This window comes from Larkinella insperata (genome assembly GCF_026248825.1).
GTDB lineage: Bacteria > Bacteroidota > Bacteroidia > Cytophagales > Spirosomataceae > Larkinella > Larkinella insperata.
Window position 1 is genome coordinate 3,735,471 of sequence record NZ_CP110973.1, and the last position, 57,671, is coordinate 3,793,141.

Annotated in this window: 44 protein-coding genes (2 of these 44 cut by a window edge); 26 read left to right on the forward strand and 18 right to left on the reverse strand. The window is 54.4% G+C overall.

All coding sequences use genetic code 11. The annotated features are described in order from the left end of the window. The 3 genes from OQ371_RS14985 to OQ371_RS14995 form a co-directional block, all read right to left on the reverse strand. Positions 1 to 188, reverse strand: the 5' end (the start) of a protein-coding gene (locus OQ371_RS14985) for a hypothetical protein (protein WP_265988876.1). Its footprint begins 1,021 nt before the window's first position; only the first 188 of its 1,209 coding nucleotides appear in the window; it begins with the start codon at positions 186 to 188; its stop codon lies beyond the left edge, outside the window. Then, the gene (locus OQ371_RS14990; RefSeq protein ID WP_265988878.1) at positions 169 to 684 is read right to left on the reverse strand and encodes an RNA polymerase sigma factor; all 516 of its coding nucleotides are present in this window, start codon (positions 682 to 684) and stop codon (positions 169 to 171) included. The genes OQ371_RS14985 and OQ371_RS14990 overlap by 20 nt, the downstream gene beginning before the upstream one ends. Positions 685 to 748: 64 nt before the next feature. Beyond that, complete coding sequence (locus OQ371_RS14995; RefSeq protein ID WP_265988880.1) at positions 749 to 1,810, reverse strand: hypothetical protein; 1,062 nt, start codon at positions 1,808 to 1,810, stop codon at positions 749 to 751. 229 nt (positions 1,811 to 2,039) lie between these two features. On the opposite strand from OQ371_RS14995, the gene argS reads away from it, so the two are divergent. From argS to OQ371_RS15020, 5 genes are all read left to right on the forward strand, one after another. Next, positions 2,040 to 3,818, forward strand: coding sequence for an arginine--tRNA ligase (argS, locus tag OQ371_RS15000; protein ID WP_265988882.1), 1,779 nt, complete (start codon positions 2,040 to 2,042; stop codon positions 3,816 to 3,818). Between the two features lie 16 nt (positions 3,819 to 3,834). Further along, the gene (locus OQ371_RS15005) at positions 3,835 to 4,452 is read left to right on the forward strand and encodes a glutathione peroxidase (protein ID WP_265988884.1); all 618 of its coding nucleotides are present in this window, start codon (positions 3,835 to 3,837) and stop codon (positions 4,450 to 4,452) included. A gap of 78 nt (positions 4,453 to 4,530) precedes the next feature. Beyond that, positions 4,531 to 5,424, forward strand: coding sequence for a 1,4-dihydroxy-2-naphthoate polyprenyltransferase (locus OQ371_RS15010; protein ID WP_265988885.1), 894 nt, complete (start codon positions 4,531 to 4,533; stop codon positions 5,422 to 5,424). A 19-nt stretch (positions 5,425 to 5,443) separates the two neighbouring features. Then, complete coding sequence (locus tag OQ371_RS15015) at positions 5,444 to 6,154, forward strand: aspartate/glutamate racemase family protein (protein ID WP_265988886.1); 711 nt, start codon at positions 5,444 to 5,446, stop codon at positions 6,152 to 6,154. Positions 6,155 to 6,425: 271 nt separating this feature from the next. Next, positions 6,426 to 9,476 (forward strand): glycoside hydrolase family 9 protein, encoded by a 3,051-nt coding sequence (locus OQ371_RS15020; RefSeq protein WP_265988887.1) that lies wholly within the window; start codon positions 6,426 to 6,428, stop codon positions 9,474 to 9,476. An 86-nt stretch (positions 9,477 to 9,562) separates the two neighbouring features. Here the strand turns inward: OQ371_RS15020 and ileS are convergent, their stop codons facing one another. Then, on the reverse strand, positions 9,563 to 12,991 hold the full coding sequence (gene ileS, locus OQ371_RS15025) for an isoleucine--tRNA ligase (protein WP_265988889.1): 3,429 nt from the start codon (positions 12,989 to 12,991) through the stop codon (positions 9,563 to 9,565). A 442-nt stretch (positions 12,992 to 13,433) separates the two neighbouring features. Here ileS and OQ371_RS15030 point away from each other — a divergent pair, with 442 nt between their 5' ends. Beyond that, entirely contained in the window at positions 13,434 to 13,751 is a 318-nt protein-coding gene (locus tag OQ371_RS15030; protein WP_265988891.1) for a hypothetical protein, read from the forward strand. Between the two features lie 45 nt (positions 13,752 to 13,796). After that, the gene (locus OQ371_RS15035; protein ID WP_265988892.1) at positions 13,797 to 14,252 is read left to right on the forward strand and encodes a hypothetical protein; all 456 of its coding nucleotides are present in this window, start codon (positions 13,797 to 13,799) and stop codon (positions 14,250 to 14,252) included. Positions 14,253 to 14,279: 27 nt separating this feature from the next. Here OQ371_RS15035 and OQ371_RS15040 read toward each other — a convergent pair whose 3' ends face one another. The 3 genes from OQ371_RS15040 to OQ371_RS15050 form a co-directional block, all read right to left on the reverse strand. Beyond that, positions 14,280 to 15,332 (reverse strand): sialidase family protein, encoded by a 1,053-nt coding sequence (locus tag OQ371_RS15040; RefSeq protein ID WP_265988893.1) that lies wholly within the window; start codon positions 15,330 to 15,332, stop codon positions 14,280 to 14,282. A gap of 217 nt (positions 15,333 to 15,549) precedes the next feature. Further along, positions 15,550 to 17,460 carry a CocE/NonD family hydrolase gene (locus OQ371_RS15045; RefSeq protein WP_265988894.1) on the reverse strand — a complete coding sequence of 637 codons (1,911 nt, stop codon included), beginning with the start codon at positions 17,458 to 17,460 and terminating at the stop codon, positions 15,550 to 15,552. Between the two features lie 376 nt (positions 17,461 to 17,836). Then, positions 17,837 to 18,442, reverse strand: coding sequence for a DUF6134 family protein (locus OQ371_RS15050; RefSeq protein ID WP_265988896.1), 606 nt, complete (start codon positions 18,440 to 18,442; stop codon positions 17,837 to 17,839). 60 nt (positions 18,443 to 18,502) lie between these two features. On the opposite strand from OQ371_RS15050, the gene OQ371_RS15055 reads away from it, so the two are divergent. The 4 genes from OQ371_RS15055 (at position 18,503) to OQ371_RS15070 (ending at position 24,920) form a co-directional block, all read left to right on the forward strand. Further along, the gene (locus tag OQ371_RS15055) at positions 18,503 to 20,857 is read left to right on the forward strand and encodes a beta-N-acetylhexosaminidase (protein WP_265988897.1); all 2,355 of its coding nucleotides are present in this window, start codon (positions 18,503 to 18,505) and stop codon (positions 20,855 to 20,857) included. Between the two features lie 244 nt (positions 20,858 to 21,101). After that, the gene (locus OQ371_RS15060; RefSeq protein WP_265988898.1) at positions 21,102 to 22,562 is read left to right on the forward strand and encodes an APC family permease; all 1,461 of its coding nucleotides are present in this window, start codon (positions 21,102 to 21,104) and stop codon (positions 22,560 to 22,562) included. A gap of 139 nt (positions 22,563 to 22,701) precedes the next feature. Beyond that, positions 22,702 to 23,484, forward strand: coding sequence for a LytR/AlgR family response regulator transcription factor (locus tag OQ371_RS15065; RefSeq protein WP_265988899.1), 783 nt, complete (start codon positions 22,702 to 22,704; stop codon positions 23,482 to 23,484). Between the two features lie 98 nt (positions 23,485 to 23,582). Continuing rightward, complete coding sequence (locus OQ371_RS15070; RefSeq protein WP_265988901.1) at positions 23,583 to 24,920, forward strand: M23 family metallopeptidase; 1,338 nt, start codon at positions 23,583 to 23,585, stop codon at positions 24,918 to 24,920. A gap of 75 nt (positions 24,921 to 24,995) precedes the next feature. Here the strand turns inward: OQ371_RS15070 and OQ371_RS15075 are convergent, their stop codons facing one another. From OQ371_RS15075 to atpA, 4 genes are all read right to left on the reverse strand, one after another. Then, the gene (locus tag OQ371_RS15075; RefSeq protein ID WP_265988903.1) at positions 24,996 to 25,571 is read right to left on the reverse strand and encodes a DUF4136 domain-containing protein; all 576 of its coding nucleotides are present in this window, start codon (positions 25,569 to 25,571) and stop codon (positions 24,996 to 24,998) included. A gap of 300 nt (positions 25,572 to 25,871) precedes the next feature. Continuing rightward, positions 25,872 to 26,414 carry a YceI family protein gene (locus tag OQ371_RS15080; RefSeq protein ID WP_265988905.1) on the reverse strand — a complete coding sequence of 181 codons (543 nt, stop codon included), beginning with the start codon at positions 26,412 to 26,414 and terminating at the stop codon, positions 25,872 to 25,874. A 237-nt stretch (positions 26,415 to 26,651) separates the two neighbouring features. Next, on the reverse strand, positions 26,652 to 27,539 hold the full coding sequence (gene atpG / locus OQ371_RS15085; protein WP_265988906.1) for an ATP synthase F1 subunit gamma: 888 nt from the start codon (positions 27,537 to 27,539) through the stop codon (positions 26,652 to 26,654). A 113-nt stretch (positions 27,540 to 27,652) separates the two neighbouring features. After that, positions 27,653 to 29,230: a F0F1 ATP synthase subunit alpha gene (gene atpA / locus OQ371_RS15090; protein ID WP_265988908.1), complete on the reverse strand. Its 1,578-nt coding sequence runs from the start codon at positions 29,228 to 29,230 to the stop codon at positions 27,653 to 27,655. 441 nt (positions 29,231 to 29,671) lie between these two features. Between atpA and bamJ the strand changes: the two genes are divergently transcribed. Further along, positions 29,672 to 30,424, forward strand: a complete 753-nt coding sequence (bamJ, locus tag OQ371_RS15095) for a BamJ family beta-barrel-assembly machinery protein (protein WP_265988910.1) — start codon at positions 29,672 to 29,674, stop codon at positions 30,422 to 30,424. Positions 30,425 to 30,615: 191 nt separating this feature from the next. Then, on the forward strand, positions 30,616 to 32,694 hold the full coding sequence (locus OQ371_RS15100; RefSeq protein ID WP_265988911.1) for a carboxy terminal-processing peptidase: 2,079 nt from the start codon (positions 30,616 to 30,618) through the stop codon (positions 32,692 to 32,694). 118 nt (positions 32,695 to 32,812) lie between these two features. Here the strand turns inward: OQ371_RS15100 and OQ371_RS15105 are convergent, their stop codons facing one another. Both OQ371_RS15105 and OQ371_RS15110 read right to left on the reverse strand, forming a co-directional pair. Next, positions 32,813 to 33,889, reverse strand: a complete 1,077-nt coding sequence (locus OQ371_RS15105; protein WP_265988912.1) for a TlpA disulfide reductase family protein — start codon at positions 33,887 to 33,889, stop codon at positions 32,813 to 32,815. A gap of 258 nt (positions 33,890 to 34,147) precedes the next feature. Beyond that, positions 34,148 to 34,495: a hypothetical protein gene (locus OQ371_RS15110; protein ID WP_265988913.1), complete on the reverse strand. Its 348-nt coding sequence runs from the start codon at positions 34,493 to 34,495 to the stop codon at positions 34,148 to 34,150. 305 nt (positions 34,496 to 34,800) lie between these two features. Here OQ371_RS15110 and OQ371_RS15115 point away from each other — a divergent pair, with 305 nt between their 5' ends. The 4 genes from OQ371_RS15115 to OQ371_RS15130 all read left to right on the forward strand — a co-directional run bounded on the left by OQ371_RS15115 (position 34,801) and on the right by OQ371_RS15130 (position 38,879). Then, a complete protein-coding gene (locus OQ371_RS15115) occupies positions 34,801 to 36,114 on the forward strand; it encodes an aminotransferase class V-fold PLP-dependent enzyme (protein WP_265988914.1) in 1,314 nt (437 codons plus the stop codon). Between the two features lie 51 nt (positions 36,115 to 36,165). After that, a complete protein-coding gene (locus OQ371_RS15120; protein WP_265988916.1) occupies positions 36,166 to 36,540 on the forward strand; it encodes a hypothetical protein in 375 nt (124 codons plus the stop codon). A 92-nt stretch (positions 36,541 to 36,632) separates the two neighbouring features. After that, positions 36,633 to 38,174 carry a sensor histidine kinase gene (locus OQ371_RS15125; protein ID WP_265988917.1) on the forward strand — a complete coding sequence of 514 codons (1,542 nt, stop codon included), beginning with the start codon at positions 36,633 to 36,635 and terminating at the stop codon, positions 38,172 to 38,174. A gap of 12 nt (positions 38,175 to 38,186) precedes the next feature. Then, on the forward strand, positions 38,187 to 38,879 hold the full coding sequence (locus OQ371_RS15130; RefSeq protein ID WP_265988918.1) for a LytR/AlgR family response regulator transcription factor: 693 nt from the start codon (positions 38,187 to 38,189) through the stop codon (positions 38,877 to 38,879). A 9-nt stretch (positions 38,880 to 38,888) separates the two neighbouring features. Here the strand turns inward: OQ371_RS15130 and OQ371_RS15135 are convergent, their stop codons facing one another. After that, positions 38,889 to 39,323, reverse strand: a complete 435-nt coding sequence (locus OQ371_RS15135; RefSeq protein ID WP_265988920.1) for an OsmC family protein — start codon at positions 39,321 to 39,323, stop codon at positions 38,889 to 38,891. A gap of 188 nt (positions 39,324 to 39,511) precedes the next feature. On the opposite strand from OQ371_RS15135, the gene OQ371_RS15140 reads away from it, so the two are divergent. From OQ371_RS15140 to OQ371_RS15175, 8 genes are all read left to right on the forward strand, one after another. Next, positions 39,512 to 40,255, forward strand: a complete 744-nt coding sequence (locus OQ371_RS15140) for a hypothetical protein (protein ID WP_310586579.1) — start codon at positions 39,512 to 39,514, stop codon at positions 40,253 to 40,255. A gap of 138 nt (positions 40,256 to 40,393) precedes the next feature. Further along, positions 40,394 to 41,272 (forward strand): lipoyl synthase, encoded by an 879-nt coding sequence (lipA, locus tag OQ371_RS15145; protein ID WP_265988921.1) that lies wholly within the window; start codon positions 40,394 to 40,396, stop codon positions 41,270 to 41,272. A gap of 108 nt (positions 41,273 to 41,380) precedes the next feature. Next, positions 41,381 to 42,595, forward strand: a complete 1,215-nt coding sequence (locus tag OQ371_RS15150) for a lycopene cyclase family protein (RefSeq protein ID WP_265988923.1) — start codon at positions 41,381 to 41,383, stop codon at positions 42,593 to 42,595. A 243-nt stretch (positions 42,596 to 42,838) separates the two neighbouring features. Beyond that, positions 42,839 to 45,376: a DUF7133 domain-containing protein gene (locus OQ371_RS15155; RefSeq protein WP_265988924.1), complete on the forward strand. Its 2,538-nt coding sequence runs from the start codon at positions 42,839 to 42,841 to the stop codon at positions 45,374 to 45,376. Between the two features lie 44 nt (positions 45,377 to 45,420). Continuing rightward, complete coding sequence (locus tag OQ371_RS15160; RefSeq protein ID WP_265988926.1) at positions 45,421 to 46,479, forward strand: sugar phosphate isomerase/epimerase family protein; 1,059 nt, start codon at positions 45,421 to 45,423, stop codon at positions 46,477 to 46,479. A gap of 8 nt (positions 46,480 to 46,487) precedes the next feature. After that, on the forward strand, positions 46,488 to 47,273 hold the full coding sequence (locus OQ371_RS15165) for an SDR family NAD(P)-dependent oxidoreductase (RefSeq protein ID WP_265988927.1): 786 nt from the start codon (positions 46,488 to 46,490) through the stop codon (positions 47,271 to 47,273). Between the two features lie 71 nt (positions 47,274 to 47,344). Then, complete coding sequence (locus tag OQ371_RS15170) at positions 47,345 to 48,637, forward strand: MFS transporter (RefSeq protein ID WP_265988929.1); 1,293 nt, start codon at positions 47,345 to 47,347, stop codon at positions 48,635 to 48,637. Positions 48,638 to 48,754: 117 nt separating this feature from the next. Next, complete coding sequence (locus OQ371_RS15175) at positions 48,755 to 49,516, forward strand: SDR family NAD(P)-dependent oxidoreductase (RefSeq protein WP_265988930.1); 762 nt, start codon at positions 48,755 to 48,757, stop codon at positions 49,514 to 49,516. 17 nt (positions 49,517 to 49,533) lie between these two features. Here OQ371_RS15175 and OQ371_RS15180 read toward each other — a convergent pair whose 3' ends face one another. Further along, positions 49,534 to 50,448, reverse strand: a complete 915-nt coding sequence (locus OQ371_RS15180) for an EamA family transporter (protein WP_265988932.1) — start codon at positions 50,446 to 50,448, stop codon at positions 49,534 to 49,536. 147 nt (positions 50,449 to 50,595) lie between these two features. On the opposite strand from OQ371_RS15180, the gene OQ371_RS15185 reads away from it, so the two are divergent. Next, positions 50,596 to 51,429, forward strand: coding sequence for an ion transporter (locus tag OQ371_RS15185; protein WP_265988933.1), 834 nt, complete (start codon positions 50,596 to 50,598; stop codon positions 51,427 to 51,429). 4 nt (positions 51,430 to 51,433) lie between these two features. On the opposite strand, the gene OQ371_RS15190 is transcribed toward OQ371_RS15185, so the two are convergent. The 3 genes from OQ371_RS15190 to OQ371_RS15200 all read right to left on the reverse strand — a co-directional run. Continuing rightward, on the reverse strand, positions 51,434 to 54,412 hold the full coding sequence (locus OQ371_RS15190; protein ID WP_265988934.1) for a PVC-type heme-binding CxxCH protein: 2,979 nt from the start codon (positions 54,410 to 54,412) through the stop codon (positions 51,434 to 51,436). 50 nt (positions 54,413 to 54,462) lie between these two features. Continuing rightward, positions 54,463 to 56,034: a 3-keto-alpha-glucoside-1,2-lyase-like domain-containing protein gene (locus tag OQ371_RS15195; protein ID WP_265988935.1), complete on the reverse strand. Its 1,572-nt coding sequence runs from the start codon at positions 56,032 to 56,034 to the stop codon at positions 54,463 to 54,465. Between the two features lie 429 nt (positions 56,035 to 56,463). Continuing rightward, on the reverse strand, positions 56,464 to 57,671 hold the 3' portion of the coding sequence (locus OQ371_RS15200) for a bile acid:sodium symporter family protein (protein ID WP_265988936.1). The gene runs 127 nt beyond the window's last position; only the last 1,208 of its 1,335 coding nucleotides appear in the window; the start codon falls outside the window, past its right edge; the stop codon is at positions 56,464 to 56,466.

Here is a 57,671-nt window from a genome sequence, read left to right on the forward strand (position 1 = left end):
TGCCCAAACCAAATTCCCAAACCGCCGATTAGCAACACGAGCAGCGCCAGCAGCAGCCAGGGCCGGAACCGCCGTCGGCGTAGCCTGGGCCGCAGGTGTTCCCAACCCGCCGGGTCGTAGTTGGGTTGGTGAGCGTCCAGCGTCTGGCGGACCCACTCGTGCAGCAATTTATCGTTTGGTTCGCGCATGGCGGTCGGTGGTTTGAGCGTTCAGCGCCAGCCGGAGCAGGCGGTTGGCTTCGGTCAGGTGCGCCCGCGACGTGCTTTCGGCCAGGTGCAGGCGTTCGGCAATTTCGCGGTGGGAGTAGCCTTCCAGCACGTACAGGCTGAAAACAAGCCGGTAAGGAAGCGGCAGCCGGTGCAAAGCCGTCAGGATGTGCTCGGCCGAAAGCTGGGCCAGAATGGCTTCGTCGTTCAGATACGGTTCGGCCAACTGGTTACCAACGGTTTCGGCCGGAATTTCCACGGCTTTTTTCGGTTGTTTGCGGTAATAATCAATGGCCGTATTGACCAGAATCCGGCGCAGCCACGGCAGAACGGCTTCCGGATTTTTCAGGTCCTTCAGGCTGCGGAAGGCTTTCAGAAAACCGTCGTTCAGCATTTCACAGGCATCTTCGCGGTTGTCGGCGTAAGCCAGGCATACCGACAAGGCATAGCCATAAAACCGCTCGTAGAACGCTTTCATGGCCGTCTCGTTTTCCCGTCGACAGCCTTCAATCAGCTCTGGTAAGGGGCGCGGTGTCAGGCGGTTACTGGCAGTTTGAGTAGGTGTATGTTTCCGTCAGAGCCGTTCGTTGCGGACGTGCAGCGGTAGGCAGCAGCCGGATTTCGCCGGTGGTGCTTTCCACCAACCCCTGCGCATTGGCAACCGGCGCACCGGTTTTTTCCGAAACGTGCTGTGCGGCATTGGTTTGTGAATTGATGGCATACGAGTTGTACGTGTTCATGACGCCGGCCACCCCAAATTCCGGCCGCACCACCGGATGGCCCTTGAAAGCCGGGAGGGTGCTTGTGGCCGGTTTGGCATTACTCCATTCGTGTGTATAATAACCAGTTAACTGGTTATTTACAAATTCCTCGTTTTTAGTAACCCGCTGCTGGTTGTCATACGTGTTTTGCTGGGTATAACCACCGGGCAGTACCATTTTCGTCACCAAGCCGTCCTGCAACGTCCAGGGGTGGCTTTCGGTGGTTCCGTTTTTTTCGAAGTAGTCAATCACCTGCCCGCTTTTGTAAGTCCAGGTGCTTTGAACCGGACCAGACGGCTTTTCGGGAGCGTCAGCGGGAACGATCTCGGGGGTTCGGGTGTCGATTTTGGTTACTAATTCACCTTTTTCGTCGTACTTCAACACCACCGTGGAGCGGGTTACAACTCCGTACGGGTTCTGATCCCGGGTTTCGTATCCCGTTAACCGGCCATCCGTGTACAAATACGTGGTGGCTGACGAGCGTTGCTGCGAAAGGACGGAGTTGTTGGGACGGGTCGTTTGTTCGGAGGTTTGGGAGGCAGCAGCCGTCAGAAAACCGTTGGCATCGTACGTATAAGTATCCGTAACGGTGTAGAGCTGGTTGCCAATACCGTTCTGGTAGGATAAGTTGCGCTTGAACGCTTTCTGGGTCAGGTTGCCGTCGGCGTTGTAGGTAAAACTTGTTTCCTCCTGCTGGCTGGAAACATCCGATTGCGCGGTTGCAACAATTTTCTGGATGCGGCAGGCTGACTGGCGGGCGGTTTCTTCGGTGCGGCCGGGGTCGCAACCGGCCAGGAGTCCGGAGCTGAAAATAAGCAGCAGAACGGGGTTGGTAGCTTTCATGGGATAAGGTAGTAAGGATTGGTAGAGATTGCTAGACAGGGTCGATGCCCTCTAGACGAAGAACCGGACAGAAACGCTGGCGAAAGGCGGAAGTTTTTTTGCCGCCCGGAAAAGAAGCCGCTAAAACCGGCCCGAAACACGATTCGAAAAGTAATTTTTGCCGTAGCTTTGTGCGCGAATCAGCCGTATCTTTCACGATTGATTCGACCAACCCACTTGCTTTTATTGAATGGATATTCAGGCACAACTCAAACAGGCTATTTCGGAAGCGATTCAATCGTTGTATGAGACGCCCGTTGACACCGTTTTACTACAACCGACCAAGAAAGAATTTGAAGGACTGTATACCTTCGTGACCTTCCCGCTCACCAAAACGACCCGAAAACCGCCGGTCGAAATTGGACAGGCCATTGGCAATTATTTACAGGAAAATACAAAGCTGATCAGCAAGTTCAACGTAGTTCAGGGCTTTCTGAACCTGAGCATTGCCGATGCGGTCTGGGTGGAGGAACTGAACGCCCTGCTAGCCAATCCAAACCTGGGGCAGTTGCCGGCCAAAAATGAATCGGTGATGGTCGAGTTTTCGTCGCCGAATACCAACAAACCGCTGCACCTGGGCCACCTGCGCAACAACTTCCTGGGCGATTCGGTCAGCCGGATTCTGGTGGCCAATGGCTACGATGTGGTTAAAGCCTGCCTGGTCAACGACCGCGGGATCCACATCTGTAAATCGATGCTGGCCTATCAGGAGTTTGGCAACGGCGAGACGCCCGAGTCGACCGGCATGAAGGGCGACCACCTGATCGGAAAATATTACGTCTGGTTTGATAAAGCCTACAAGCAGCAAATCGAGGAGCTGATTGAGGAAGGGCTGCCCAAAGAAGAGGCTGAAAAAAAAGCGCCGTTGCTGCTGAAAGTGCAGGAAATGCTTCGGAAGTGGGAGCAGGGCGACCCCGAAACCGTCGAACTCTGGAAAAAGATGAATGCCTGGGTCTATGAAGGGTTTGCCGAAACGTATTTTCAGATTGGCGTCCGGTTCGACAAAACGTATTACGAGTCGGAAACGTATGTATTGGGCAAAGACGTGATCGAAGACGGTTTGCAGCAGAACGTTTTCTACCGCAAAGCCGACGGCTCCGTCTGGATTGACCTGACCGACGAGGGACTCGATCATAAGCTGGTGCTGCGGTCGGATGGAACGTCGGTGTATATCACCCAGGATCTGGGCACCACCGATCTGAAGTTTCAGGACTTTCCGATTCGGCGTGGCATCTGGGTAGTGGGCAACGAGCAGGACTACCATTTTGCGGTTTTGTTTGCCATTCTGCGCCGGTTGGGCCGTCCGTACGCGGACGGGCTGTTTCACCTGTCATACGGCATGGTCGATTTGCCGACGGGCAAGATGAAGTCGCGGGAGGGAACCGTGGTGGATGCCGACGACCTGATTGAGGAGATGGTTGATACCGCCCGCAACCGGACCCGGGAGTTGGGCAAGATTGACGATTTTGAGAGTGAGGAAGCGGCACGCCTGTACCACATGCTGGCGATGGGCGCGCTCAAGTATTATTTGCTGAAGGTTGATCCGAAGAAACGGATGACGTTCAATCCGGAGGAATCCATCGATTTTCAGGGGCATACGGGCCCGTTTGTGCAGTACACTCACGCCCGAATCTGCTCCATATTGCGGAAGGCCGCCCAGATGGAGATTCAGCCCGCAGCGGAATTAGTTACGGTCGAATTGGCTGATAGTGAGCAACAACTTGTATATTTACTAACGCAGTTTGTGCAGCGGATTACGGAAGCGGGCACCGATTATGCACCCTCGTACCTGGGCCAGTATGCCTTTGAGTTAGCCAAGGCGTATAATCAGTTTTACGGGGAGCTGTCGATCCTGTCGGAGCCGGACGCCGATAAGCTGAAATTCCGGGTGGCGCTGTCGAAAGCCGTGGCGGAAACTATCCGGAAATCAATGGAGTTATTAGGAATCGAAGTGCCAACCAAAATGTAACCTTGTCCCGTTTCATATGAAAAAGCTGCTGCTTGTAGTAACCGTTGGTGTTGTAGCTGTAACCTTATCCAGCTTTATGTCCGTAAAAACCGTTATCAATTTTTTGCTGAGCGATAAAAGCGAAGTGGCCGTTCGCCCGGCGTCGGCGGCTGCCCCGACCAAGTCGCTGTATGACTTTACCGTCAATTCCATCGAAGGCAAAACCGTACCCCTCAAACAGTATCGGGGTAAGAAAGTGGTCATTCTGAACACGGCTTCCAAATGCGGCTTTACCAAGCAGTTTGCCGATTGGGAAACGTTCTACAAAGAACACGGTGACAAAGTCGTTGTACTGGGCTTCCCGTCCAACAACTTCAAAAGCCAGGACCCCGGCTCGAATGCCGAAATTGCGGAGTTCTGCAAAAAGAACTACGGCGTATCGTTCCCGATGTTTGAGAAAGTGGACGTGATCGGCGAAGGCCAGGCTCCGCTGTACAAATGGCTGTCCGACAAGTCGGCAAACGGCTGGAATGACAAGGTTCCGACCTGGAACTTCTGCAAATACGTCATCAACGAAAAAGGCGAACTGACGCACTTCTTCGCTTCTAAAGTATTACCGACCGACGAAGAGTTCAAGAAAGCCGTCGGCATTTAAGGGTTAAGAAGTATGAGTTAAGAGTTAAGAGTTGGCTAACGCGCTAAACTCTTAACTCTTAACTTTTAACTCATCACTATGAAAAGTTGGCTTGCGGCCGCCCGGCCGCGTACGTTACCCTTGTCGTTGGCCAGCATCATTCTGGGGAGCTTTCTGGCTTCCTCGGCGGGCCATTTTAGCTGGAAGATCTTCATTCTGGCGTCACTCACCACCATTTTCCTGCAAATCCTTTCCAACTTCGCCAATGACTACGGTGATGCGGTTTCGGGAAAGGATACCGCCGAACGCGTTGGTCCCCGCCGGGCTGTGGCTACGGGGCTGATTACCAAAGAAGCCATGCTGCGCGGAATTATCATCACAACGATTTTGTCCTTGGTTTCGGGCATCTGGCTGCTGTTCGAATCGTTGAAGAACGCGTCGGCGCAGGTGTTCTGGATTTTCCTGGGACTCGGCTTTCTCTGCATCGGGGCGGCTATTGCCTATACGAACGGCAAACGGCCCTACGGTTACAGCGGTTTTGGCGACATTGCCGTCCTGCTGTTCTTCGGGTGGGTCGGGGTGCTGGGTACCTATTTTCTGCACACCTTATCGTTCGACATGAGCCTGCTGCTACCGGCGACGAGTGTGGGGCTGCTGGCAACTGGGGTGCTGAACATCAACAACATCCGGGACATTGAAACCGACGCCAAAACCGGCAAAAACTCCGTTCCGGTACGGTTAGGGCGGGAGCGGGCCATCCGCTACCACTGGCTGCTGCTGCTGGGCGGCATGTTCTGCGCGGTTTTGTATACGCTCTCAACGGGTTACCACTGGTTGAACTGGCTGTACCTGCTGGCTTTTCCGCTGTTTGTGCTGAACGGTCGGGCGGTGGCCAATCACCGGCAACCGGGCGAACTCAATCCGCGGCTGGGGCAACTGGCTATGTCGACCCTGCTGTTTGTGGTGTTGTGGGGCGTAGCGCTGGTTAGTTAACCACCGAATTATCTGGAACATGAAAACAATTGGGATCATTGGCGGCATGACCTGGGAAAGCTCGGCGGCTTATTACCGGCTTATCAATCAGGAGGTTGGTAGACAACTCGGCGGTAATTTCTCGGCGAAGCTCATTCTGGTCAGCGCGAATTTTGAAGAATTCGATCAGTGGCAACGCGCTGGCGACTGGCCGGCAATCGAAACCGCCGTTGATGACATGGCTCAGAGCCTGGTCCGCGCCGGAGCCGACTGCGTGGTGATTGCCTGCAACACCCAGCACGAGGTGGCCGATACCGTTGCCGAACGGTTGCCGGTTCCGCTGATCCACATTGCCGACGTAACGGCGGAAGCCATCCAACGGGCGGGTTTTCGGAAAGTCGGTTTGCTCGGAACCCGTTACACGATGGAGCGTCAGTTTATCCGCGGGCGGCTTAAAGAGCGTTTTGGCATCGATGTGATGCTACCGGACGAAGAAGACCAGCGATACATCCACCAGAAAATTTACACCGAGTTTAGTCAGGGGATTTTCAGCGGGAGTACGCGTACGCGGTTTGTCTCCATCATTGAAAAACTGGCTCAAAACGGCGCAGAAGGTGTCATTCTGGGCTGTACCGAAATTCCGTTGCTGGTCCAGGCGCAACATACCGCCGTGCCCTTGTTCGATACCACCACGCTCCACGCCCTGGCAGCCGTTGATTTTAGCCTGTCAAAAAAAACAATTGCCGGATAAACATATTTTAAACAATTCACGTCGCTTCGTGTTAAAACAAGTAAGATGGTGGACGCAGAGAAGATGGGATTGTGCGGAAGGTGTTCACCATCTTTTTTATTTTAACCCCTTCACAAATAAGGAGTTGTCAGGCAATTGTTTTATTATTGTATAGAGTTAATCTGTTAACTGTTAATACAATAGCGTTATGACATCTCTATTTACAAGTTTCAGAGAGCCACACAGGTCGTTCCGACAATCATCAGGCATCGCTTTCTTTCTCTGTTTAGTTGTGAGCTTTTTCTCGGCTAACGCTCAAACCATCTCGAAACAAATTATTGTAGATCAGTTTGGTTGGCGAACAAATAGTAAGAAAATTATTATTTTTTCAGATCCAATTAACGGACAAAACGGAGCCACTAGCTATACCCCCGGAACGCAGTTTCAGGTACGCAGAAAGTCGGATAACGGCGTCGTTTTTACGGGCAACGTAACGGCCTGGAATGGCGGCAACACCCACGGCGATTCAGGAGACAAGGCGTGGCACGGTGACTTTTCGGGCCTGACAACCCCCGGAACCTATTACATCGTTGATCCGACCAGAAACCTTCGTTCGTACGATTTCGAAATCAAAAGTGACATTTACACGCCGGTTTTAAAAACGTCGGTGAAAACGTTCTACTACCAGCGCAGCGGCACAGCCATTCCAGCGACGCACGGCGGCAACTGGAACCACCCGACGGCCCACGCGCAGGATGCCAATGCCTTGCTCTACACCACGTCGGCTCAATCCGGAACCGCCCGGAACGTGTCGGGTGGCTGGTATGACGCGGGCGATTACAACAAATACATTCCGTTTCTGGCGGGTACCGTCTGGGATTTGCTGACGGCCTATGAACTTCGCCCGGCCGTGTTTCCCGATAATACCAACATTCCTGAGTCGGGGAACGGCGTACCGGACCTTCTGGACGAGCTAAAGTGGGAGTTTGACTGGATGCTGAAAATGCAGCAAAGCAACGGGGGCGTCAGCAACCGTGTGGCCGTTACGAGCTACGAAAACGGGACCGACAACCCGGCCACGGACACGCAGGCCCGCTATTACACCAACGTAACGACTTGGGCAACGGCTACCTTCGCGGCTCTGACGGCCCATGCCGCCCGCACGTACCAACCCGTTAATCCCGCGTATGCCGCCACCCTCCGAACGGCTTCGGAAAAAGCCTGGACGTACCTGGAAGCCAACGGTTCGATGAGTCCGGCTTCGGGAACGGACGGAGCTAGCCTGGCTGCTGCCGACGCCGGGGCCAATGCCAACGCCGACCGGCGATTGCGGGTTTACGCGGCTGCCGAACTGTTCCGCACGACCGGCACCGCCAAGTATAAAACCTATTTTGAAACCTATTACAAAAACATCAGCGCCACCAGTGAGAACGGTTTTCACCCCTTTTCGAATGGTAACCTGGACGCGTCGCTCTGCTGGGATTTGAACCGGGCCTATTTCGTGTACTGCCAGACGCCCACTGCGACGCCCGCCGTGGTAACGGAATTGAAAAGCCGCTTTCAGAATGCGATGGACTGGAACATCGAACCGGCGCACAACGCCAAAACTGACCCGTATCTGGGCTTTATGTGGAGCGGCCATTACAGCTGGGGTTCCAATCAAGCCAAAATGAAGTGGGCACAACTGGCAATTTTGTCCGCCGAACTGGGCATTAATCCGGCAAAAACGGTGCTTTACAAAGAAATCGCTGAGGAATATCTGCACTACATGCACGGCCGGAACCCGCTTTCGTGGGTGTACCTGAGTAATATGGGCGCGAAAGGAACCAACCTCGGGGGCGATAACAGCGTCATGGAAATTTACCACAGCTGGTACCGCGACGGTTCGGCCCAGTACGACGGAGCCAACTCGCAGTTTGGTCCGGCACCCGGTTTTGTGGTCGGTGGGCCGAATCAATTTTATTCCGGCCCGGCGACGCCCCCGAAAAGCGAACCGCCGATGAAGGCCTACCGAGACTGGAACACCGTCTACCCGGATGCGTCGTGGGAAGTAACCGAACCCGCCATTTATTACCAGGCCGCTTACACCTTCGTGGTGGCGTATTTCTCCGAAACCGGCGGAACCACCCCGCCCCCGGTCTTGACGGCTTCGAGCAACAGCCCTCTTTGCGCGGGCCAAACCCTAAGCTTAACGGTATCCAACGCTCCGGCGGGAGCTACCTACAGCTGGCGTGGCCCGAACGGCTTTGCATCGACCGCGGCCACTCCGACCATCCCGAACGCTACCACGCTGGCCACGGGTACGTATTCATTGACGGTTACGCCTTCCGGCGGAGCGGCCCAGAACCTGACTACGGCCGTGACGGTCAGATCATTGCCAACGGCGGTAGCGGGCAGTAATAGCCCGGTTACGGCGGGTCAGACGCTGAACCTGACGGCGGCCAACGCCGGGACGGGCGCCACTTATTCCTGGCGCGGTCCCAACAACTTTACGTCTACTAGCCAGAATCCGTCCATTGCCAACGTAACCACCGCAGCCGCCGGTTCGTATTCGCTGACGGTGGGGGTAAACTCCTGCACAAAAACCGCCACAACCACCGTAACGGTAACGGGCTCAGCCGCTACGACTTACCTGATTTACGACGACGCGCTCAACAGCAACTGGGCGGATTGGTCGTGGAGCACGACACGTAATTTTGGCAACACGTCGCCGGTGCAGAACGGTGCAAAATCGTTGTCCGTAAAATACGATGCGGGTTGGGCGGGGTTGTACCTGCACGCCAATTCGCCGGTGAGCCTGGCGGGTCTGACACACCTGAAGTTCTGGATTCACGGCGGCACCAATACCGGGCAGCAGATCCGGGTGATTTTGAATGGGGGCGGGCCTTACTACACCGTTACCCCGGCCGCCAATCAATGGCAGCAGGTGACGATTCCGCTTTCGACTTTTAACAGTCCGGCAACCCTGTCGGATCTTTATTTTCAGGATGCCACGGGAACCGCCCGGCCGGCTTTTTACCTCGACCGGATATATCTGGCTAGCTCGGCCAGTGCGCGCGAGGGGGTAACGGCGGAAATACCGTTGGCGGCCGATGTAGAAATATTCCCGAATCCGGTTGACAACAACGATACGAGTGTGAAACTTCGATTTACGGGTTTTGGACACAAGGAGACCGTTCAGGTCGTAGCCAGCGATGTACAGGGGCGGCCGGTGCTGAATCAGACGTTTGAATTAAACGGTTCGGAAAAACGGCTTGCGTTGCCGGAGCTGCCAACGGGTTCGTATTTCATTCAGATTCAGGGAGAAGGCAAACGTTTTGTTAAGAAACTACTGGTAAAATAGAAATTCACGAAAAGCAAACGTCCGTGTTTCGGAAAACTGAGATATGAGCTTTCCGAAACACGGACGTTCCTTTACAGAGTGGGCGGTTACGCGACAGCTACTTTTAAACGAAGCCGGAACTCGTCCATTTCAATTTCGGTCGCGTTGCCGTTCAGGTCCGAAACCAGGTCCAGCGACAGCGCCTGCACTTCCTGACAGATGTAATCTTTGTGCGTCTGGATGGCGGTGGTCAGCACGTCGTTCGGGCCTTCGCCGGAACTTTCCTCCAACTCGATCCGGATTTTGTCGGTCACGTCGAAATTCTGGTCTTTGCGCAGGTTCTGGATGCGGTTGATGAAATCACGGGCGATGCCTTCCTGCCGCAGCTCGGGCGTGATCGTAACGTCCAGCGCCACCGTCAAACCGTTCTGGCTGGCAACAATCCAGCCCGGTACATCTTCCGTCCTGATCTCCACGTCGGCCAGCGTAATCTCGCCAATCCCCAGTTGCATGGTTCCGGCGGCTTCCAGCTTCCGGATGTCGTCTTCGGTCATGGTGTTGATCGTCGTGGCGACGTCCTTCATCATCGGACCAAACTTAGGCCCGAGCGTCTTGAAATTCGGCTTGATTTTCTTCTTCAAAATGCCGGACGCATCGTCGATGAACTCCACGGTTTTCACGTTTACCTCCGACTGGATAATCGGTGAAACGTGCTCGATTTGCCGGCGCGTGGTTTCGTTCAGAACCGGAATCAGCACCTTCGTCAGTGGCTGGCGCACCTTGATTTTGTGGCCTTTCCGCAGCGAGTGAACCAGCGAACAAATATCCTGACCCAATTGCATGGACGTTTCCAGATCGCTGTCGATCAGGACCGTTTCGGCTTTCGGAAACGACGACAAATGAACCGACAGATCGCTTTCCTTGGTCAGGTTACGGTATAGCCAGTCGGCGAAGAAAGGCGCGATGGGCGACATTAGCTTGGAAACCGTTGTCAGGCACTCGTGCAGCGTTTCGTAGGCCGCCCGTTTATCTTCCGCCGAACTGCCCTGTGCCGAACCCGTCCAGAACCGCCGACGCGACAGCCGCACGTACCAGTTCGACAACTGATCGTTGACAAAATCCTGGATGGCCCGGCCCGCTTTCGTGGGGTTATAATTTTCAAACTGCTGCTCAACTTCCAGCACCAGCGACTGCAATTTTGACAGAATCCAGCGGTCCAGTTCCGGGCGTTGCTCCACGGGGACGGTCCGTACGCCGTCAAAATCAAACTGATCGAGGTTGGCGTACAGCGCGAAGAACGAGTACGTGTTGTAAAGCGTACCGAAAAACCGGCGCTGCACCTCGGCAATACCGTCTAGGTTAAACTTCAGGTTATCCCAGGGCTCGGCGTTGGTAATCATGTACCAGCGGGTCGCGTCGGCGCCGTAGGTTTCCAGCGTCGTGAACGGATCGATGGCGTTGCCCAGCCGCTTCGACATTTTGTTGCCGTTTTTGTCGAGCACCAGACCCGTCGAAACCACGTTTTTGAAGGCGACCGACGACTCGGCTTTCCCGTCCAGCGTGCCCAGCATCCCCGAGATGGCGTGGAGCGTGAAGAACCAGCCCCGCGTTTGGTCAACGCCCTCCGAAATAAAATCCGCCGGATACGCTTTCTCAAAAATATCCTTGTTCTCGAACGGATAATGCCACTGCGCGTACGGCATGGCCCCCGAATCAAACCAAACGTCGATCAGGTCCGGTTCGCGTTGCAGCACCTTGCCCGAGTCGGACAGCAGGTACAGCTCATCCACGTAAGGCCGGTGCAGGTCGTAATCGCCCGACGCCAGTTTTTGCAGATAGGCTTCATTTTTAGCCGTTTGGTCTTCCGACAACCCGCCCGACGCCACGGCTTTTTCGACTTCCGCTTTCAGTTCGGCAACCGAGCCAATGCAAACTTCTTCACCGACGTCGTTGCGCCAGATGGGCAGTGGGGTTCCCCAGAACCGGCTACGGCTCAGGTTCCAGTCAACCAGGTTTTCGAGCCAGTTGCCAAACCGTCCGGTACCGGTGCTTTCGGGATTCCAGTTGATGGTTTTGTTCAGTTCCACCAGTTGGTCCTTAACGGCCGTCGTGCGGATAAACCAGCTATCGAGCGGGTAGTACAGCACCGGCTTGTCGGTCCGCCAGCAGTGCGGGTAGGGGTGTTCGTACTTCTCGACGTGAAACGCCTTGCCTTCTCCCTTGAGCTTGATGGCAATCAATACATCGGTGGGCCGGAACTCCGGTTCGTCCTGCTCCTCGTCCGAGTAATACTGTTCTTTCACGTACCGGCCGCCAAACTCACCCATTTCCTTCACAAACCGGCCCTGTTTATCGACAATCGGTACTTCCTTGCCGTTTTCATCCTTCACCATGATGGACGGAATGCCGTTTTGCTGAGCAACCCGGAAGTCGTCGGCCCCGAAGGTGGGGGAGGTGTGCACCACGCCCGTACCGTCTTCGGTCGTTACGAAATCGCCGAGGATCACGCGGAAAGCCGGTCGGTCGGGCTGGACGTAGGGAAGAAGCTGCTCGTACTCAATACCGGCCAGATCCGCGCCCTTAAACTCGCCCACGATCGTCCAGGGTACCAGTTTTTTGTCCGAAGCCGCGTAGCCCTCGAAATCGCCGTCTTTGCCCTTTTCGTTGAACCAGCGGCCCGTCAGCGCCTTGGCCAGCACTACGTGTACGGGTTCGTGGGTGTACGGGTTGAATGTCTTCACCAGCACGTAATCAATATCTTTTCCCACGGTTAGCGCCGAGTTGGCGGGCAGCGTCCAGGGCGTTGTCGTCCAGGCCAAGATGTAGGGCGTTGCCTCCTCCAGGTCGCCAAAGACCCGCGCGGTTTGCTCCGACGATTTGGTTTTAAACATCGCCACAATCGTCGTGTCCTTCACGTCTTTGTAGGTGCCGGGCATGTTCAGCTCGTGCGACGACAGACCCGTTCCGGCTTTGGGCGAATATGGCTGAATGGTGTAGCCTTTGTAAAGCAGACCCTTCTTGTAAAGCTCCTTGAGCAGGTACCAGATGGATTCGATGTATTCGGTATGGTAGGTAACGTACGGCTTGTCGAGGTCAACCCAGTAGCCCATTTTCTCGGTCAGGTCGTTCCACATGTCCGTGAATTTCATTACGGCTTCGCGGCACTTCTGGTTGTACTCCTCGATGCTGATTCCGCCTTCCGATGCGGGTTTGCCGATGTGATCTTTGTTAATACCCAGTTCTTTTTCAACCTGCAACTCAATGGGCAGCCCGTGCGTATCCCAGCCGCCCTTGCGCTTCACCTGAAAACCCTGGAGCGTTTTATACCGGCAGAAAATATCCTTAATCGACCGCGCCATCACGTGGTGAATACCCGGCTTGCCGTTGGCCGACGGTGGTCCTTCGTAAAACGTAAACGTGGGTTGGCCTTCGCGCGTTTCGATCGATTGTTCGAAGACGCGGTTGGCTTTCCAGAACGCTAAGATATCGTTGGTAACCTGCGCGTAGTTCAGGTTTTTGTATTCTTTGTAACTCACGGTATTTCTGGATTTGAAATCAGGTGCAAAGATACGGAAAATTGAGCGGAACGCATGGGCCGACTTGGAAGACTACTGAACCGGATGCATTTTTACGGACGCGGTTTTTGGGCCACGGAAAAATGCCCCGGGCCATTCAGAGAGTTTTTGATTTTTTTGTAACTTTATTAGTACCTTGGTATTAAAATTGTTCAATTCAGTGCGGAAACGGGAGCCGGACCGATCTGTATTTTCCCGAAGGAAGGGGTCAATGTGGGAGAGCCGTCTCAGCAGCTAATGAAGATTTGTTGGACTAATATTGTATGGCATGAATGAATTGGAGCGATCAGCAGGAAATGCTTCCCAATGGCACCTCCGCACCCCTACTGATCAACGGGCTTTATACGATCGATTCGGCGCAATGGCTTACGGAGTTATTTTGCAAATACTCCCCCAAACCCACTTGGCGCAGGAAGCACTGATCGACGTTTTTACGTCGGGGCAGCTGCCTTCTTTTATGAATTCGTCGGGTAGTCCTGCGATTGCAATTATTAAGCTGGCCCGCTTGAAAGCGCTCGAGCTGAAAGCGAAAACCAGGGAACGGAACACCGCTATTGCCGAACCAATAACGTCGGCGAGCAGTTATTCTCCCGAGTTTATTTTTGATTTGTCCTTCCGTCAGGGTTATTCGTTTGAAGCCATTTCTGATCAGTTTGGACTATCAAAACCGGAGATATTAAAAGCCGTTCGGGATTTCATTCATCTGTATCGTCGGTCGTAATTACGCACAAAGTTGGATATTCAGAATTACATACATAGTGGGGTTTTGGAGGCCTATTTGTTGGGGCTAGCCTCGGAAGAGGAAGAGCAGGAAGTTCAGCAAATGAAGGTACTTTACCCGGAAGTGTCTTCGGCTTTAAACGAGCTTGAAATTCAAATCGAACAGTATTGTCTGGATAACGCCGTACCTCCACCGCCGGGCACCTGGGAGCTGATTCAGGCCCGGACAACCGGGAAGGATATTAAGAAGCGCGATCAGAATGGGCAGGACCGGCAGAGAAAGGCCGCGCCCAAACCCGATAAGCCGGATTACCTGGAAGTTGAGGTAAGTGACTCATTTATCCGGGTGCACAAGCTTTGGCGGCTCGCTTTTTTAATCGTTTTTATTCTGTCAAAAATATTCCTGGTCGCGGGTTTGTATTACTATTTCAAAGCCGATAGCCAGCAGGAGGAAATCGAACGGCTTAAAACCGTCATTCAGCAGCAGCAAACCGTTCGCTAACTCTCCAAGATCTTCTGGCTGAACCATCTACAAGTTTGGCCAGTTTCCTTCTTTCATATCCGCAAGCTTCAACTTACGCGGGTCAATGACCACGTATTTAATCTTTTTCCGGTGATGGGTGTACGTAATATGCACCAGCCCGTCGCGGGACTGGATAACCGCCGGGTACGAAAATTCACTGCCCGGTTCGTTTTCGAGCACCACAGCCGCCTGCCATTTCTCTCCATCGGGCGACAGCGCCACATTCAGCGGTGACCGACCTTTTGGCGTATGGTTGTAGACCAGCAACTGCCGCCCGTCGCGCAGCGTCACGGCATCGGTCCCGGAATTGGGGTTGGGCAGTTGCGTCGCTTTTAACGCCGACCAGGTTTTGCCGCCGTCTTCCGACCAGGCTTCCAACACCTGCTTGTTTTTGCTCCGGCAAAGCAATTGCAACCGGCCACCCGGATGAAACAGCACGCTGGGTTGAATGGCGCTGAATTCCTTGCCGTCGTTGAGGGCCGGGGTTTTCTGCCAGGTTTTACCGCCGTCTGTGCTGCTTTCCATGTGCAGCCGCCAGCCGTTGTCTTCGCTGCTCGATGGACTCAGCAACGTTCCGGACGCCAGCAGGACGGGCTTGTTTTTGATCGGACCCACCATGTCGTCGGGTAACCGTTCGGGTTTCGACCAGGTTTTACCGCCGTCGGACGAAGTTATTTTCATGCCCCACCAGGTCGACGGACTGGGACCGACCTTGTAAAACAACAGCAAAGGGCCTTTGGGCATCTGAAACAGCACCGGGTTCCAGGTGGGGTGCCGTGTGCCGTCCGGCTGCACGCCGTTGGCTACTTCCACCGGTGCCGTCCAGCCTTTCTTTCCCCGGTGGCTGATCCAGATGCCGACGTCGGGATGCTTTTCGTGGGTGCCGCCAAACCAGGCGGCTACAATACCGTCCGGGGTTTCGGCCAGCGTGGAAGCATGGCACGAGGGGAACGGGGCTTTTTCGTAAATAAACTCGGAAGTTACAATGCCGCTGGTCGGTTGGGCGGCCAGAAAGCCGGGCAGAATGCCCAGCAACAGGACCATGAGGGCGTTTTTCATAGAACGCTGGCGTTTTTCAGGTTTAGGGTTTAAAACCAAAAATATAGTTTTTGGCTACGGAAAAAAAGCAGACAACAGGAATCGTCTTTGCAGCCTGAACGGACAACGGCTCAGGACCACAAATCCTGTTAAAATGGTTGGTGGTTTGTGGGCAGCAAAAATGCCGTTCGCCGGGGATGGTTGCCCCCGGCGAACGGCATTTTTATGAAATAGTTCACTAAATCCCTTTGTTCAACACCCGCACTTTCACGTGCGACGGGTTTTTGTTGGAAAAATAAACACGGTGCGTGGCTTTCTGAAAGTCGGCTTCTGTGGCGTCGTAGATATTCATGAATTTCTGCGGATTGCGGTCCACCAGCGGAAACCACGAGCTTTGCACCTGCACCATCATTTTGTGGCCTTTCCGGAAGGTATGAGCCGCGTCCTGCATGTCAAACTTCACCTCCGTAACCTCACCGGGCTTCAGCGGCTCCGGCTTCGAGAAGCTGTTGCGGAATTTAGCCCGCATGACCTCGCCCCGAACCATCAACTGAAAACCGGGCATCTTCGTCATCGGTATCGGGCTGGTGGCTTTGGTGGTGTCGGGATACACATCGATCAGTTTGACCACAAAATCAGCATCCGTGCCGGTTGTCGAGACAAAGAGGTTCGCCATGATGTTGCCGGTAATGGTCACATCCTCGGTCAACGGTTCGGATTCGTACACCAGTACATCAGGGCGGGCAGCCGCAAACCGCTGGTCTTCGTACATGAAATCGCTGCCCCGGACAATCCGGACTTCGTTGGTGTACGGAACCGGCTTTTTCGGATCGCTGAGGTATTCATCAAACACCGCTTCGGTTTCTTTTGGCGCTTCAAACGACAGTTTGCCGTTGGTGTGCAGGTAGATAGTGCGCTCCTCCGACTCCTTGGGCGGCCACTGGCTGTATTGCTTCCACTCGTTGGAACCCGTCAGAAAAATCGAGGCTTCCGGCAGTTGCGGATCGGGCCCGTCTTTCAGGTGGTGATTGAAAAACGCCAGTTCAATTTTTTCCCGGTAATAAGGGGCCGTCTGGGAGCCAAACTTAATATTCCCCAGCGCATCGCCGTTGCCGCGCGCCCAGCCGCCGTGAATCCAGGGACCCATCACCAGGATATTCTTCGTCTTCGGGTTTTTACTTTCGATGCCTGCGTACGTTTTAAGCGGCCCGTACAGGTCTTCCTGATCAAACCAGCCGCCCACCGTCATCACCGCCGGTTTGATGTTTTTCAGGTGCGGCACCGGCGTTCGGGCCTGCCAGAATTCATCGTAATTCGGGTGGTCGATCATCTCCTGCCAGATTTTGTTCTCGTTGTTGAAAAACCGCTCGTTGATTTTTGAAAGCGGTCCGACCTGCCGGTAGAATGTATACGAATCGGGCGTGCCGTAGGCCGAGAAACCGGGCGAGGGCTTGGAGGTCGGCACGGGCCGGGGCTTGCCGTAGGAGGACAGAAAAGCAAACGTGCCCATCAGGAAAAACGCGCCGTTGTGGTGCCGGTCGTCGCCCATGTACCAGTCCGTAACGGGTGCCTGGGGCGATACCGCTTTCAGGGCCGGGTGCGCGTCAATGGCCGTCAGGGTCGTGTAAAAGCCGGGTGCCGAAATGCCCCAGGTGCCCACGCGCCCGTTGTTGTTCGGGAGGTTCTTGATCAGCCAGTCGATGGAATCGTAAGTGTCCGAACTCTCGTCTACATCCGTTTTTCTCTTCTTGTCGGGGTTATGCGGGCGAACGGCTACAAACTCCCCTTCCGACATCCAGCGCCCACGAACGTCCTGATAAACAAAAATGTAACCATCTCTCGCAAACAGCATCGACGGCCCGAGCGAGGGCTTGTACTTGTCTTCGCCGTACGGGGCCACGCTGTAGGGCGTGCGGTCCAACAGAATCGGATACTTCTGTGACGTATTTTTGGGCACGTAGATCGACGTAAACAGCTTCACCCCGTCGCGCATCGGTATCATCCGCTCCATCTTGGTGTAATTCTGGGCGAGGAACAGTGAATCCTGTTTATTGACCAGCGGCTGGGCCAGCAGCGGACTTGCCAGAACCGTCCCGACGGCCAGCGCCAGGAGTCTACGAACGAACGGTATTTTTAGCTTCATTTTCATACGTAATCAGGTTGGTTGATGCGTTGGTTTTACGGCCCGCGTTGTTGACCGGGCCATTTTACGAATGTTCGCGTTCCGTAGATGGCGGCTGCGCCGGATCTTTCAGAACTGGCATCGGCTCCGTGACGGCGCGGATGTTATCCGAAATCCGGTTGGGAGCCTGATCCCGGTCGGTCCACGGGCAGACAAGTTCAAGTTGAAAATGATGGGGCGAAGCAGCAGATCGAACCGTCCGCTGGAGATGGTTTATGCCGGTAAATGCTGAAATTGCCAGTTTTTACGAACAGTACAAGTATAGGAATTCCCGCAGTCAATTCACAAAACTAACGCGGATATTGTTGGCCGGCACGGACCGGAAGACGGGGAGCGGGCCGGGTTACGAGTCGCTCAGACGGATGACGAAATTCTTGATCGGATTCTTTTTGATAATCTTGACCAGTTTGCCTTTTTCGTAAAAGTACTCGTCTTCCCGGTCGTCGATCCGGATGCGGTAACTGCCTTTTTTGGTGGGCTCAATGGTGGCGTAATCGCCGAAATATTCCGCAAAAACCCGGGCGCGGCCGACGGGTTCTTCAAAATACAGCTGCATGGCGGTGAAATCGATTGGCTGCGTTTCTACGGCTTTTCGCTCGTATTTATACTGTTTAACGTTAATATCGTAATGGTCTTTCTGCCAGATGATGTCCGACAGGTAGTTGCCCCGGTTGGTATGAGCGTCGATGTCGGAACGCAGAAGCTGGCGGGTGGCGGGGTCAAAGCGGGAGAGGGTTTTGTAAGAGATGCGTATTTTGCCAAAAAACCAGAATTCAACGCTACAGTTTTGATCATAAACAACCGAGGTTGGACTGGTAATTTGGGCGACGGTCATGTGGCCAATCGTAATGCCGGCGATTTCAACGTCATATTTTTGGGGGATGGTCTGGCAGAAGCTGCGCGTACAAGTCAGCATCAGCAGGCCGAAAATCAGAGTGAATTGTAGCACGTTTAGGTTGGGTTTGTTTTTTATCGTTTTGAATCGTCAAAAACTCAGCAGGTTACCATTATGTTTGGAAAAGGTTTTTTGTGGTTGAGTGTTCTGCTGTCTTTTACCGGTCTGGCGCGGTCGGAAAACCGGTATCCAATTATTCCCAAACCGGCCCGCATCGAAGCCCGCGAAGGCCGTTTTATCCTGAGCAGCACCACCGTCGTCCGGGTTCCGGCCGGTAATGCCGAACTGCGAACGGTGGCCGAACAGTTTGCCCGGCAGGTCCGCACCGCCAGTGGTTTGGCGCTCCAGATCCAGTCTACTAACGAATCCGTTTCTCCCGAACGTATGCTGGAGCTAAAGCCCGTCGGCGACCCCGGTTTGGGGGCGGAGGGCTACCGGATGGACATTCGTCCCCAAACCATAACGATTGAAGCCGTTCAGCCAGCCGGTTTTTATTACGCGATTCAATCGCTGTACCAGCTCCTGCCGCCCCAGATTTTGAGTGCCAGTCGGGTGGCTGCGCCCACCGACTGGTTTGTTCCGGCGGGCTGGATTGAAGACAAGCCGCGTTACCAATACCGGGGGCTGCATCTCGACGTGGCCCGGCATTTCTTCCCGGTTTCTTTTCTCAAAAAATACATTGACCTGCTGGCGCTGCACAAGTTCAACACCTTCCACTGGCACCTGACCGACGACCAGGGATGGCGCATCGAAATCAAAAAATACCCTAAACTCACCCAGGTGGGCAGCCAGCGCCGGGAAACCCTGATCGGGCACTACTACGAAGCCGATCCGCAGGAGTTTGACGGGCAGCCGTATGGCGGGTTTTACACGCAGGACGAGGTGCGGGAGGTGGTGCGGTATGCCCAATCCAAACACGTTACGGTAATTCCGGAAATCGAAATGCCGGGTCACGCGCTGGCGGCCCTGGCGGCCTATCCGGAGTACGGCTGTTCAAACGGACCTTACGAAACCGCGACCAAGTGGGGCATCTTCAGCGATATTTTCTGTCCCTATGAGAAAACGTTCAATTTTCTGGAGGACATTCTGACCGAAGTGATGGCGCTGTTTCACGGCCCTTACATCCACATTGGGGGCGACGAATGCCCGAAAGCAGCCTGGAAAAAAAGCCCGTATTGCCAGCAGTTGATCAAAAAACTGAAGCTGAAAAACGAAAATCAGTTACAAAGCTATTTTACCGCCCGCATCGACCGGTTTATTACCTCGAAAGGCCGCAAAATGATTGGCTGGGATGAAATTATGGACGGCAGCGCTCCGCCGATTCAGGTGTCACCGAGTGCCACGGTAATGAGCTGGCGGGGCGTTGAAGGCGGTATTCGGGCGGCCCGGCTAGGGCACGATGTGATTATGACGCCCGAAAACTTTGTTTACCTGGACCATTACCAGGGCAACCGGGCGCAGGAGCCGCTGGCTTTCGGGCGATTGACACCGCTGGGGGAAACGTATTCCTACGATCCCAGCCCGGCGAGTTTGCCCGCCAGTGTTCAAAAACACATGATCGGCGTTCAGGCAAGTGTCTGGACGGAGTACCTGAAAACACCCGGACAGGTCGAATACATGGTCTGGCCCCGGGCAGCTGCGGTGGCCGAGCTAGCCTGGACGCCCGTTGAACAAAAAAGTTGGCCGGATTTTACCCAACGCCTGCCGGACTTGTTTCGTCGGCTTGACTACCTTCAGACGGCTTATTCCCGGACCTATTACGCTGTCCGGGTCGAACCTGTGCCGCAGCCGGATGGAAGTTTACGGGTTGCGTTATTGACCAACGAAAAACCTGCCGAGATTCGTTATTCGACCGACGGCTCGGAGCCCGGTAGCCAATCCACCCGGTATGAGCAGCCGGTGCCACTAACCCGGTCTGCGATTGTCAAAGCCGTTGCGGTCAAAAACGGTCAGGTCATTGGGGAGGTGCAGCGGTGGAGCTTCGTGGTTTCCAAGGCAACGGGCAAAACCATCCGGCTGGCAACGCCGACGAGCCGGCCCCGCAACGCCGACCCCGCCATCCTGACCGACGGTCAATACGGAACCACGGTGGGGTATTTGCAGGAAATGCAGGGCGTTGCCGGGGTGAAAACCGCTGATCTGAACGCCACCATTGACCTGCTGGAGCCCCAATCCGTCCAGACCGTAACAATCGGACTGGTGAAGGCAACGGCTGGCAACATCTTGCTGCCCAGAACGGTGGAGGTGGCGGTTTCGGCCGACGGCCAAACCTTTCACACGCTTAAAACCGTACCGATGAACCCGACCGAACGGGGTAAGCAGGCCATCGTTCGCCAGACGATCAGCTTTGAGCCGGTACGCAGTCGGTACGTGCGGATCATCGCCCGAAATGTGGGCAAAGTGCCCGCCGGAATGCCCAAAGCCGGACAGGATGCCTGGGTCGTAGCCGATGAAATTACGATCGAGTAAATCGGGAATGGTTTAACCGGCTTGAGTTGAAGCGGGCGTTGGTCTGCCAACAAGGTTTTAGTAAAAGGTGGCCTTTTTTCCATAACCCGGGTATTTTTTGAAGTGTTGAAAGCCGTTTCTTGGCAGATAAGCGGAACCGTGGTCCGGAACCAAACACCCCAAACTTGTTTTTGGGGGCGGTTTTACGGAAGCGAAGATTTTTTCTTTATCTTCCGCTTTCATCTGCTCACGATTTAACCCGCTCATGGCTGATTCAACCGACCTGTTAACCGACGAAAAAACCGAACTCAAACGCTCCCTGGGCTTTCTGGACGCAACCCTGCTGGTGTCGGGGTCCATGATTGGCTCCGGGATTTTTATTGTCAGCGCCGACATGTCCCGCAATGTGGGGTCGGCGGGTTGGTTACTGCTGCTCTGGTTGCTGACGGGGGTTATCACCGTAACGGCGGCCCTGAGTTACGGCGAGCTGGCGGGCATGATGCCCAAGGCGGGCGGGCAGTTTGTGTACATTCAGCGGGCGTACAATTCGTTGCTGGGATTTGTCTACGGCTGGACAGTATTCGCGGTTATTCAGACGGGAACGATTGCCGCCGTGGCGGTGGCTTTTACGAAGTTCACGGCGGTTTTTGTGCCGGCCCTGAATCCGGAAAACGTTCTGTTTAGCGTTGGTACGTTTCCCATCAAGGCATCGTCGCTGTTTGCCATCGGAAGTATTGTCCTGCTGACCTGGATTAATAGCCAGGGAATCCGGAGCGGGAAGCTGATTCAAAACGTGTTTACGTCGGCCAAACTGCTGGCGCTGTTGGGGTTAATCGTAGTCGGCATCGGGGTCGGTTCAGATACCGGAACGCTCTCGGCCAACTTTCAGAATGCCTGGGCCGCTACCCAGACAGCGACCGACGGTACGGTTTTGCCGATCAGCGGGATGGCCCTGCTGCTGGCGCTGGGTGTATCAATGATCGGTTCACTTTTCTCGGCCGATTCGTGGAATAACGTAACGTTCATTGCCGGAGAAATCCGGGATCCGCGCCGGAACATTCCGCTGAGCCTGTTTACCGGCACGTTGCTGGTGACTACCATTTACGCCCTGGCCAACATCGCTTACCTGTCGTTGCTGCCTTTGCAGGGATCACCCACGGCACCTGATGTATTGGGCCGCGGAATTCAGTTTGCCGAATACGACCGCGTAGCGACGGCGGCTGTTTCACTCATTTTTGGCGATGTGGCCGTTGCCATTATGGCGGCCCTGATCATGGTGTCGACGTTTGGCTGCAACAACGGTTTAATTCTGTCAGGAGCCCGGCTTTACTACGCGATGGCCAAAGACGGTCTGTTTTTGAAAACGGCTTCTCACCTGAACAAAAATGCGGTTCCGGGCAAGGCGCTCTGGCTGCAATGCCTCTGGGCGTCGGTTCTGTGCTTATCGGGCAAATACGGCGATCTGCTGGACTACTGTACGTTTGCGTCCCTGGTGTTTTACATCGTGACCATCGGCGGGATTTTCCGGCTCCGGCGCAAGGAACCGAACGCCGAACGGCCGTACAAAGCCTTCGGGTACCCGGTGATTCCGGCGCTTTACATCCTTGCCGGGGTGACGATCTGCCTGATTTTGCTAAAAGAAAAAACGTTCAACACCGGCATGGGCCTGTTGATTGCCGGATTGGGCGTTCCGATCTATTTCATGACGTCGCGGGCCCGTAAGTAGGGAAGAACCGGCACCCCGTTTGCAGTTCCTGCGCTACTTTGCGCAATACACGCGCCGGAAAAAGCAGTTCGGGCATTGTTTTCTTCGGAAAGTTGAGAAAATAAAATTACTTGCTAGCATTTGCTGAAACGATATTCCAATGAATGTATTGATAGTTGAAGACGAAGACCTGGCCGTACGGAAGCTGCGAAAACTGGTGCAGGAAGTGGACTCTTCCCTCCAGATCGCGGGCGTGTCGGCTAGTATAGAAGATACGGTGAACTGGTTGAAAAGCAATCCGGCGCCTGATCTGATTTTCATGGATATTGAACTGGCCGACGGGCAGAGTTTTGAAATCTTTGAGCAGATTGAAGTCAATAGCACCGTCATTTTTACCACCTCCTACGACGAATACGCCCTGCAGGCTTTCAAGGTCAATAGCATCGATTATTTGCTTAAACCCATTCAAAAGGATGACTTACAGCGGAGCCTGAAAAAATTCCGGGATTTGCAGCAGCGCCGGGCCGAAGTCAATGAGCAGCCCAATCAAACGATCAACCTCGATAAACTACTCCGCGAACTGCAACTGCAGCAGCCGAAGGAATACCGCCGACGGTTTCTGGTCCGGCTGGGGCAACGCCTTTTGTCGGTCGAGGTGCAAGACATCGCGTTCTTTTTCACCGACGAACGGTTTAGTTTTTTCAAAACCTGGAACAACCAGAAATACCTGATCGATTACACGCTCGACGAACTGGAAGAAGCGCTGGACCCGTCGATGTTTTTCCGCATCAACCGGGGCGTCATCGTAACCCACAACACGGTGGAGCAGATTCAGCCTTACTTCGGAAACCGGCTGTCGCTGACGCTTAAACCCGTTTTCGAAAAAGAAGCCATTGTGAGTCGCGAGAAAGTGAGCGACTTTAAGATCTGGATGGGAAAATAAAACAGTACCTCATCATTTCGCGGGAAACCTGAGAGTCCATCCGTTACCAAAACCTTGCGGCTTAGGTAGTCGTTTAGTAACCAAACGACTACTTGCCAATGAACCGCATATTCATCAACCGACTCCTCTTTTTTCTACTGCCGGGATTGCTGAGCGCCTGTACGAGCGTCGGGCCAACCAAGTTATTCCGGTCTGCTTCCCCGCACGATCAGTACGCCAAGTCGCTCCGGGATGCCCGGCTGGAACGCACGGCCCTGGGCATCGACTGGCTGAATACCGCCGACCGTGCCCTGAAAGATTCCGTCGTCATCAGTGTACCCTACCGGGAAAGCGGGTACTTTGCGGCCAACCGGCCTTTCGCGCTCGGCTACCGCCTGAACGGGCAGCGGGGCGATAAATTTATCGTCAAAGTGGATGTCGAAGGCCAGGAACCCGTGCAGCTTTTCATCGACATTTTTGAGCTGAATGAAGACAACCGCAACCCCGACCGACTGACTTCGGCCAAAGCCGACACCAACCAACTGACGTTTGAAGTGCTTCGAACCCGAACGCATCTGGTTCGGATTCAGCCCGAACTGCTACGCAGTGGCCGGTACACCCTTTCCATCACCCGTGAACCCATCCTGGGCTTCCCGGTGCAGGGTCGCGACAGCCGCCAGATTAGCAGTTACTTCGGAGCCTCGCGCGATGCGGGGCGTCGGCGTCACGAGGGAATTGACATTTTTGCGCCCCGGGGGACGCCCGCTCTGGCTGCCTCCGACGGGTATATTTCCGGGGTGGGGACCAATAATCTGGGCGGAAACGTGGTTTACCTGTCCGATTCCCGGCGGAACCAGACGCTTTATTACGCCCACCTGGATTCCCAGGCCGTTCAGCAGGGGCAGCAGGTGACCGTGGGCGATACCGTGGGGTTTATCGGGAATACCGGCAACGCCCGGACTACGGCTCCACACCTGCATTTTGGCATTTACTCGTTTAATTCGGGTGCCCTCGATCCCTTGCCCTTTGTTCGGCGCGGAACTGGTCCGGCCCGGCAAACGCTGGTTGCAACCGAAACCCTGGGCGACTCGGTCCGGATTTCGGCTACCCGGGCGGTGATTCGACAGTCGCCCAACGGCGATGCACCGATTCTGCGGACCTTACCACGATCTTCGGCGTTTGCGGTTATGGGCGGAACGGCCACCTGGCTGCGGGTTGAGTTGCCGGACGGCACCACGGGCTATGTGTCGAGTGGGGTCGTTGAACCCGCCCGCCGGCCGCTGCGCCGGGCACCGTTGCCCATCGGTATGGATTTGCTGGAAGCGGCCCGGACCAAGGCCGCTGTGATCGAGACTTTGTCGGCCGGAACCGTGGTGGAAGTGCTGGGGGTTTTTGGCTCGTATCAGCTGGTGCGCCAGGCGACCGGACTGACCGGCTGGCTTTTGCAGACCCCTTAGAATCAAAAAGCCGTCCGCTTCGTTGGAAGCGGACGGCTTTGATCAAATCCGGTTCAAGCGTTAGCTTGGACTTGCTTATTTTTCTTTCACCGAGCTGTAGTCAGAACCGGCGCTTTCAGGAAGTTGCTTCATGATGCTGTCGACCGTAGTCCGGTAAGCAACATCACGGTTGCGATCTTTCTTGCTTTGATTCAGCTGACCCGTTGCCCAGCCCTGCCAGATGATATCATTCGTGCGGGCATCGTATACATTGATCACCACCCGGTTTTCCTCATATTGGCGCGTATAGACGTTATTATAACCGGGGTTATACCACATCCAGTACGGTGACCAGGTGTTGTTTGATTGTACTTGCTGACGATCTTTGGAATCCGAGAAGAAACGAATCACCAGATCAGCTTCGCCCCCTACGACGGGTTTGTAGCCTTTCGCCTGCATTGATTTCTCGATGGCATCCGCAATCCGGCGTTGGTTCAGGTTGCTACCCGCAATCGGGTCAGCGTTACGACGTTGGTCGGCTTCAACCCGGAAGGTGCTAAACTGCCGAACGTTTACTTTCGGGTCATAGTCATGTTTAACATTGATGGACGGTGCACAACTTGCTAACAGACCCAACATGAAAAGACTGGCAATTATGCTCTTGATATTCATAGGTTATTTGATGTTGAAAGTGGACTGGGTTATTATCGTATGCGTTCGAAAATTGAGCGAACTACTTGTTAACGCTGGATATTTTCTTATTAGTATTTGCTCAATTAAATAACTAATTTCCTACCAAGTTAGTTCGCTTTACTTTGGAAGTTGTTGAGTACTTGTTTTCTACTCGCCTGTGATTTAATGTGTTGAATGTAAGGTGTTTAACTTATGGTTTTTTCTTCATTTGAAGTCCATAAAAAACCACCAGCCTCGGGGAGACTGGTGGTTAAAATTTGTTAAAAAACGGGGAGCTTATTAGCGGGCTACCTGAACGTTCAGGAGCAGCTTCACATCATCGCTGACGACAACGCCACCAGCCTCGGTGACGGCATCCCAGGTTAAGCCAAATTCTTTCCGTTTGATGGTGCCGGACAGTTCAAAACCCGCTTTCGTGTTGCCGTAGAAGTCGCCCATCTGTCCACCGTACTCTGCTTTCAGAGTAACCGGCTTGGTGATGCCACGAATGGTCAGATCGCCTTTAATTTCGTATTCGTCATCACTGACTTTCTTTACGTCCGTTGATTGGAACGTCAGTTTCGGGTGGTTTTCCGCATCGAAGAAATCGGCCGACTTCAAGTGGCCATCCCGTTGCTCGTTGCCCGTCGTAATGCTGTCGATATCCGCCGAAAACGAAACGGACGCATTTGAGAAATCGTCGCCCGTGGTTTCAACTTTTCCTTCGAACGAGTTGAATTTGCCCGTTACATTAGACACCATCAGGTGACGGACTTTGAATTGAATTTCGGAGTGAGTAGGGTCTAAAGTCCAAACTGTGGTTTCCTGAGCAGTAGTTGCCATGACTGTATAGTTATTGTTGGTTAATAATGTAGTGACATTTAATGTTATTACATTTAATGCGTAAAAATCGTTTCAATATGACAAAAAAAATTGTGAAAAAAAGGATGTAATGGTAAAGCCGTTGCCGCCAATCAGAATCTTCTACCAGATTGGCGGTTCTGAGTCATGTTTAAAGGGGGCTAAAACAAAAAACCGTTACCTGTCGAGTAACGGTTTTCAGCCAATAACTAAAGTGAGTTATTTTTGTGCGAGTGCTTCCGCTCCGCCCACAATTTCAAGAATCTCTTTGGTAATAGCCGCTTGCCGCGTCCGGTTGTAGATCAGCTTTAATTCTTTCAGCAACTCACCGGCGTTTTCGGTGGCTTTATCCATCGCCGTCATCCGCGCGCCATGTTCCGATGCGTTGGATTCCAAAACGGCTTTATACAACTGGATTTTCAGCGTTTTCGGGATCAGTTCGGTGATGATTTCCTCTTCCGAAGGTTCAAAAATGTAGTTGACGTTGGAAGCTTTGGCGTCCGTATGCGTTGGCGCAGCAACGATGGGCAGAAACTGCTCCGACCGTATGATCTGCGTGGCCACGTTTTTGAACTCGTTATAAACGACTTCGACCTGATCGTACTGACCAGCCGTGAAGGCGTTCATGACTTCTTCGGCCGCCGACCGAACTTTGGCAAAGCTCAGCGACAGGAATGTATCGATGTAGTTGGTATTGACCTTGAAACCCCGGCGCTGGAACGCTTCCGCTCCTTTTTTACCGATCGCCATAATTTCAACATTTCCCCGGCGGGCCTGGGCGGCATACCGTTGGTTGATCAGCGCCATCGTTTCCTTGACAACGTTGGTGTTGAAGGCACCCGCCAAGCCGCGATCCGACGTGACGACGATCACCAGCACCCGCTCAACCGCACGAACCTGATTGTAAGGGCTCTCAGCCGCCAATTCGGCACCGGCGGAAACAGTGCTGAGCATTTCATTCAGTTTCTGAGCGTACGGACGCATCTGGATGATGTTGTCCTGCGCCCGGCGCAATTTTGCCGCAGCCACCATTTTCATGGCTTTCGTAATCTGCTGCGTTGAGACGATAGAAGTTATCCGGCTTCGTACTTCTTTTAATGAGGCCATGTGTTTGGTTATGGAGCGATGGATTTGGAAGTTGGGGAAGGAAGGATCTGACTTTCATTCCTGCGTTCCCCACTTCCAAATACCTTACCTCCTGAATTTCCAGATTCTAAACGTTATGCGTACCGACCGGCTAGTTCCGTGGCCACTTTCTTCACGACGGCAATGATGGAGTCATCCAGTTTACCGGCCCGAAGCTGATCGAGGGTAGCCTGGTGTTGCGTACTCATTTGCAGTGCAAAGTCGTTTTCAAATTCTTTCACCTTGTTAACCGGTACCTTATCGAGGAAACCGTTGGTTGACGCCAGGATGATGGCAACCTGCTGCTCTACCTGTACCGGCGAATACTGCGGTTGTTTCAGAATTTCCTGGTTCCGGCGGCCCCGCTCGATGGTCAGTTTCGTGGAAGCATCCAGGTCCGAACCGAACTTGGCGAAGGCTTCCAGCTCACGGAACTGGGCCTGATCCAGTTTCAGCGTACCGGCCACCTTCTTCATCGACTTGATCTGAGCGTTACCACCCACGCGCGATACCGAAATACCAACGTTGATGGCCGGACGGATACCGGAGTTGAAGAGGTTGGTTTCCAGGAAGATCTGGCCGTCGGTGATTGAAATAACGTTGGTTGGAATGTAAGCCGATACGTCACCCGCCTGGGTTTCGATGAGCGGCAGGGCCGTCAGGGAACCACCACCTTTTACCTTCCCTTGCAGCGAAGGCGGCAGGTCGTTCATTCTAGCCGCGATTTCATCATTGCCGATAATTTTAGCGGCCCGTTCCAGCAAACGGCTGTGCAGGTAGAATACGTCTCCCGGATAAGCCTCGCGGCCCGGCGGGCGACGCAGCAGCAGCGATACTTCGCGGTACGCCACGGCTTGCTTCGACAAATCGTCGTAAACAACCAGAGCCGGGCGACCCGTATCCCGGAAATACTCACCAATGGCGGCTCCCGTAAACGGTGCGTAGAATTGCATCGGCGAGGGATCCGCGGCTGGTGCTGCCACGATGACGGTGTAATCCATGGCACCGGCCCGGCGCAGCGTAGCCTCAACCTGTTTGATGGTCGATGCTTTCTGACCGCAGGCTACGTAGATACAGTAAACCGGCTGGCCTTTATCGTAAAATTCTTTCTGGTTAATGATCGTGTCAATCGCAACGGCGGTTTTACCCGTCTGGCGGTCGCCGATGATCAACTCGCGCTGACCCCGTCCGATGGGAATCATGGCGTCGATGGATTTAATACCCGTTTGCAGCGGTTCGGTCACCGGCTGGCGGAAGATTACGCCCGGCGCTTTCCGCTCCAGCGGCATCGCGAAGGTTTCCCCCGCGATCGGACCTAAACCGTCGATAGGCTGGCCCAATGTATTCACGACGCGACCCAGGATGCCTTCACCTACGTTGATGTAAGCAATCTGATTCGTGCGTTTTACCGTGTCGCCTTCTTTTATCTCGCTGTAGTCACCCAGCAATACCGTTCCGACGTTGTCTTCTTCGAGGTTAAGAGCCAGGGCCTGCAAACCGTTTTCAAACACCAGCAATTCACCAGCCTGTACTTTTGACAGTCCGTAAATGCGGGCTACTCCGTCACCGATTTGCAAGACCGTACCGACTTCCTCGAGTTCGGCGGTGGTTCTGGAGTTCGATAGCTGTTCCCGGAGAATGGCTGAAACCTCGTCGGGTCTAACTGATACCATATGAGTGGAAGAATCGTTTTATGATGGTTCTAAGAATTTGGGTGCAAAGTTACGCACTAAATTTCACTAAAACAGACGTTATCAAGGAAATTCCTCGCCGGAGTTTAGATTTTTCTAAGAATGGGGGCGATTCGTTTTGATTCCGTGAAATAGACGGCACTCAACCCGTGAATCATTTGTGACTCAAAAAAATAACAATATTTAATCGGGTCGCGTTGAGATACTGGCAATTGTTTTTTACTTTAGTGAGTTGTGAACCTTTCGTATCCGGCTGCCTGGGCGTCTGATTACGGATTGGCTGATCAGCTTGGCCGTCAACCCTTGCCCATCACCATTCATCAATAATTTGTTTTATAAAATCCCGCTATTGCCAAACTTTTGACCCGCAATTTTACGTTTTCAGCATAAGTACATTTTGAATACAACTTTTGTATCTTACACATGACGATTAAACAATGGACGTTAGCCGGTCTTTTTTCGGCTGTATTGGTAACGGGTCAGGCAGTGGCTCAAACGAAAAAACCGGCCGCCAAGCCCCAACCGAAAGCCCCGGCTGCCGCTTCCGCCGGAACTTCTGCTCCGATTAAACTCAACAATGCCATCGATTCCGTTAGCTATAGTATTGGCGTTAATGTTGGCCTGGGACTCAAACAACAAAATCTGGGGAACGCCAACCTGAAGGCCCTGACGAAAGCCCTGCAGGACGCGCTGCAATCCTCAAATACGCAGATTGCGCCCGAACAGGCAAACCGCATCATCGGGGAGTTTTTCCAGCGTGAACGGTCGGTCAAAGCCGAAGCCAACAAGAAAGTCGGAGAACAGTACCTCGCCGAAAATAAAAGCAAGCCCGGCATTATGACAACCGCCAGCGGCCTGCAGTATCAGATTTTAAAAGCCGGTACCGGCCCCAAACCCGCAGCGACCGATACCGTTAAAGCCCACTATACCGGCCGACTGATCGACGGAACGGTCTTCGACAGTTCGGTGGAACGCGGACAGCCGCTCGAAATTCCCGTCAACCAGGTGATTCAGGGCTGGAGCGAAGCGCTTCAGTTGATGCCGGTTGGCTCCAAGTGGAAGCTTTATATTCCGTCGACACTGGCGTACGGTTCGCAGGGCGCCGGTTCGCAGATCGGACCGAACTCCACGCTTGTTTTCGACATTGAATTGCTGGAAATTGTGAAGAAGCAATAAGGAAAAGCCGATGGTTAAAAAATGTTAAATGGGCATAACCGTGAATGGTTTGGCGGTTAAAAAGGTTACTTTATTAACACGCTCCCTGTTTCCGGCCATTGCATCATTTCAACCGGTAGACCCTAAAACCATTTAACCATCTGGCCGTAAAGAGTAAGAGTTGGTGCTACATTAATCATAGAAAGGGAAGTATGAGAAAGTACCTCATTACATTAGTACCGGTGCTGATGCTGAGCCTTCAGCCGGGTCCACATGCCGGGATGTCGGCCGTGCCGATGCCCCCTCCAAGTGCTGATGATTTAAAACCTTCGGTATCGCAGGAACACGTTGAACAGTTGGTTGCGCGTCTGCTGACAACGCATCACTACCGCAAGGTGAAACTCAACGACTCACTCTCATCCGTTGTTTTTGATAACTACCTGAAGGAACTGGATGGCAACAAAGCCTATTTTCTGGCATCCGATATCAGCTCGTTTGAAAAATACCGCAACAACATTGACGACCAGTTGATCAACGGTGAGCTGACTGCCGCCTACGACATTTACAATGTTTTCCGGAAACGGTATCAGGAGCGCAACAAATTTGTGCAGGATAACTTCGTAAAGCCGTTTGATTTTACGGTCGACGAAACATTCAACACCGATCGCGAAAAAGCCAGCTGGCCGAAAAGCATCGAAGAACAGAACGATCTGTGGCGCAAACTCCTGAAAAATCAGTCGCTGGAACTGAAACTGACCGGCAAGGCCGATACGTCGGTGGTCAACAGCATGAAGTCGCGGTATAAGAACCTCGACCGCTACATGAGCCGGATCAAAGCCGAAGACGTGTTTCAGATTTACATGAACTCGTTTGCTGAATCGCTCGACCCGCACACCAACTACATGTCGCCCCGCTCGGCTGACCGTTTCAACCAGGAGATGAGCGCATCGCTGGAAGGAATTGGTGCCCTGCTGCAGGAAGATGGCGATTACATCAAGATTTCGGACATTGTTCCCGGCGGGCCGGCTTTCAAAAGCAAACTGCTGACGAAAGGCGACAAGATTGTAGGGGTTGCCCAGGGCGAAGGCCACATGGTAAACATTGTGGGTTATCAGGTGGATGATGCCGTCAAGCTAATCAAAGGCCCTAAAGGCACCACCGTTCGTCTGCAAATCAAATCGATGGATGCTGTGGCTGGTGCCCCGCCGAAGGAGATTCGTCTGGTGCGCGAAAAAATCAAACTGGAAGAACAACGCGCCAAGAAAGAAGTCATTGAGATTTCTCAGAACAATAAAAAATACAAGCTCGGCGTCATCACGATTCCGGTGTTCTACCGCGATTTTGAAGGAGCCCGCAAGCGGGAGGAAGGTTTTGCCAGCACCACCGGCGACGTACAACGGTTCCTCAATGAGTTGAAAACCGAGAAGGTAGACGGTGTGGTGGTTGACTTGCGCGACAATGGCGGTGGGTCGCTGACAGAGGCCATCACGTTGACCGGCCTGTTTATCTCACGGGGACCCGTTGTGCAGGTGAAAGAAGCCACGGGAGACATCGAAGTTCAAACCGACCCCGATCCGTCGGTGCTGTACGATGGTCCGCTGGCCGTGTTGGTAAACCGCTTTAGTGCTTCGGCTTCGGAAATTTTCGCTGCTGCCATTCAGGACTACAAACGCGGTATTATCATCGGCAGCCAGACCTACGGTAAAGGTACGGTTCAGACGATGGTCGACCTGAATACCTGGCTGAAAGAGTCGGAGAAAGTGGGTCAGGTGAAAATGACGATCGCTAAATTCTACCGGATCAACGGTAGCAGCACCCAGCACAAAGGAGTTACACCGGACATCGAACTGCCGTCGGCTTTTACCGCGGAAGAATACGGGGAAAGCTCACAACCCAGCGCCTTACCCTGGGATCAGATTTCTTCGGCCCGGTACGATGTTACCCGAAACCTGGACGACAAGCTGATTACCAAACTTCGCGATCGGTACGAACAACGCTTGAAATCGGATGCGGAAATGAAGCAACTGATGGCTGACTTTGCGGAATTGAAACGGGCTAAAGAAAAAACCGTTGTATCGCTTCAGGAAGCCAAACGGAAGAAAGAACGCGATGAAGCTGAAAAACGCCGGAAGTCGATTACCGATGCGGCTGGCGAACCCACAGCGGCCAACGACTCTTCCATTCCGGCAAAAGATCCGAAGGAACCCAAGGCTCCGAAAAAGGATCTGTACCTGGATGAGTGTGGTAAAGTCCTGGCCGATTACATCGCCTTTATCAAAAATCCGCAGTAAGGATACTGCATACCGTTACAAAAGCCGTCCCGGTCTGACCGGGACGGCTTTTGTATTGAAACACTTCTGAGATGCCCAGTACCGAACGAAAATTATGGTAGGGATGGCTGGGCCATTTTTAACGTTTCGCGTCCCTTGGGGCGATCAGGCCGGCCACGCGCCGATCCACGGAATTTTCTCCCTCGTCCATACCCACCTGCTTGTCGATTAAGTTATTTTCTGAATCGAATAGCACCCAGACTGGAATAGCCCGCAGGTCGTATTTTTTGTTTAGTTTGATGAAAGACGTGTCCCGGCTTGCTATAAATTGATTCCAGGGCATTTTCTCCTGTTCCAACGCCTTTTTCCACTGGGCGTCTTTCGAATCAATTGAAATGCTGGTGATGGCCAGGCGGTCTTTGTGTCTGGTGTGAAGAGTCTTGAGTTGCGGTATTTCCTGCCGGCAGGGGCCGCACCAGCTTGCCCAGAAAACAACCAGATTGTATTTGTTGGGTGCCAATACCGACGAGCTAAACGTGCTATCCGGCTTCCGGAGCGAAACATCGGCCGGAAAGCCTCTTCCGGTCATTTTGTAGCGGTTGTACGTTTCCAGATTTTTGTACAGGGCGGCATTTCTCACGGACTCATCGAAAAGAGACAGAAAATGCTTCATTTCCGCGTCGCTGAACGAAGCGCTGTTTTGAGTCAGGTAGGAGAGCAGGTCGAGCGAGTAAGGGTACCGACGAATCAGGGATGTGTTTGACGCCATGATTTCGGGCGACTGCGAGGGGTTCTTTTTCAAGCCCATGTGCCGGAAGGCCGCAGCCGTCTGGGGCTGGATATCGTTGAAGATAAGACTGATGGGAGCCTGCAAGATTGGCTTGTAAGCTGTATCTCTTTCCAGCGTGCTTTTTCCCCTTTCCAGGTAAAATATGGATTCATACCAGTTCTTCTTGAACGGATTGGTATACCCTAACGCAAAATAGGGCTGGTTGGCATTGCCGCTCGTATGCACGAGACGGACCGGGTAGGGCACAAAATCTTTATCGGCTTTAATCGTAAACCGAAATTTGCCTTCTTTCACAACGACTGAATCCAGAAGCTCTCTGGTTTCTACATTCTGGATGTAAAGCTTTTTATCCTCCAGAAACGAATGGGTATCCTTTAAATCTGCTTCAATTACCGCATTCTCATCACCGCCCGTGGTGCAGCACAAACAAACAGAGATGATTGCAACAAACAGTAAGGGCCACGCTAAGGCTCTAAGGGAAGGGTACGTTTTCATCTTTCTGATTTTCAGGGGTAAATAGCACCGTTAAAATAATGAAAAAGTATAAACCCGTTAGGAATTAAACACAGGATCTTTGGGGCGTTTTGCCGCATACGCCAACCTGTGCAAGAAAGCCAAAACAGGCTTAGCCCCGAAAAACTCCGGGGCCGAGCCTGTTTTGGTAGAGGATAGGTGAATAATGTGTTAGACCAGCCGGAAGCGAACTTTGGCTTGGTATTCCTGATTTTCATTGGCGTTCGGCTCCGTCAGGAACACTTTCTTGCCCATCAATTGCTTGATCAGGGTTGCGTTCAACGTTTTGTTGTCACCGTCGGAGATGCGCAGGTCAGACAGCCGTTGCTGGGCATCGACCCGGAATTTGATGACCACGAAGTCTTCATGGTCAACTTGTTGCAAGATTTCCGGGTACAGCGCATAAGCGGCAATCTGCTGTTCCAGGGTCTGTTTGAGCGTAATTTTTTTCTGATTCGAAGCCCGTAAAGTAATGGCCAGGGCCAGGCAAAGCGTACTGAAAATCAAAACCGTTTTCATTAGTTTGTTGATACTAGAAATGTATGAATGGTGTGGATATGTCAGATTCGACAATGCAAAAGTAGGCCGGGGCCGCCGGGCCTTTTAGCGCACAACTACGCCTTTTGAAAAATGCGTAGTTTCCCCGTGCCCGTTGCCAGAAGTACGTGGGTAGATGATTATTCCAATCGGCTTTATTGAACGGTAGTGATGCCAAAGAAAGGCTAGATAATAAAGGTATTTAGTTTATTATTATTTGGTTTTAGTGCGTCGATGCCGGTTTTATTTGTACCTTGTGGCCTGATCGCCATATTCCCTCCTGAACCATGACAAGTCGCCGTACCTTTTTCCGTCAGCTCAGCACAGCCGCTGCTGCCCCTTTTGTTTTACCGGACTTTATGACCGACGCCCACCGTACGCTGCTGCAACGGCTGGAACGGGCGGGCAGTCCGCAGCAAATCGCGCAGGACGAAGATTTCTGGTCGTGGATCAAAGCCGAATACACGGTTTCGCCCAACATCCTGAATCTAAACAACGGGGGCGTTAGTCCGCAGCCCAAATCGGTGCAGGATGCACACATTCGGTTCTACCAGTACAGCAACGAAGCTCCCACCTACTACATGTGGCGAATTCTGGACCAGGGCCGCGAATCACTGCGGGCCAAGCTGGCCGATCTGGCGGGCACTTCCCCGGACGAACTGGCCATCAACCGGAATGCCACCGAGGGCCTGAATACCATCATTTTCGGCCTGACGCTGAAACCCGGCGACGAGGTGGTTCTCTCCCGGCAGGATTACCCGAATATGATGAATGCCTGGAAACAGCGCGAAAAACGCGACGGTATCAAGCTCGTCTGGCTGGATCTGAAACTGCCTTCCGAAAACGAAGACGATCTGGTCCGGCAGTACACCAGTGCGTTTACCAGCAAAACCAAAATTGTGCACGTTACGCACCTGATCAACTGGACGGGGCAGATCATGCCCGTCCGGAAAATTGCCGATGCGGCTCATAAGCGGGGAATTGAGGTCATCTGCGACGGCGCACACAGCTTTGCGCACCTCGATTACAAAGTGCCCGAACTGGGCTGCGATTACTGGGCTACAAGCCTGCACAAATGGCTCTGCGCCCCCTTCGGCAGCGGGATGATGTACATCCGCAAAGAGAAAATCAAGAACATTTGGGCGCTGCTCTCCAATACCGATCCCGACGGGGCCGACATCCGGAAATTCGAGTCGCTCGGAACGCGTTCGTTTGCTTCAGAAATGGCCATCGGCACGGCGGTTGACTTTCACCTGGGCATTGGAGCTGCCCGGAAATTTACGCGGCTCCATTACCTGAAAAATTACTGGGCCGAAAGGGTGAAAGACGTCTCTGGCGTCCGGTTGTATACGTCCCTCAAGCCCGAATTTGCCGGGGCGCTGGCCGTGGTTGGCATCGACGGAATGAAGGGCCCCGAGCTGGAAAGCCAGCTGCTGGGTACCTACAAACTGCACACGACCCCCATTTCGCTGGGCGACATCAACGGCGTTCGCGTAACTCCTCACGTGTACACGACCCCCAAAGACCTCGATCGGCTGGTCGTCGCCATCACCGAACTGGCCGGAAAACAGAGTCTGGCCGGGAAACAAAAGAAGAGCTGATCCTGTATCTTGGTCGCCGGGCTTTCTTCGTTATGGAGAAAACCCGGTCCAATGAAATTACTTTCCGCCCTTCTTTTCTTTTGCGTGCTATCCTTCCAGACCGTTGCTCAGCTCGTGGTCAATCGGGTCGATATCAATCAACTCGACATTGGGTATTGCCAGTTAATTTGTGAATACGGTAGTCTAGGCGGTAAAGCCAGGATTTATGTTGATTACGGACAGGCGAATTTTCGGGAGGGGACGGTTGGTGAATTGCGTAACTTCAACTCCGAAGGAGAGCCAACGGAACGGTTTGATACGGTTATGCAGGCCGTCAACTTTGTTGAAAAACAAGGCTGGGAAGTGGTTTCCTCCCAGGTGACGCACGCGGGGTCGGGCTCTTCCAACCAGTTCATCTATCTCATGCGAAAGAAACGGAAGGCGTAAGGCCACCGATTCGTCCCATTTTTCGGCTTGTTTAGCCCATTTGTGCCACGGCTTTTCCTTCCTGCCCTAGTTTTGGTCAAAAAACGAAAACAATGCGGGAAATAACGGGAGTCCGGCGCTACGAATTATGGTTTGCGATCTACGTAGCGGTTATTTATGTGATTCGGCGGCTTATTCAGGAAGCAGGGCGTATTGACGATATGGTGGAATCGCTGCTGCGAAACAGCAACGGCAGGCCCGCGTCGGTCGTGCTCCAGGATCTGGAACGCTACAACCACACCCTCCACAACAATGTTCCGCTAATCGTTGGTGTGCTGCTGTTTCTGCTGGCCTGGTTTGTTTTCCACTACCTGGCATACCCGGCTATCCAGGATGGCGAACAGAGCGAGAAAACCATGCTCTACGCGGGTTTAACGGTTTTGTTGCTGTTGGGCAGTGTAGCCAGTTACCACTACCTGAAGTGGCGGCCCGTATTCAGGGAAGACGGTTTCGGCGGTTTGCTCGGCATCCGGCTCTATTCCATGTACAGCAAACGGAACGTGCTGGCCGACACCATTGGCCTGGGTATCATCGTATTCGCTTACGAACTGATCAGCCAGCTTGGCTACGATCTGGACCGGAAATACCGGAAGGACTTCAAATTCGTCAGTTACCTGATCTGGGTTCCCGTGGCTATTTTTATGCTGACCTTCGCGTTGTTTGTCCAGCTGCCCGAGACGTTATGGCGGAGTTCATTCGCCGGTACACTTCTGATTTTGGCAACCATCATCCAGATCTACCTGCTTCAGAATGTGGTCTATAAGTCGATTCTGCCTTCCGTACAGGATTCCCGCACGACTGAGTTCTTTGGGCGGGTGCTGGTCTTGCTGCTACTTTGGCTGCTGCTGAACCTGATCGTCTGGGGCGCCCGCACGCAGTTTACGTATTCCGGGTCGGGACTAAACACCGGTTTGCTGCTCGTTACCTTGTTTGCTGCGGGGCTGATGGCCGTGCTGCGCCGGATAACCAACAAAGAGAAAGTCCAGCTCCAGACGCAGGTCTCCCAGACTTCGGCAGAACTGGCGGGGCTGCAATCGCAGATTAATCCGCATTTCCTCTTCAACGCACTCAACAGCCTCTACAGCACGGCTTTGCAGGAAAACAGCGAAAAAACCGCCGACGGTATTCAGAAACTGGGCGACATGATGCGGTTTATGTTGCAGGAAAATAACCGGGACCGGATTCCGCTGGAGAAGGAAATCGAATACCTGCAAAATTACATCCAGCTTCAGCGAATGCGCCTGGACGAATCGCACGGAATTGAAATCCGGGTAACAATTTCGGAGCCAAACCGCGACATTTCCATCGCGCCCATGATGCTGATTCCGTTTGTCGAAAATGCCTTTAAACACGGTATCAGCCTGCGAAACCCGTCCTGGATTTTTATCACCTTGACATTGGACCTGACAACGCTTTATTTTAAAGTCCACAATTCGCGTCATCCGGCTCCGGCCAGCGACCCGGAACGGGATCGTTCGGGCATTGGGCTGGAAAACGTCAGGAAACGCCTGGAACTGATTTACCCCGGGCGCTATTCGCTGGCTATTCAGGCGTCGGAGCAGGATTATTTTGTGGCTTTAACCATTCGCTATTAACCGCTAACCCGCATGTTAACCGCAATTGCCATCGACGACGAACCGCAGGCCCTGGAGGTCATCCGGTTACATGCCGCCAAAGTGCCGTTCCTCGAACTGAAAGCCAGTTTTACCGACGCCTTCGAGGCCATTCCATTTTTACAGAAGGCTAAAATCGACCTGATTTTTCTGGATATCAAAATGCCGGATATTTCGGGAGTCGAGTTTGTCCGCTGCCTGCCCACCGCGCCGATGATTGTTTTTACCACGGCCTATTCCGACTACGCCGTGCAGGGGTTTGAACTGGATGCCATCGACTACCTGCTGAAACCGTTTCCGCTGCCCCGCTTTCTGAAAGCCTGCAACAAGGCGCTGGACCATAAAAACGCACGCGATGGAGCCGGAGATGAATTTATTTTCGTGAAAACCGGCTACGAAGAAGAGAAAGTCTGGCTGGACGAGATTGTATACCTGGAAGCCGACGGCAACTACCTGACGTTTGTGCTGAAAAACCGGAAGCTGCTCAGCCGCCAGACCATGTCGGATGTCCTGCGGATGCTGCCCGAGAATCAGTTTGTGCGCGTACACCGTTCCTACAGCGTTTCGCTCCGGAAAATTGAAAAAATGTCCCGGAGCGAAATTACCGTTGGCGGGGTGAGAATCCCCGTTGGCGCTTCCTACGAAGAAAACGTGGCGGAGATGAAAACCCGGCTCTTGAAGAATTAGGGCCGTACCTCAGGCGTCGACTTTTTCTACTTCCTGCCACTCAAACCGCACCACCTGCTCCAGGTCCGGGTGCAGGCTGATGGCTACCGGGCAGGTGTGGGCGATGTGTTCCATCTTGGCGCGGTATTCCTCTGTAAAATGATCCGACGGCCCCATCACAATTTCAATCTCAATCCGGGAAATCCGCCGGGGGGCTTCTTTCGACATCACCTTGGTAATGCTCAGTTCGCTGGTCGGCAGTTCAATGCCGTCGCGCCGGGCTACGATGCCCATCGTGGTGATGATGCAGCTCCCTAACGCGGTGGCTACCAGGTCGGTAGGAGAGAAGGCTTCGCCTTTGCCGGTGTTGTCGGTGGGGGCGTCGGTCAGAATCCGGGTGCCGGATTGCAGGTGGGTGGCTTCCGTCCGTAAGTCACCCAAGTAAGTGGTTTGAACTGTAGGCATGCTACCAAAAACTAAATTCCTGTTGTGGGATGTATGGAAATACAAAAATATCTATTGATTCACGCAACCATCCAATCGCTCAGCCCGTTACTCAATCGGGGAGCAGGCCGGAATTGTCGGTAACGATAATTTCATAGTGTCAAAGTAAACTGTTATTTTTATCCTTACAAAAAGTTTCTACTACGACCGTGTCACGAATTCTACCGATATTTTTATTAGTGAGTCTGGTGCTGTCGGTACGCAGCGCCCGGGCTCAGAATACCGACACCGATGAGGACAAGTATTCCACCGTGACCACCTACGGCGTCACCACGAATACAAACTCCGGCATCCTGGGCGGTTTTGTTTTTCGGCATTCGAAGGTGCTGCCCGGTTTGTTTCAGGGTAAACGGCAGTTTCGCTACCTGGCGCTGGAGATTGTCAACGTGAAGCACCCGAAAGAAGTGCAGTCGCAGACGCCCTATTCCGGACAGCGGTATGTCTACAACAAGCAGAATTACCTGTTTGTCGTTCGGCCCCAGTACGGCCGGGAAGTGTCGCTTTTCACGCGGAACGCCGACGAAGGAGTGGCCATCAACGGTATTCTGGCCATCGGGCCTTCCATCGGTATTATCAAGCCGTACTACGTTCAGTATTCCACCAGCCCCGGCCAGGTCGACACCCGCCCGTTCGACCCGACCCTGCAACCCGAGCTGATCGTGGGTTCCGGCAGTTTCTTCCAGGGCTTTTCCGAATCCAAGCTGACCGTTGGCCTGAATTTCAAAGCCGCCGTTTCGTTTGAACTGAGCGCGTTCCGCAACAACATGACTGGCCTGGAAATCGGGTTTCTGGCCGAAGCCTTCCCGAAAGAGGTCGTCATCATGAACAACGCCAACAACCGCAGCGTTTACACGTCCGGATTCATTACGCTGTTCTTCGGCAACAAGAAATAAGGCCAGGGAAGCAGGAGAAACGCCGTTCCGGAAAAGACCTTTCGGGCTGTTCTTCCGCTTCCTTTTTCCTTTCGGCCTTTTTCCCGAACTTTACTTCCCGAAAATCCATTGTGTAATAAATTGGATTGAGGTTTTGCTATGATCGAACTTCCCGTAATACCCTCCGAACAACAGCGAAAAAAACGTCCCGACTGGCTACGGGTGAAACTGCCCATTGGCCCCGAATATGCCAAGGTTCGCAAGCTCGTTGATACCTATAAATTACATACCATCTGCGAAAGCGGTAATTGTCCGAACATGGGGGAGTGCTGGGGTGCCGGCACGGCCACGTTCATGATTCTGGGCAACGTCTGCACGCGAAGCTGTACCTTCTGCGCCGTGGCAACCGGCCGCCCGAATGAGTACGATACCGACGAACCCCGCCGGGTAGCGGAGGCCATCCTGCTGATGAAGGTTAAACACGCCGTTATCACGTCGGTAAACCGCGATGAACTGAAAGACCGGGGTGCCGAAATCTGGTACCAGACCGTTAAGGCGGTGAAGGAAGTGTCGCCGACCACCACCATCGAAACGCTGATTCCGGATACTAAGGGTAACTGGGAGGCCCTGACCCGGATGATCGAAGCCGGTCAGGAAGTGGTTTCACACAATATGGAAACCGTTGAACGGCTTTACCGCCGGGTTCGTCCGCAGGCCCGCTACGAACGCAGTCTGGAGCAGATTCGCCGGACGAAAGACTTTGGTCAGCGCACCAAGTCGGGCATCATGCTCGGTCTGGGCGAAACCGTCGACGAAGTTCTGAAAGCGATGGATGATCTGGTGGCGAACGGCCTGGATATTCTGACGCTGGGTCAGTATCTGCAACCGACCAAAATGCACCACGAAGTCATTGAGTGGATTCACCCCGACACGTTTGCCATGTACCGCGAAGAAGGACTGAAACGGGGACTCAAATACGTGGAATCTGGCCCGCTGGTGCGTTCCTCGTACCATGCTGAACGTCACGTAAACGTTTAAAAAATTAATCCGCCAATAAACAGACGGGGAGTAACCGAAAAGAGGATTTTAAGTCCTTTTTCGGTTACTCCCTTTTTCGTTTGCGGCTTTTTGCCTTTCTTGTTCTGAATGAAACGATACGACTTCATCATTGCCGGGGGAGGAATGGCCGGATTGAGTCTGGCTTACTACCTGAGCCAGTCGCCCCTTCGTGACCGTTCCATTCTGATTCTTGACAAAGAAAGCAAAACCCGTAACGACCGGACCTGGTGCTTCTGGGAAGAAAATCCGGGGCCGTTTGAACCGATTTTATACCGAAAGTGGGACACCGTCGAGTTTTTCGGAACCACCTACCAGGGCCTGCTCGATATCGGTCGTTTTCAGTATAAAATGCTGCGGGGAATTGATTTTTACGACCACATCCAGCACCACCTCGCCCAGTTTCCTTCCATCGAAATCCGGCAGGCCACCGTCAACCGCGTGAAAGACACCCCCCAGGGCGGGTTTGTCATTGCCGACGACGAACCGTACATGGCCAGTTACGTGTTCGACAGCACTCACGCGCTGAAGCTCGACCAGCCCGAAAACCACAACTTGCTGCAACATTTCAAGGGCTGGACCATCAAAACCGAGAAACCGTGTTTTGACCCAAACCGCCCGTGTATGATGGATTTTCGGGTGGAGCAGCACAACGACTGCCGGTTTGTTTACATTCTTCCGGTCGACGAGCGAACGGCGTTGGTGGAATACACCATTTTTAACGATCAGCTGCTGTCGGACGAACAGTACGAAACGGCTTTGTGCAGCTACATCGACCGGTTTCTGGATACTGGAACCTACACCATCCAGGAAAAAGAATTCGGCGTCATTCCCATGTCCGATGAACCCACCACCGAACGACCCGGCCGGCACGTCGTCCGGATTGGAACGGCCGGTGGCTACACCAAACCGTCGACTGGCTATACCTTTCAGCGGACGCAGCGGTACCTTCACGAAATTGTTCAGAATCTGGTCCGGAATGGCAAGCCCAAACGCCGGAAGCCGTGGCTCCGGCAGGGTTTCAAGATGTTCATGGACAGCGTCCTGCTGAATGTGCTGCAATACCGCCGTCACCCCGCCGATGATGTATTCACCCGTTTGTACGAAAACAACGCACCCGCGCAGATTTTCCGGTTTCTGGACGAAGACACCACCTTTGCCGAAGACCTCAGAATCATGAGCAGCGTCCCGATCGGCCCCTTCACCATTGCCGCTTTCGACGTCATCCGCAAGCGGGTCATTCGCGCTTATCCGGACGGAATCCGCCCCCGAATCAGGCAGCGGCAGCGACCCGCCAGTGACTAAAAGGCTGGCCAACGGCATGCGGTTTGCTAACGTACACGGGTGTGGGTTTTCTTCTCGCCCAAGCCGGATTGAAGCCGTTGACATTGTTTTGATTTATCAAACGCGAGAGGTAGCCGCCACTTCGATTGGCGTGATGTCCTGAACAACGGACGGCGTACAATAAATATGACGGTTTTGTGAGCTTTTTATGAGTAGTATTTTACAAATAAATCTTTATTGTGTAATACTGACAAATAGCTTCTCATGCGTCGGCGCGTTTACTCGATTTATCTGCTTGGGGTTGGCCTTCTGGGTCTGGTAGGATTTGTAGCAATGCGGGAGGAGAGCCCTTCGCCGGTCCGGACACCCGCCGAAGAACTGGCCACGTTCCAGTTGGAACCGGGTCTGAAAATTCAGCTTGTTGCGGCCGAGCCGATGGTGCAGGACCCGGTTGTGATTACGTTTGATGAAGACGGGCGACTGTGGGTGGTCGAAATGCGCGGCTTCATGCCCAACATGGACGGCACCGGCGAAGAACGACCCATTGGCCGCATCTCGGTGCTGGAAGACACCAACGGCGACGGACAGATGGACGCCAGCCATGTTTACCTCGACAGCCTGGTGCTGCCCCGCGCTCTGGCGCTGGTACCGGGCGGGGCGCTGGTCGTCGAAAACAGCGCCCTGTGGCTGACCCAGGACCGCAACGGCGATCTGAAGGCCGATACCAAAACCCTGATTGACCCGCAGTATGCCGGCAGTGGCCTGCCCGAACATGCCGGCAACGGCCTCTGGCGGAGCATGGATAACTGGTATTACAACGCCAAATCGCGGCTTCGCTACCGGCTCAACAACGGAAAATGGGAGCGCGACAGCACTGAATTCCGAGGGCAGTGGGGCATCAGCCACGACGACGAAGGACGGCTTTATTACAACTACAACTGGTCGCAGCTCCACGGCGATCTGGTACCGCCCAACTACCTTTCCCGCAACAAAAACCATACACCCACCACCGGCATTGACCACGGTTTGACCATCGATCGGCGGGTGTATCCGATTCGGCCAACGCCCGCGGTTAATCGCGGCTACATTCCCGGTACGCTCGATAACGAAGGGCGGTTACGCGAATTTACGGCGGCCTGTTCGCCCCTGGTCTACCGGGGAACGGCGTTGCCGCAGGAATATTCCGGCAATGTGTTTGTCTGCGAGCCAGCGGGCAACCTGATCAAGCGCAACCGGATGGAAAAAAATGGCATCATGCGGAGCGCCCAGGACCCGCATCCCGGCCGGGAATTTCTGGCGTCGACCGACGAACGGTTTCGGCCCGTTCACCAGGCTACCGGTCCGGACGGGGCGCTGTACGTGGCCGACATGTACCGGGGCCTGATTCAGCATAAAGCGTACGTGACGCCTTACCTGCGCGAACAGACCGTCAACCGGGGGCTGGTGTTGCCGGTCAACCGGGGCCGAATCTGGCGGATTGTACCCGAAAACTGGAAGCCCGCCAAACCGGTCAAACTGTCGAAAGCCTCCTCGAAGGAGCTGATCCGGGAGTTGTCGAGCCCCGACGGCTGGCACCGGGATATGGCCCAGCGGCTGTTGGTAGAGCGCAACGACAAAACCGTGCGCCCGGCGCTGCTGGATCTGGCCCGTAAAGGTAAAAATCCGTTCGGGCGGTTTCACGCACTCTGGACGCTGGACGGCCTGAAAGGAAACGACGCCAAAACTCTTTTCGGCTTGCTGGATGATCCGGACCCGCTCATCAAAACAACGGCTCTGCGGCTATTGGAACCAATGGCGAAAGCCGACCCAACCGTTCGGACGCAACTCCAAACGCACCTGCTGAAAAGCTGGCAAACTGCGCCGATTGAGCAGATTCTTCAGATGACCTTTACCGCCGGAAGTCTGGAGCCGGCGGCTGCGCATTCGTTGCTGGCCGGTATTGCCAGCCGGTACGGGGGCACGGCGCTGATTCGGGATGCCGCCATGAGTAGCCTTTACAACGGGGAATTTGCCTTCTTGCAAACCCTGCTGAAAAACCCGGAGTGGCAGGCCCACGAACCGGCGCGGGAAATTTTTCTGGAGATGCTGACGACGTCCATCGCCCGAAAACGAAACCCGGCCGAACTCACCGCCCTGCTGACATTGCTGGACAAAGAGACGCTGGGCTGGCAGGAAAAAGCCGTGCTGACGAGTTTGGCTATTCAGGGAGGCACAACGAAGAAACCAATCCAACTGGCGTCGGCACCCGGCATCCTGACCCGGGCTGATTCGGGCATTGAACCGGCCCGGCTGGCCTCGCTGGCTGCGTTGTTCGAATGGCCCGGTCATGCGGCTGTCAAAGTGGGCGAACAGAAAAAGAATCCGCTGAACGACGACGAGCAGAAACTCTTTGCGTCGGGGCGGCAACTCTACCTGAGCACCTGCTCCGGCTGCCACGGAACCGACGGGAGCGGGCTAAACCGGTTTGGCCCTCCGCTGGTGGGGTCGGATTGGGTGCTGGGCGACGAAAAACGACTGGCCCTCATCCTGCTGCATGGCATGGAAGGACCGGTGGAAGTGGCCAAAAAAGTATACAACGTGCCGGATATCTTGCCGGTTATGCCGTCGCATTCGACCATGGACGACAATTCCATCACCGCCATTTTGATGTACATCCGGAATGAGTGGGGCAACAATGCCGGTCCGATCAGCCGCCGAACCGTGGGCATGACGCGCGTGACCTCCCAAGGCCGGGTGGTGCCCTGGACCGCCAAGGAGTTGAATGATTACATGTTGGGGACGAAGACAACCAGCGGCAAATAAGTCAGCAATACCCAATCAACGAACGATTCCAACCCGATACCTGTATGGACAGACGCGATTTTTTACAACGGTCCGCCGTCGGTGTTATGGCGCTTGCGCTGCCAAAGCAGCCCGTTTTTCTGAAGGACGTACCGATGGGCGTGGTGGTCCATTCCTACGCCAGCCGCTGGAATTCGAAGACCGAAAGCCAGAAATACCCCGGTTTTACGAACGCCCTTGAACTGATTGACCATTGCAAAAGCATTGGCGCGGGCGGGGTGCAGACGGTAGTGAAAGACTGGTCGGCGGATTTTGCCAAAAAAGTGCGCGACGAACGGGAGAAAACGGGTTTGTACCTGGAAGGCTCCATTGGCTTGCCCAAAAATGCCGGGCAGGTGGCGGCTTTTGAACAGGAAGTAATCAACGCCAAAGAAGCCGGAGCGACGGTGCTGCGGACGGTTTGCTCGACCGGTCGGCGCTACGAAAACTACCATTCGCCGGAAGACTGGCAGACGTTGAAGAAAAACGCCCTGGCCTCCCTGCAACTGGCCGAACCCGTGCTGCGCAAACACAAAGTACGGTTGGCCGTGGAAAACCATAAGGACTGGCGGGCCGACGAACTGGTGGGCATCCTGAAGCAGATCAACAGCGAGTGGATTGGCGTCACCATCGATTTTGGCAACAACCTGGCCCTGCTGGAAGACCCTATGCTACTGGTAGAAACGCTGGCCCCGTATGCCTTTACGACGCACGTCAAGGACATGGGCGTTGAGGAATATCCGGACGGTTTTCTGCTGTCGGAAGTGCCGCTCGGCTACGGGATTCTGGATCTGCCGAAGATGGTGGCCATCTGCAAAAAATACAATCCGGCCGTGACGTTCAACCTGGAGATGATTACCCGCGATCCGCTGGAAATACCGTGCCGGAAGGAAGCCTACTGGACCACGTTCGGCGGAATACCGAAAACGGAAATGGACCGGACGCTGCGCCTGGTCAAACAGCATTCCTACAAAGCCGGCCTGCCCCGGTTTGCGCAATTACCGGCGGAAGAACGGCTGGCGGCTGAGGAGAAAAACATCCTTTCCTGCCTTTCTTACAGCAGCAATAAGCTGGGACTTAAGTAACCATTGGAATGACAAAAGAAATACTGCCTGGAATTAAGCAATTTGATTTAACCGGAAAAGCCGCCATTGTCACGGGCGGATCAAAAGGATTGGGGCTGGCGATGGCCGCCGGACTCGCTTCGGCGGGGGCGAATTTGTTGCTCGTGAACCGTACGTCCGAAGAAGGAGCCAAAGCCGCCGAAGAACTCAGCAAGGATTTCGGTATTTCCGCCCTTTCGTTCAGTGCCGACATCACGGACCAGAAGCAAACCGAAACGATGGCGAAAGCGGCCATGGACGCTTTCGGGCGAATTGACATCCTGATCAACAGCGCCGGAATCAACATCCGCGGGCCAATTGACGAGGTGACGCTGGCGGATTTTAACCAGGTGATGGAAGTAAATGTGACCGGTACCTGGCTCTGCTGCCGGGCCGTGACGCCGTTTATGAAAGAAGCCGGGCGGGGCAGCATCATCAACCTGGCCAGTACGCTGGGCCTGGTGGGCCTGTCGAACCGGACGCCCTACACCTCCAGCAAGGGCGCGGTGGTGCAGATGACCCGGGCACTGGCGCTGGAACTGGCCCCGTTCAACATTACCGTCAATGCCATTTGCCCCGGACCGTTTCTGACGGACATGAACGTACCGATTGCCGACACCGACGAGGGCAAGAAGTTTGTGGTGGGCGCCACCGCGCTGGGCCGTTGGGGGCAGTTGCGCGAAATTCAGGGAGCCGCCATTTTCCTCGCCAGCGATGCCGCCACCTACATGGTCGGTTCGATGCTGACCGTCGACGGCGGCTGGACGGCGAGATAATTTGACGCTTTCTGCCGGTTTGTTTACCCGGCGGAAAGCGAATACCGTAAAATCCTAAACCGAAAACCGAAATGGAACAAGTCGTTGTGGGTGCTCGCAGAAGCCGGGTGCGCTACGGAATGCTGGCGCTCGTGTTTGTCAACGTCGTCATCAATTACCTCGACCGGAGCAATCTGGCGGTGGCTGCGTCGTCGCTCAGCAAGGATTTAGAATTGTCGCCCGTCCAGATGGGCTACATTTTTTCGGCGTTTGGCTGGACGTATGCGGTTTTGCAGGTGCCGGGTGGGCTGCTGGCCGACCGGTTTGGTCCCCGGGTACTGTACGCTTTCTGTTTGATTACCTGGTCGCTGGCTACGGTATTTCAGGGATTGGCGCGCGGATTTGCCAGTCTATTTTCGCTTCGGTTAGCCACCGGGGCCTTTGAAGCCCCTTCGTACCCGATCAACAACCGGATCGTTACGAGCTGGTTTCCCGACAACGAGCGGGCGGCTGCAACGGCCATGTACGTGTCCGGACAGTTTATTGGTCTGGCGTTTCTGACGCCGGTTTTGGTCACCATTCAATATTACGCGGGCTGGAAAGGGCTGTTTTTAATCACCGGTCTGGTGGGGCTGGTCTGGGGTGTTGTCTGGTATTTTCTGTACCGCGATCCGCTGGAGCATTCGGGCGTCAATCAGGCCGAGCTGGAATACATCGAAGAAGGGGGCGGTTTGTTCCGGGGGCAAAAACGGGGTGCCGCGCCGATCCGGGTGTGGAGTGCGGCCAACCTCAAGCTGGTCCTCAGTGGCCGGACGTTATGGGGTGTTTATCTGGCCCAATTTGCCGTTAACGCTACGCTCTGGTTTTTCCTGACCTGGTTTCCAACGTACCTCGTCAAATACCGGGGACTGGATTTTATCAAATCCGGTTATTTGGCTTCCATCCCGTTTCTGGCGGCCTGCGCCGGGGTGCTGCTGTCGGGTTTTGTATCCGATAATCTGGTCAAGCGGGGCTGGTCGGTCAGTGCGGCCCGGAAAATGCCGATCATCATTGGCCTGCTGCTGTCGGTTAGTCTGGTCGGAGCCAACTACACCAACGACACGGCGCTGGTCATCTTCTTTATGTCGTTTTCCTTTTTTGGGGCCGGTATGGCCCTGATCTCCTGGGTTTTCGTGTCGTTACTAGCCCCAAAACACCTGATCGGGCTGACCGGCGGGGTATTCAATTTTATGGGCAATCTCGCGTCGATCATCGTACCGATCGTCATTGGCTACCTGGCAAAAGACGGCGATTTCAAACCGGCACTGGTGTTCATCGGTGCATTGGGCTTAGTGGGCGCCTGTTCGTACATCTTCCTGGTTGGCAAAATTGAGCGGAGGGGGTGACGTTAAGACGGGAGACAATAGACAGGCGACAAGAGATCGGAGAAAAAGGAGAAGCCGTTCAACAGTCTTTCTTCTCTTGTCTACCTTCCTTATTCTACCTAAAAAATGAGCAATACAATGAATTTTTCTGACCGATTCAAGGGTCAGGTGGCCATCATTACGGGCGGGGCCGACGGGCTGGGGAAATCCATTGCCCAGCGATTGGGCGCGGAGGGCGCGTCGCTGGCCCTGTTTGATCGGAATACGGTTTTGCTGGAACAAACGGCGCAGGAGCTAATGGCGCAGAACATTCGCGTTCGAACCTATACCGTTGATATTTCGCAGGAAGAAGCGGTGAAACATTCCGTTGCGCAAACCGTGAAGGATTTCGGGAAAATCGACGTGGTGGTGCATTCGGCGGGTATTGTCGGGCCGACCAGCACGAAAATCACGGACTACGCGACGGCGGATTTCGAGAAAGTCTGCGCCGTTAATCTGTTCGGGAGCTTTCTGATTACTAAACACACGGTTGGCCACATGGCCGGGCGCGGCTACGGCCGGATTCTGCTGATTGCGTCCATTGCCGGCAAAGAAGGGAATCCGGGCATGGTGGGCTATTCGGTCAGCAAAGCGGGCGTTATTGGGCTGGTCAAAGCCATTGCCAAGGAATACGCCACCGCCGGAATCACCATCAACGGGCTGGCCCCGGCCGTAATCCGGACCGCCATGAACGCCGACACCGCCCCGGAGCAACTCGCTTACATGACCGCCAAAATACCGATGGGCCGCCTGGGTGAGCCCGACGAAGTGGCCGCGATGGCCACCTTTATCGTTTCCCCCGAAAATAGCTTTTCAACCGGTTTTATTTACGACATTTCGGGCGGCAGGGCAACGTATTGACTGTTTGAAGACCGGCCTCAGTAAGCCGCTTCCGGCTTTTTCAGGGTTAACAAAATAACCGTCGATAAAATCAGCAATCCGCCCAGCCAGTCAATGGATTCGAACGATACGCCGAGCCAGAGAATCGAAAGGACGGTTGCCGATAACGGTTCGACGGACGACAGCAGGCTGGCGGTTTCGGCCCCGATCAGTCGGACGGCTTGCAGAAAAAACGAAAAAGCGATCACCGTGCCCAGCAGAATAACGGCTGCGGTCGACAGATACGTGTAAAGGTCCCAATGGCCCGAACCCTCCCACGGAGCGTGGACGAAACTAAAGGCGAATCCGCCGAGCAGCATTCCCCAGCCCGTAATAATCAGGGGATCGTAGCGATTGAGCAACCGCGTCGGTTGAATCGTGTAAAAAGCCAGTCCGAACGCGGCACCCAACCCCCAGAACAAGGCGTGGCCCGAGATGGAAAGCCGGTCGAAACGGCCGTGCGTAACCAGCAGGAAGGTTCCGATGGTCGCCATGAAAACCGCCAGATACTGAAAAGGCGCGGGCCATTTACGGTTTCGAAAAGCCAGGTAAATCACGATCAGCACCGGCCCCACATACTGGAGAACCGTGGCCGTAGCGGCATTGGAATGTTCGATGGCGGCAAAGTAGGTATATTGTACGGCCGGAATACCGACAAAACCAAACAGGAGAATTTGGGCTACATCGCCGTTGTTGCGCCAGAGTTGCCACACCGCCGGTCCTTTGCGAAGATAAGCCATCGTTAGCAGAATGAAACCGGAAATAAGCAGCCGGATCGTCACCAGCCATTCGGTGTTAATGCCCCGCTGGTTGAACAAAAACTGAGCAAACGCGCCGGAAACACCCCAAAAAGTAGCCGCAACAATGGCCAGCGCAAACCCGACCCACCGGCTTTTTTCATTCCCTAACTTCATAGCGAAATAAACCTATTTGACGAGATGCAAAATTATTTCAAGGGACTGGAATAGTTTCGCTCTTTTTGCACCTTCACGTAGATTTCTTGTTGCAGGCCGCCATCGGTCAGCAACCAAGTAAGCGTGAGTTTGAAGAACCGTCAACGTATGTCCACATCCGATCAAAAGCGCCCGCACACGCCCTGGCGCAGCCGCCTGCACGAGATTATTTTTGAATCCGATACGCCCGCCGGCAAGGCGTTTGATATTGCCCTGATTGGGAGCATCCTGGTCAGCGTTGCCGTTGTCATGCTGGAAAGTATGGGGCGGGTGAGGGCCGTTCACGGCGACCTGTTGCACAGCATCGAATGGTTTTTCACGATTCTGTTCACCCTCGAGTATCTTCTGCGCCTGATCAGCGTCCGTCAACCACTGCGGTATGCCACGAGCTTCCTGGGACTGGTTGACATTCTGGCCATCCTGCCCACGTACCTGAGTTTGCTTATTCCCGGCACGCAGTATCTGTTCACGATCCGAATTCTGCGCTTACTACGGATTTTTCGGATTCTCAAACTGTCTGAGTACCTGTCCGAAGCCTCCATCATCACCAGTGCGTTACGAGCCAGCCAGCGAAAAATCAGCGTTTTTATCTTGACGGTGATCACGCTGGTCATCATTATCGGTTCCATCATGTACATCATCGAAGGCGAAGAACACGGCTTCGACAGCATCCCGACCAGCATTTACTGGGCCATTGTCACGCTGACCACCGTCGGCTACGGCGATCTTTCTCCGCAAACGCCCGCCGGCAAGGCGCTGGCTTCGCTGGTGATGATTATCGGCTACGGAGTCATTGCGGTACCCACCGGAATTGTGACGGTGGAGATTTCACAGGCGGCCCAGAAAATGCGGAAGGTGTCGGCGCAGTCCTGCCCTTCGTGCGGGTCGGAAGGCCACGACGCCGATGCGGTGTTCTGCAAATACTGCGGCTCGCATTTATGACGCGTTACTGGCTGCCCAGTTCACTCAAAAACCGGATCAAATCCCGCACATCCTCTTCCGGATACGCATCCATCAGCCCGGTAGGCATCAGCGAGCCGCTTTCCGTCTGGTTCGCCAGTTCTCTCTTGTTGAGAATCCGGGTTTTCTGGGCTTCCGTGGTTTTGATGTGCAGCACCTCGGCGGTTTCGAACACCTTAATACCGTGAATGATTTCGCCCTTCTTCGTTTCGACCTGCACCCGGTTGTAGCCTTCCTTGATGTTCTGATTAGGCCACAGCACTTCCGTAATCAGCTCCCGCGATGACAATCCCCGGCCCACCGCCGACAGATTCGGGCCAATGGTGCCGCCTTTTCCGTTCAGGGCGTGGCAGGCCGAACAACTGGGGTTGGCCCGGTAAATCAGCTCCCCGCGCCGGGCGTCGCCCTGTTCTTTCACGTTTTTCGCCAGCTTTTCCACGTATTCGGGGCTGTACGGGCGGGAAATTACGGTCCGTTCTTCGGCCATTTTATTCAGGCGGTTGCTGAGTTCGGGGGCGTTGATTCCTTTAACCGCCAGGGCTTCCAGCACCAGCCGGGCCTGCGGTTTGGCAAGATTGGTTTTGCCCAGGTGCGCAGTCAGGGCCTGAAGGCCACCCCGCTGGTCGATCAGCGGAGTAATAATGGCCCGCACGGCTTCGCCCGAAAGCGCGGGCTGCTGCATCTCTTGTACCGTAGCGCCAGCCGCCAGCGCAACATCCAGTTCGCTCATGCCCTGCAACGCTGCCAGCCGGATTTTCTGGGGCGTTTCGGGCGTCGCCAGCAGTTTCTGAAGCAGGGGCAAAACCGTCCGGCCAGTTAGTTCGACCAGTGCCTTCAACCCCTCCGCCCGCACGCGTGGATCGGTTTGATTGCTCAACGTTAACACGCGGATGGTCGGAGTCAGCGGACTGATTTTCCAGGCTTTGACCAAACGGACAGCGGCCATGTTGACATCGGTGTTTTTCGAAGAAAGGCTTTTTTTGAGGAAACTGGCGGCCTGCGGTGAAATGGTCTTCGCTTCCAGTTTGCCCACGCTTTCCAGGAAGTTCGCGTCCATCTGGGCCAGCGGTTGGCTGAGAACAAAGTCGATATCAGGGATTTTTCCGGTTTTGGTCAAACTCAGCAGCAGGCTGCGCCGAACTTCCGGCGTGAGGTTTTCCAGGCTCGCCAGCTTCCGAAACTGCGCCGGGGTGTACCCGGAAGGCGGTAGAATGCTCACCAGCCAGGCCAGGTGGGACGGTTTCCCGAAAGTAAGCTTGCCGATTTGCAGAGCCGGTTCCCAAATCTCCTGCAACGCATAAGCGGTTTTGTTCAAAGCATACCGTAAGAACTTGTCCATTGGCCGGTCCAGCACCTGCGCGGCCAATGCCATTGCTTCCGGCGTCGGAACGTTGCTGACGGCCACCAGAGCTTCCAGCCGGACCCGGGCGTTTTCGTCCTGAATCAACGGTTCCAGCAGGGCCAGCGGATCGGCCAGCCGGTCGGACCAGCGCCCGGCAACGTGGGCGGCATAGGCCCGCGCCCCCGGTTCTTTTCCCTTAGCCAATTGCCGCAGCAAGTCTTCGTTGACGAGTTCGTGGCTCTCGAAAACGCCGAGGGCTTCCATCCGATCATGCTCATCGGTTGGCTCTAATCGGCCAACCCAGTCCGTTAGCGCCGGTTGTACTTCGGCCAGCGGTTTTTCGGCCAGCAATCGTTTCACCTGGTAGCGCACCCAGTGTTCGTCGGATTTTAAGTGATCCAGCAAGGCCACAGCGGATTGACCAGCCAGCTTTGGAGTCTGAACCAGAGGACGCCCGGTGGCCGTAATGCGCCAGATGCGTCCGTGGGTTTTGTCGCGGTCGGGGTGACGCATGGAAGCCTGGTAATGACCGATGATCGGGTTATACCAGTCCAGCACGTACAGCGCGCCGTCGGGACCAACTTTGATGTCAATGGGCCGGAAACTGCGGCTGCTCGACGTCAGAATCGGGTCGAGCAGCCGGGCCGTGTAGCCCGACGAATCGTTCGTTACCCGCATCCGCTCGATTTTGTTATTGTAATATCCGGCGATGACAAAATCCCCCCTGAGGTCGTCCGGCAAGTGTTTGGTCCGAATGATTTCGATGATCGAGCCTTTGATCACCAGCTTACCGATGGGCGGGAGCAGCGCCCGGTGGGTGGTTTTGACCAAACCCGGAACGGTATAAAACAATTCGGGGTCATTGGCTTTGTGAAACATTTCACCCCACTCGCCAAAGTTCATGCCCCACGGATTGACGCTGGCCATGGAGCCGTCCAGAAAATTGTCGAGCTGACGGCGCCGGGGTCGGTACCGCCAGATGGCCGCCCGGTCGGCTTTCTCGACGCCCCAGGCCGTTTCGACCCGGCTGTAAATGCTGTGCCCCTGCGAAAAAAACAATTCACCGCCCGAGCTCCAGAGAAACGAGTTGATGGTCTGGTGTGAATCGTGCGTGCCAAAACCGGCCATCAGCACCTCCCGCGTGTCGGCCCGGCCGTCGCCGTTGGCATCTTTCAGAAAAACCAGCTCGGTTTGCTCACCCAGATAAACCCCGCCGTGGCCCAGTTCAAAGCCCAGCGGCATCATCAGGTTGTCCGCAAAAACAGACGACGTATCGGCCCGGCCGTCGCCGTTTCGGTCTTCCAGAATAATGAGTTTGTCGAAGGGTTTTTTGCCGGGTTCGAGTTGCGGATAGGAGGGGATGGTCAGCACCCACAGGCGGCCTTTTTCGTCCCACCGCATGGCGCAGGGGTCGGCAATACCGAGTGCTTCGGAAGCAAACAGTTCGACCTTGTAGCCGTCGGCCAGCTGGAAGGATTTCAGTTCGGCGGCCACCGAATTATCCGTCTCGGCCGGAGCCACCGACATAACGTTGATCTGGGCCAGACCACCAGTGAGCCGACCCAACAGGAACAGACCCAGGAAAATGGTTTGACGAACGATGGGTTTGCGGGCAAAAATCATTTGGCAGAACATTCCGGTTTCAGAGATCGTGTTTCGGTGGGTAAGGCTTCTTACCGCACGGGGGCCAGCTTGCGTTGTTCGTCGGCAATGCGCTGTTCGGCTTCCCGGATCAGGGGCTCGAAGGCTTTCATTTCTTCGGGGAAAATTCGGCGGGTTTTGTCCTGCCAGTCGTGGCTAAAGGGCTGCGTCGTCCGGTCGCCGTTCAGAAACGCCCAGTTGCTGGGCCGCCAGTAATTAAACCACAGGATATTTTTCTGCCGCACTTCCCGGTTGAGCGCTTCCAGCTTTTCCAGTGATCTGACCGGCGGATTCAGGTATTTAAAAATTTGGGTCGCCACCTGTTCCTGCCCTTCTTTGGTTAAATGGATTCCGTCGACGGTAATTGGTCCGGCTAAGTCCGACGACCGCAGGGAATGAAACAGGTCAACAAAACCGTATCCTTCCGCTTCGGCCAGTTTCCGGATGGCTTCGGTGTATTGTTCGACGGGGGCCGTGTTCATCGGGTTTTCCGATTTCCCGAGCGGAGTCTGCGGCAAACGGGCGGGTTCGAACGGTATGGGGGAGAGCAGCACCAGCCGCCGATCCGGTTGGCGAATGCTGTCCAGCAATGTCTGGTAGGCGGTGATGAAGTGCGGAAGTGATTTTTCGCCCTGGAGCGACTCCATCTGGCCAAACTGCACAAATACGACCTTGGCGCCCAGACTGTCCAGATTTTTGCTCCAACTGCCAAACCCCACATCGCGGAACTGCTCGTAAACCGTGTCGCCGTCCCAGCCCAGGTTCCAGATGTGCAATCGGGTGGCCGGGAAAGCCGCGTAAAGCCGCGTCTCCAGAATACCGTCCTTGCGCATGGCGGCAATGTTACTGCCCCCGGCGAAAGCAATAACGTCACCCGACTGGAAGACCGGCATGGCGCTGCTCCGGCGTTTGTCCAGCGGCATTTTCAACTGGCGGTTCAATTCCGCTTCATTCAGCCCGGCTAACGCAACGTTGGGGTTGTGAACCAGCTGGTTGATCTTGTAGGTAACGGTTTGTGGCTCTCCGCTGTGAATCTGGAGCGCCATGTATCCCGACGCATCTCCGCCGGGATCTCTGATCGCAACGGCCAGTTTTCCGTTGATTGCCGTCCAGATCCGGTCGCCCACGGCTAGAATCTCGTACTGATTCCACTGACCGCGTTGAACGGCTTTTTCGCCCCGGTCCGACCAGTCCAGTTTCTGCCGTCCGTGTTCGTGGTAGAGCCGCCCCCAAACGTCCTGGCCCATGTCGGCCTGGTAGCCCAGCGCCTGGCCGGACGCGTCGGCTTTCTGGGAGCGAAACTGAATCCCGGCATTGCGGTCGTCCGGTTCGAGCTTGACATCGACGCTCAGGTAAAAATCCGCCACCTTGACCGACGACCAGAGAAATTTGTTTTTGTCAACCGGCTGATCAGCCCGGCCCACAATGGTACCGTTTTTTACCGACCAGTACTTCACGTCCGTGGCCGACCAGCCGGTTAGATCCCGGCCGTTGAAAAATGCTTTGTCGACCCGGGGTTGTGCCCGGCCTGCAAAAACCGTAAGGCAGAGCAGAAGCGGCAAAAACCGGCGAAAGCCGTTGCCAAAGGAGTTGGAGAGAATCATCGTTTTGTCGGGTTACAGGGGCCTTCTCAACCTGGATAGCGAGGAGGGGCTCGGTCACATTCAAGACCCCGGAATCTGCTTCCGATCCGGGTTAATAATGATTTCGTCGAGCGGAATCCGGTATACCGGATTCCGCTCGGTAACCCTAAAAGTCATAACCGGAGGAGCACTACCCAACGAATCACCATATTTCTGCGAATTGATTTTTGGACGGTGTTAAATTGGCTCATTGTCTTGACAGCCAGATCGCTGCAGAGCGGTTCGGGCCTGCGTCTATGCTCAAAAGTCCGCTCCATCCGGTGTTCGCGGGCAGCCAGCGAGGACGGTGGATTCCGTTGCTGTACGACATCGGTATTTCTACCTCGCGGGCCTTCATTCCGAAACGTTCTGGAACCGGCCCGTCGGGTTCTGGTAGCAGGGAAAAGCCGCCTACCGGGTTTCTTTTGCCAGCTCGCTTACGGTTTGGGCCGTCATAGACGCATCGGGGCCGGGATGGGGGCCAGCGGGCCGTTTCCGGAACCAGTTCGCCAGGGCCGACCCCGTCACGTTCTGCAACGGTCCGAAGATGGCCGACGCCAGCCCCAGCGTCGCCACTTTTCCCATTTTCAGGGCCAGGCCGGTGGCGACTCCGCCGTTTTGCATCCCCACTTCAAACGCAATGGTCCGGCGGTCGCGCTCGGGAAGGCCGAAGAGAAAAGCCGTGAAATAGCCGATGCTGAGCCCGATGACGTTATGCAACAGGCAGGTAACGATCAGCAGTCCGCCGACTTGCAGCAGGTTGTCGCGTCCGGACGCCGTTATGATTACGGTGTTGATCACAATGCCGAGCATGGCCACAAACGACAGGGCGCTTTCAATCATCGGCCGGTCGATGGTTCGGGTATTTCTTAGCAGGCTGGCGCAGACCATCGGGAGCAGGTAAAACCAGAACGTTGAACTGAGCAAGGCCATCAGGAAACCCGTAAAGCCGGAACGGGTAACGAACATCATAAGGACGTTGGTTACCAGAATGACCGCGGCAAAGGCCAGCAACTGAACGGTTTTCGCCCGGCGGGTTAGGTTGCCAAAATAAAACAGGTTGAAAATGAAACCCGCCACCACCGGAATGATGATCATGTTGGTGATGTCGATCATCATGTGCGCAATGTCGATTTCAACGTACTGACCGCCCAGCCATTTCATCAGAAAGGGCGTGATAAACGGGGACAGAATGGTTGAACAGGCCCCGATGGTAACGGCCAGGGCCAGGTTGGCACCCGACAGGTACGACATGACATTGGACGCCATTGCGCTCGAAACGCAGCCGATCAGGATAACGCCCCCGGCAATTTCCGGCTCAAAGTCAAACAGGTGCGACAGGCCGAAACCCACCAGGGGCATCACCATAAAATGACAGCAAATGCCGATCAGCACGCCTTTCGGCATCCTGACGACTCCCTTGAAATCATCGAAACTCATGTGCGAACCCATGCCGAACATGGTCAACTGCACGAAAGGAACAATCAGCCGTTTGAGTTCAAAATTGCCGACGGTAAAGAAATAGCCGGGGTAGAACATGGCGACCGTGACGGCCGCCAGAATCCAGACGGTGTAGGAAAATCCCCTGAGCTGGGCAAAGCCCCGGAAGCCCAGCGCCA

Bases quoted from the DNA above. Each gene is read 5' to 3' on its own strand.
- OQ371_RS14990 (WP_265988878.1), bottom strand. From the start codon at position 684: ATGAAAGCGTTCTACGAGCGGTTTTATGGCTATGCCTTGTCGGTATGC.
- OQ371_RS14995 (WP_265988880.1), bottom strand. From the start codon at position 1,810: ATGAAAGCTACCAACCCCGTTCTGCTGCTTATTTTCAGCTCCGGACTC.
- argS (WP_265988882.1), top strand. From the start codon at position 2,040: ATGGATATTCAGGCACAACTCAAACAGGCTATTTCGGAAGCGATTCAA.
- OQ371_RS15005 (WP_265988884.1), top strand. From the start codon at position 3,835: ATGAAAAAGCTGCTGCTTGTAGTAACCGTTGGTGTTGTAGCTGTAACC.
- OQ371_RS15010 (WP_265988885.1), top strand. From the start codon at position 4,531: ATGAAAAGTTGGCTTGCGGCCGCCCGGCCGCGTACGTTACCCTTGTCG.
- OQ371_RS15015 (WP_265988886.1), top strand. From the start codon at position 5,444: ATGAAAACAATTGGGATCATTGGCGGCATGACCTGGGAAAGCTCGGCG.
- OQ371_RS15040 (WP_265988893.1), bottom strand. From the start codon at position 15,332: ATGAAAAACGCCCTCATGGTCCTGTTGCTGGGCATTCTGCCCGGCTTT.
- OQ371_RS15045 (WP_265988894.1), bottom strand. From the start codon at position 17,460: ATGAAAATGAAGCTAAAAATACCGTTCGTTCGTAGACTCCTGGCGCTG.
- OQ371_RS15055 (WP_265988897.1), top strand. From the start codon at position 18,503: ATGTTTGGAAAAGGTTTTTTGTGGTTGAGTGTTCTGCTGTCTTTTACC.
- OQ371_RS15060 (WP_265988898.1), top strand. From the start codon at position 21,102: ATGGCTGATTCAACCGACCTGTTAACCGACGAAAAAACCGAACTCAAA.
- OQ371_RS15065 (WP_265988899.1), top strand. From the start codon at position 22,702: ATGAATGTATTGATAGTTGAAGACGAAGACCTGGCCGTACGGAAGCTG.
- OQ371_RS15070 (WP_265988901.1), top strand. From the start codon at position 23,583: ATGAACCGCATATTCATCAACCGACTCCTCTTTTTTCTACTGCCGGGA.
- OQ371_RS15075 (WP_265988903.1), bottom strand. From the start codon at position 25,571: ATGAATATCAAGAGCATAATTGCCAGTCTTTTCATGTTGGGTCTGTTA.
- OQ371_RS15080 (WP_265988905.1), bottom strand. From the start codon at position 26,414: ATGGCAACTACTGCTCAGGAAACCACAGTTTGGACTTTAGACCCTACT.
- atpG (WP_265988906.1), bottom strand. From the start codon at position 27,539: ATGGCCTCATTAAAAGAAGTACGAAGCCGGATAACTTCTATCGTCTCA.
- atpA (WP_265988908.1), bottom strand. From the start codon at position 29,230: ATGGTATCAGTTAGACCCGACGAGGTTTCAGCCATTCTCCGGGAACAG.
- bamJ (WP_265988910.1), top strand. From the start codon at position 29,672: ATGACGATTAAACAATGGACGTTAGCCGGTCTTTTTTCGGCTGTATTG.
- OQ371_RS15100 (WP_265988911.1), top strand. From the start codon at position 30,616: ATGAGAAAGTACCTCATTACATTAGTACCGGTGCTGATGCTGAGCCTT.
- OQ371_RS15110 (WP_265988913.1), bottom strand. From the start codon at position 34,495: ATGAAAACGGTTTTGATTTTCAGTACGCTTTGCCTGGCCCTGGCCATT.
- OQ371_RS15115 (WP_265988914.1), top strand. From the start codon at position 34,801: ATGACAAGTCGCCGTACCTTTTTCCGTCAGCTCAGCACAGCCGCTGCT.
- OQ371_RS15120 (WP_265988916.1), top strand. From the start codon at position 36,166: ATGAAATTACTTTCCGCCCTTCTTTTCTTTTGCGTGCTATCCTTCCAG.
- OQ371_RS15125 (WP_265988917.1), top strand. From the start codon at position 36,633: ATGCGGGAAATAACGGGAGTCCGGCGCTACGAATTATGGTTTGCGATC.
- OQ371_RS15130 (WP_265988918.1), top strand. From the start codon at position 38,187: ATGTTAACCGCAATTGCCATCGACGACGAACCGCAGGCCCTGGAGGTC.
- OQ371_RS15135 (WP_265988920.1), bottom strand. From the start codon at position 39,323: ATGCCTACAGTTCAAACCACTTACTTGGGTGACTTACGGACGGAAGCC.
- lipA (WP_265988921.1), top strand. From the start codon at position 40,394: ATGATCGAACTTCCCGTAATACCCTCCGAACAACAGCGAAAAAAACGT.
- OQ371_RS15150 (WP_265988923.1), top strand. From the start codon at position 41,381: ATGAAACGATACGACTTCATCATTGCCGGGGGAGGAATGGCCGGATTG.
- OQ371_RS15155 (WP_265988924.1), top strand. From the start codon at position 42,839: ATGCGTCGGCGCGTTTACTCGATTTATCTGCTTGGGGTTGGCCTTCTG.
- OQ371_RS15160 (WP_265988926.1), top strand. From the start codon at position 45,421: ATGGACAGACGCGATTTTTTACAACGGTCCGCCGTCGGTGTTATGGCG.
- OQ371_RS15165 (WP_265988927.1), top strand. From the start codon at position 46,488: ATGACAAAAGAAATACTGCCTGGAATTAAGCAATTTGATTTAACCGGA.
- OQ371_RS15170 (WP_265988929.1), top strand. From the start codon at position 47,345: ATGGAACAAGTCGTTGTGGGTGCTCGCAGAAGCCGGGTGCGCTACGGA.
- OQ371_RS15175 (WP_265988930.1), top strand. From the start codon at position 48,755: ATGAATTTTTCTGACCGATTCAAGGGTCAGGTGGCCATCATTACGGGC.
- OQ371_RS15180 (WP_265988932.1), bottom strand. From the start codon at position 50,448: ATGAAGTTAGGGAATGAAAAAAGCCGGTGGGTCGGGTTTGCGCTGGCC.
- OQ371_RS15185 (WP_265988933.1), top strand. From the start codon at position 50,596: ATGTCCACATCCGATCAAAAGCGCCCGCACACGCCCTGGCGCAGCCGC.
- OQ371_RS15190 (WP_265988934.1), bottom strand. From the start codon at position 54,412: ATGATTTTTGCCCGCAAACCCATCGTTCGTCAAACCATTTTCCTGGGT.
- OQ371_RS15195 (WP_265988935.1), bottom strand. From the start codon at position 56,034: ATGATTCTCTCCAACTCCTTTGGCAACGGCTTTCGCCGGTTTTTGCCG.